The 52,337-nt window shown below is 59.7% G+C and carries 50 protein-coding genes and 1 rRNA gene (1 of these 51 only partly in view); 31 read left to right on the top strand and 20 right to left on the bottom strand.

The features are described from left to right. Positions 1-134 precede the first annotated feature (134 nt). Positions 135-249, top strand: a 5S ribosomal RNA gene (gene rrf / locus MD273_RS09945). A 368-nt stretch (positions 250-617) separates the two neighbouring features. Here rrf and MD273_RS09940 read toward each other — a convergent pair. The 6 genes from MD273_RS09940 to MD273_RS09915 all read right to left on the bottom strand — a co-directional run bounded on the left by MD273_RS09940 (position 618) and on the right by MD273_RS09915 (position 9,669). Then, positions 618-4,133 carry a hybrid sensor histidine kinase/response regulator gene (locus MD273_RS09940; RefSeq protein ID WP_239037573.1) on the bottom strand — a complete coding sequence of 1,172 codons (3,516 nt, stop codon included), beginning with the start codon at positions 4,131-4,133 and terminating at the stop codon, positions 618-620. A 51-nt stretch (positions 4,134-4,184) separates the two neighbouring features. Further along, the gene (locus tag MD273_RS09935; protein ID WP_239037572.1) at positions 4,185-4,691 is read right to left on the bottom strand and encodes a surface-adhesin E family protein; all 507 of its coding nucleotides are present in this window, start codon (positions 4,689-4,691) and stop codon (positions 4,185-4,187) included. A 97-nt stretch (positions 4,692-4,788) separates the two neighbouring features. Further along, positions 4,789-6,555, bottom strand: a complete 1,767-nt coding sequence (locus tag MD273_RS09930) for a sodium:solute symporter family protein (protein ID WP_239037571.1) — start codon at positions 6,553-6,555, stop codon at positions 4,789-4,791. 6 nt (positions 6,556-6,561) lie between these two features. After that, a complete protein-coding gene (locus tag MD273_RS09925; RefSeq protein WP_239037570.1) occupies positions 6,562-6,825 on the bottom strand; it encodes a DUF4212 domain-containing protein in 264 nt (87 codons plus the stop codon). Positions 6,826-7,035: 210 nt separating this feature from the next. Further along, complete coding sequence (locus MD273_RS09920; protein ID WP_239037569.1) at positions 7,036-7,743, bottom strand: 3'-5' exonuclease; 708 nt, start codon at positions 7,741-7,743, stop codon at positions 7,036-7,038. Positions 7,744-7,755: 12 nt separating this feature from the next. Next, complete coding sequence (locus MD273_RS09915) at positions 7,756-9,669, bottom strand: putative nucleotidyltransferase substrate binding domain-containing protein (RefSeq protein ID WP_239037568.1); 1,914 nt, start codon at positions 9,667-9,669, stop codon at positions 7,756-7,758. Between the two features lie 166 nt (positions 9,670-9,835). Here MD273_RS09915 and smrA point away from each other — a divergent pair, with 166 nt between their 5' ends. The 8 genes from smrA to MD273_RS09875 all read left to right on the top strand — a co-directional run bounded on the left by smrA (position 9,836) and on the right by MD273_RS09875 (position 16,512). After that, positions 9,836-10,417, top strand: coding sequence for a DNA endonuclease SmrA (smrA, locus tag MD273_RS09910; protein ID WP_239037567.1), 582 nt, complete (start codon positions 9,836-9,838; stop codon positions 10,415-10,417). Between the two features lie 65 nt (positions 10,418-10,482). Further along, a complete protein-coding gene (locus MD273_RS09905; RefSeq protein ID WP_239037566.1) occupies positions 10,483-10,674 on the top strand; it encodes a hypothetical protein in 192 nt (63 codons plus the stop codon). Positions 10,675-10,745: 71 nt separating this feature from the next. Continuing rightward, positions 10,746-11,225 (top strand): (2Fe-2S)-binding protein, encoded by a 480-nt coding sequence (locus tag MD273_RS09900; protein WP_239037565.1) that lies wholly within the window; start codon positions 10,746-10,748, stop codon positions 11,223-11,225. A 1-nt stretch (position 11,226) separates the two neighbouring features. Next, positions 11,227-13,431 carry a xanthine dehydrogenase family protein molybdopterin-binding subunit gene (locus MD273_RS09895; protein WP_239037564.1) on the top strand — a complete coding sequence of 735 codons (2,205 nt, stop codon included), beginning with the start codon at positions 11,227-11,229 and terminating at the stop codon, positions 13,429-13,431. A gap of 123 nt (positions 13,432-13,554) precedes the next feature. Beyond that, positions 13,555-14,181, top strand: coding sequence for a methylthioribulose 1-phosphate dehydratase (locus MD273_RS09890; protein WP_239037563.1), 627 nt, complete (start codon positions 13,555-13,557; stop codon positions 14,179-14,181). Then, complete coding sequence (locus tag MD273_RS09885) at positions 14,178-14,738, top strand: 1,2-dihydroxy-3-keto-5-methylthiopentene dioxygenase (RefSeq protein WP_239037562.1); 561 nt, start codon at positions 14,178-14,180, stop codon at positions 14,736-14,738. Before MD273_RS09890 ends, MD273_RS09885 begins: the two co-directional genes overlap by 4 nt. Further along, positions 14,735-15,424 (top strand): acireductone synthase, encoded by a 690-nt coding sequence (gene mtnC / locus MD273_RS09880; protein ID WP_239037561.1) that lies wholly within the window; start codon positions 14,735-14,737, stop codon positions 15,422-15,424. Before MD273_RS09885 ends, mtnC begins: the two co-directional genes overlap by 4 nt. Positions 15,425-15,453: 29 nt before the next feature. Continuing rightward, positions 15,454-16,512: a DUF3080 domain-containing protein gene (locus MD273_RS09875; protein WP_239037560.1), complete on the top strand. Its 1,059-nt coding sequence runs from the start codon at positions 15,454-15,456 to the stop codon at positions 16,510-16,512. 18 nt (positions 16,513-16,530) lie between these two features. Here the strand turns inward: MD273_RS09875 and MD273_RS09870 are convergent, their stop codons facing one another. The 3 genes from MD273_RS09870 to arsC are packed head-to-tail and all read right to left on the bottom strand — an operon-like array spanning position 16,531 to position 17,912. Continuing rightward, positions 16,531-16,890 (bottom strand): DUF2069 domain-containing protein, encoded by a 360-nt coding sequence (locus MD273_RS09870; protein WP_239037559.1) that lies wholly within the window; start codon positions 16,888-16,890, stop codon positions 16,531-16,533. Between the two features lie 14 nt (positions 16,891-16,904). Next, a complete protein-coding gene (gene wrbA, locus MD273_RS09865; protein WP_239037558.1) occupies positions 16,905-17,510 on the bottom strand; it encodes an NAD(P)H:quinone oxidoreductase in 606 nt (201 codons plus the stop codon). Between the two features lie 48 nt (positions 17,511-17,558). Next, positions 17,559-17,912, bottom strand: coding sequence for an arsenate reductase (glutaredoxin) (arsC, locus tag MD273_RS09860; RefSeq protein WP_239037557.1), 354 nt, complete (start codon positions 17,910-17,912; stop codon positions 17,559-17,561). 71 nt (positions 17,913-17,983) lie between these two features. On the opposite strand from arsC, the gene MD273_RS09855 reads away from it, so the two are divergent. The 17 genes from MD273_RS09855 to MD273_RS09775 all read left to right on the top strand — a co-directional run bounded on the left by MD273_RS09855 (position 17,984) and on the right by MD273_RS09775 (position 36,617). Continuing rightward, positions 17,984-18,448, top strand: coding sequence for a TlpA family protein disulfide reductase (locus MD273_RS09855; RefSeq protein ID WP_239037556.1), 465 nt, complete (start codon positions 17,984-17,986; stop codon positions 18,446-18,448). 43 nt (positions 18,449-18,491) lie between these two features. Beyond that, positions 18,492-21,974 (top strand): DNA polymerase III subunit alpha, encoded by a 3,483-nt coding sequence (gene dnaE / locus MD273_RS09850; RefSeq protein ID WP_239037640.1) that lies wholly within the window; start codon positions 18,492-18,494, stop codon positions 21,972-21,974. Positions 21,975-22,079: 105 nt separating this feature from the next. Further along, positions 22,080-23,033 carry an acetyl-CoA carboxylase carboxyl transferase subunit alpha gene (gene accA / locus MD273_RS09845; protein WP_239037555.1) on the top strand — a complete coding sequence of 318 codons (954 nt, stop codon included), beginning with the start codon at positions 22,080-22,082 and terminating at the stop codon, positions 23,031-23,033. Then, positions 23,017-24,369, top strand: a complete 1,353-nt coding sequence (tilS, locus tag MD273_RS09840; protein ID WP_239037554.1) for a tRNA lysidine(34) synthetase TilS — start codon at positions 23,017-23,019, stop codon at positions 24,367-24,369. Before accA ends, tilS begins: the two co-directional genes overlap by 17 nt. 88 nt (positions 24,370-24,457) lie before the next feature. Further along, positions 24,458-26,086, top strand: coding sequence for a CTP synthase (pyrG, locus tag MD273_RS09835; protein WP_239037553.1), 1,629 nt, complete (start codon positions 24,458-24,460; stop codon positions 26,084-26,086). Between the two features lie 2 nt (positions 26,087-26,088). Beyond that, positions 26,089-26,934, top strand: a complete 846-nt coding sequence (gene kdsA, locus MD273_RS09830; RefSeq protein WP_239037552.1) for a 3-deoxy-8-phosphooctulonate synthase — start codon at positions 26,089-26,091, stop codon at positions 26,932-26,934. Positions 26,935-27,114: 180 nt separating this feature from the next. Then, positions 27,115-28,410, top strand: coding sequence for a phosphopyruvate hydratase (eno, locus tag MD273_RS09825; protein ID WP_239037551.1), 1,296 nt, complete (start codon positions 27,115-27,117; stop codon positions 28,408-28,410). 200 nt (positions 28,411-28,610) lie between these two features. Next, on the top strand, positions 28,611-28,883 hold the full coding sequence (locus tag MD273_RS09820) for a septum formation initiator family protein (protein ID WP_239037550.1): 273 nt from the start codon (positions 28,611-28,613) through the stop codon (positions 28,881-28,883). Between the two features lie 40 nt (positions 28,884-28,923). Continuing rightward, positions 28,924-29,625 (top strand): 2-C-methyl-D-erythritol 4-phosphate cytidylyltransferase, encoded by a 702-nt coding sequence (gene ispD / locus MD273_RS09815; RefSeq protein ID WP_239037549.1) that lies wholly within the window; start codon positions 28,924-28,926, stop codon positions 29,623-29,625. A 44-nt stretch (positions 29,626-29,669) separates the two neighbouring features. Further along, positions 29,670-30,149: a 2-C-methyl-D-erythritol 2,4-cyclodiphosphate synthase gene (gene ispF / locus MD273_RS09810; protein ID WP_239037548.1), complete on the top strand. Its 480-nt coding sequence runs from the start codon at positions 29,670-29,672 to the stop codon at positions 30,147-30,149. Further along, entirely contained in the window at positions 30,146-31,198 is a 1,053-nt protein-coding gene (gene truD / locus MD273_RS09805) for a tRNA pseudouridine(13) synthase TruD (RefSeq protein WP_239037547.1), read from the top strand. Before ispF ends, truD begins: the two co-directional genes overlap by 4 nt. A gap of 21 nt (positions 31,199-31,219) precedes the next feature. Next, complete coding sequence (surE, locus tag MD273_RS09800; protein ID WP_239037546.1) at positions 31,220-31,990, top strand: 5'/3'-nucleotidase SurE; 771 nt, start codon at positions 31,220-31,222, stop codon at positions 31,988-31,990. Continuing rightward, complete coding sequence (locus tag MD273_RS09795; RefSeq protein ID WP_239037545.1) at positions 31,987-32,643, top strand: protein-L-isoaspartate(D-aspartate) O-methyltransferase; 657 nt, start codon at positions 31,987-31,989, stop codon at positions 32,641-32,643. Before surE ends, MD273_RS09795 begins: the two co-directional genes overlap by 4 nt. Then, positions 32,640-33,644, top strand: coding sequence for a polyprenyl-phosphate transporter (locus MD273_RS09790; RefSeq protein ID WP_502846038.1), 1,005 nt, complete (start codon positions 32,640-32,642; stop codon positions 33,642-33,644). Before MD273_RS09795 ends, MD273_RS09790 begins: the two co-directional genes overlap by 4 nt. 259 nt (positions 33,645-33,903) lie before the next feature. Beyond that, positions 33,904-34,647, top strand: coding sequence for a peptidoglycan DD-metalloendopeptidase family protein (locus tag MD273_RS09785; protein WP_239037544.1), 744 nt, complete (start codon positions 33,904-33,906; stop codon positions 34,645-34,647). 206 nt (positions 34,648-34,853) lie between these two features. Further along, on the top strand, positions 34,854-35,840 hold the full coding sequence (rpoS, locus tag MD273_RS09780; protein WP_239037543.1) for an RNA polymerase sigma factor RpoS: 987 nt from the start codon (positions 34,854-34,856) through the stop codon (positions 35,838-35,840). Positions 35,841-36,041: 201 nt separating this feature from the next. Next, complete coding sequence (locus tag MD273_RS09775) at positions 36,042-36,617, top strand: chalcone isomerase family protein (RefSeq protein ID WP_239037542.1); 576 nt, start codon at positions 36,042-36,044, stop codon at positions 36,615-36,617. 79 nt (positions 36,618-36,696) lie between these two features. Here the strand turns inward: MD273_RS09775 and nth are convergent, their stop codons facing one another. From nth to metG, 8 genes are read right to left on the bottom strand one after another with little or no spacing between them, the layout of a single operon-like run. Continuing rightward, positions 36,697-37,335, bottom strand: a complete 639-nt coding sequence (nth, locus tag MD273_RS09770) for an endonuclease III (protein ID WP_239037541.1) — start codon at positions 37,333-37,335, stop codon at positions 36,697-36,699. Positions 37,336-37,363: 28 nt separating this feature from the next. Continuing rightward, positions 37,364-38,080 (bottom strand): electron transport complex subunit E, encoded by a 717-nt coding sequence (locus MD273_RS09765; RefSeq protein WP_239037540.1) that lies wholly within the window; start codon positions 38,078-38,080, stop codon positions 37,364-37,366. 2 nt (positions 38,081-38,082) lie between these two features. Beyond that, the gene (gene rsxG / locus MD273_RS09760) at positions 38,083-38,718 is read right to left on the bottom strand and encodes an electron transport complex subunit RsxG (protein WP_239037539.1); all 636 of its coding nucleotides are present in this window, start codon (positions 38,716-38,718) and stop codon (positions 38,083-38,085) included. Between the two features lie 3 nt (positions 38,719-38,721). Next, positions 38,722-39,774, bottom strand: a complete 1,053-nt coding sequence (gene rsxD, locus MD273_RS09755; protein ID WP_239037538.1) for an electron transport complex subunit RsxD — start codon at positions 39,772-39,774, stop codon at positions 38,722-38,724. Between the two features lie 21 nt (positions 39,775-39,795). Then, a complete protein-coding gene (gene rsxC / locus MD273_RS09750) occupies positions 39,796-41,625 on the bottom strand; it encodes an electron transport complex subunit RsxC (RefSeq protein WP_239037537.1) in 1,830 nt (609 codons plus the stop codon). After that, positions 41,625-42,203, bottom strand: coding sequence for an electron transport complex subunit RsxB (rsxB, locus tag MD273_RS09745; protein WP_239037536.1), 579 nt, complete (start codon positions 42,201-42,203; stop codon positions 41,625-41,627). The genes rsxC and rsxB overlap by 1 nt, the downstream gene beginning before the upstream one ends. A gap of 16 nt (positions 42,204-42,219) precedes the next feature. Continuing rightward, entirely contained in the window at positions 42,220-42,801 is a 582-nt protein-coding gene (gene rsxA, locus MD273_RS09740) for an electron transport complex subunit RsxA (protein ID WP_092002993.1), read from the bottom strand. A 25-nt stretch (positions 42,802-42,826) separates the two neighbouring features. Further along, positions 42,827-44,857, bottom strand: a complete 2,031-nt coding sequence (metG, locus tag MD273_RS09735; protein ID WP_239037535.1) for a methionine--tRNA ligase — start codon at positions 44,855-44,857, stop codon at positions 42,827-42,829. Positions 44,858-45,048: 191 nt separating this feature from the next. Between metG and apbC the strand changes: the two genes are divergently transcribed. From apbC to MD273_RS09715, 4 genes are all read left to right on the top strand, one after another. Continuing rightward, positions 45,049-46,149 (top strand): iron-sulfur cluster carrier protein ApbC, encoded by a 1,101-nt coding sequence (apbC, locus tag MD273_RS09730; RefSeq protein WP_239037534.1) that lies wholly within the window; start codon positions 45,049-45,051, stop codon positions 46,147-46,149. A 353-nt stretch (positions 46,150-46,502) separates the two neighbouring features. Further along, entirely contained in the window at positions 46,503-47,069 is a 567-nt protein-coding gene (gene dcd / locus MD273_RS09725) for a dCTP deaminase (RefSeq protein WP_092002980.1), read from the top strand. Next, complete coding sequence (locus MD273_RS09720; protein WP_239037533.1) at positions 47,066-47,665, top strand: YjaG family protein; 600 nt, start codon at positions 47,066-47,068, stop codon at positions 47,663-47,665. Before dcd ends, MD273_RS09720 begins: the two co-directional genes overlap by 4 nt. 65 nt (positions 47,666-47,730) lie before the next feature. Further along, positions 47,731-49,008 carry a valine--pyruvate transaminase gene (locus MD273_RS09715; RefSeq protein WP_239037532.1) on the top strand — a complete coding sequence of 426 codons (1,278 nt, stop codon included), beginning with the start codon at positions 47,731-47,733 and terminating at the stop codon, positions 49,006-49,008. Here the strand turns inward: MD273_RS09715 and MD273_RS09710 are convergent. From MD273_RS09710 to purM, 3 genes are all read right to left on the bottom strand, one after another. After that, positions 49,005-49,757 (bottom strand): DUF3108 domain-containing protein, encoded by a 753-nt coding sequence (locus MD273_RS09710; protein WP_239037531.1) that lies wholly within the window; start codon positions 49,755-49,757, stop codon positions 49,005-49,007. The two genes, MD273_RS09715 and MD273_RS09710, sit on opposite strands and share 4 nt — an antisense overlap. Positions 49,758-49,830: 73 nt before the next feature. After that, positions 49,831-50,493 carry a phosphoribosylglycinamide formyltransferase gene (gene purN, locus MD273_RS09705; protein ID WP_239037530.1) on the bottom strand — a complete coding sequence of 221 codons (663 nt, stop codon included), beginning with the start codon at positions 50,491-50,493 and terminating at the stop codon, positions 49,831-49,833. Continuing rightward, a complete protein-coding gene (gene purM, locus MD273_RS09700; RefSeq protein ID WP_239037529.1) occupies positions 50,490-51,554 on the bottom strand; it encodes a phosphoribosylformylglycinamidine cyclo-ligase in 1,065 nt (354 codons plus the stop codon). The genes purN and purM overlap by 4 nt, the downstream gene beginning before the upstream one ends. Positions 51,555-51,687: 133 nt before the next feature. Between purM and MD273_RS09695 the strand changes: the two genes are divergently transcribed. After that, a protein-coding gene (locus MD273_RS09695) for a DUF2066 domain-containing protein (RefSeq protein ID WP_239037528.1) crosses the window boundary here: on the top strand, positions 51,688-52,337 show its 5' end (the start). The gene runs 661 nt beyond the window's last position; only the first 650 of its 1,311 coding nucleotides appear in the window; the start codon lies at positions 51,688-51,690; its stop codon lies beyond the right edge, outside the window.

Here is a 52,337-nt window from a genome sequence, read left to right as displayed (position 1 = left end):
TAATTGCTCGTGCGGCTTGACTATATAACACCCAAGACAATTGCGGATAACGCAGAGCGAAAGCTCCAGAAATCAAACATCACTGTCAGTCCAACTGACTGTTCTATCCCGTCCCCCAGTGATCAACCGTTTTGCCTGACGACCATAGCGGTCTGGAACCACCTGATCCCATCCCGAACTCAGAAGTGAAACAGACCAGCGCCGATGGTAGTGTGGCATGGCCCATGCGAGAGTAGGTCATCGTCAGGCTCCTAATACCAAAACCCCCAGCGGCTTCGCCGTTGGGGGTTTTTTATTAGCTGCAAGAAAGAGATGACCTACGAGAGTGTCCGCACCGGTGCCGAAGGCAGAGCGAGCATCGCTCGCTCAGGTAAGGACGAGCACCCCGTCTCGGGGTGCTCCGGGTCATCGTCTGCAGTGCGAAGCACTGCCCGAGGCCAACACCCAGCAATAATCGCGACTTGGCAGCAGAGCCTAACGATCGACTTCTTCGCACTCCCCACTATCTATCCAGGCACTTATTACTGCTTGTCTTTACACAAAACAAAACCCCGGTGCCCATCAGGCACCGGGGTTTTCTATGCACGCGAGAAACCCACCGAAAGGGGAGTCGCCCATCACCCCCGCTTCTGCTTCAACTGCTTGTTCACCATCGCTCTCAAGGCCGCAGGCTTCACCGGTTTATAAAGAATCTGATAGCCCCTCTCGATGGCATCCTCGCGAACTTCAGGGGCCATATAGCCGGTGATCAGTATCCCGGGGATATCTTCACTGATTTCCGCTCTGATGCTGTCCATCGCATCCAGGCCGTTGCGGTTATCGTCCAGCTGGTAGTCGGCGAGAATGATGTCCGGCTGCTGGCCATCGAGTTTTTCCAGCGCGTCCTCAAGACTCTCAGCCGCGGTGATTTCGCATTGCCAGTTCCCCAGCAGTGCAGTCATGCCCTGAAGAATCGTGGGATCATTGTCGATACACAGCACCTGCAGGCCACCCAGGCTCGATACCCGTCTTGAGCCGGAGGAAGGCTTGGTGCTCTGCTGGGTCTGTTCCGGAGCGGCCGAGGGCACGGTAATTCCAAAGACACTTCCACGGCCCTGCACTGAATGGACACTGACCGGATGGTTGAGCATGCCGCTGATCCGGTCGACGATGGCCAGTCCCAGCCCGAGGCCTTTCTTGTCCCGCCCATGCTGGAAGCGCCGAAACTCTTCAAAGATCTGGGCCAGCTGGTCTTCCGGAATGCCGGGGCCGGTGTCCCATACTTCGATCCGGATGTAGCCCTTCAGCCGCCGGCATCCCATCAGGATCTTGCCACTGGGGGTGTAGCGGATTGCGTTGGACAGGAAGTTCTGAACCACCCGGCGCAGGAGTTTGGCATCCGATCTTACCCAGGCCGAGCTCGGCACGACATGCAGTTCCAGGTCCTGCTCCTTTGCGATCGCCGTGAAATCGGTCGCCAGATGGCGCAGAAGATCGTTGACCGGGAATACCGCGATATCCGGCTCCAGGGCGCCGGCATCGAGTTTCGATATGTCGAGCAGCGTACTGATAATCTCTTCCGCTGCACCGAGGGAACTGTCGATATGGTCGACCAGCTCCCTTGTCTCGCCATCATTCGCCTTGCCGGCAAGGGCAGAGGTGAACAGCCTGGCAGCATTCAGGGGCTGCAAGAGGTCGTGACTGGCTGAAGCCAGGAAGCGGGTCTTGCTCTGGTTGGCCTGCTCGGCAACGGATTTCGCCTTGAGCATCTGTTCGTTGATGACCTGAAGCTCCTGGGTACGCTCCTTGACGCGCTGTTCCAGGTAGATGTTGGTCTCTTTCAGCGCCTGCTCGGTGCGACGCATCGCGGTGATGTCCTGGAAGGTCGTTACGTAGCCACCACCCGGGATGGGGCTTCCGTCGATCCGGAGGACCGTACCGTCCGGGCGTTGGCGCTCATAGGACATCGGCTTGCCTTCGCGCATGCTGTTACAGCGGTCGGCGATGATCTCATCGATTCGCCGGGCGGAATGATTGGCGTTGGTAAGGTTATAACGCATCAGGTCTTCCACCGGTCGGCCAACCCGGACAAAGCCTTTGGGGTAATTGAACAGCTCAAGGTACCGATGGTTCCAGACCACCAGTTGCTGCTGGTGGTTTACCACCGAGACGCCAAGGCTTATGTTTTCGATAGCCGATTGCAGCAGTTCCCGGCTGAAGGTCATGGCCTGTGACGCTTCATCGACGATACTGACGACATCCTCGATCTGCATGTCCCGGCCGGTGAGCGTGGATTCCAGTACCACTCGGGCCGTAGAGGCACCTATCACCGAGGCCAGTTGGCGCTCGATGTATTTCATCAGGTGGGTGGAGGCGGGTCGGTGCGGATGCAGGCGAATGGCGTTACGACGCTCGTAATTTCTGAAGATGGTTTCCGACCTCTCCTCTCCCATGAAGCGGTCGGTCAGGGCCTGGAGGTCCGAAATCAGGATCTCGCCCTGCCAACTCTGGTGATGGGCGGTCTCTGCCTTTGGCTGGGGGTCATGGAAAAACGACGCGATCTGTATTTTTTCCCGTACCCGTTGACGGGTCAGCATGGAGAAAACGATGTAGGTTACCGTGTTGATGCCCAGGCTCCAGATAATGCCATGGCTGATCTGGTCGAGGTTGGAGCCGAACAGGGCTGTGGGGCGGGTCCAGCTGAGGCCCCACAGGCCGTTGTTGATCAGGTTGTCGGCGACCCAGCCAGTGGTCGCCAGGGCGGGCAGAAGCAGGGTGTAACACCACATCAGGAAGCCCAGAGCCAGGCCCCAGACCGCGCCCATGTAATTCCCCCGGCGCCAGATGATGCCACCGACCAGTGCCGGGCCGAACTGCGCCGCTGCGGCAAACGACAGCAAACCAAACGCCGTCAGGCTGTAGTCTTCCCCGGCCATCCGGTAGAAGCCATAGGCGGTCAGCAGAACCACAAAGATCGCCACCCGGCGGATACTGAGCAGCAGGTAGCTGAGGTCCGTGCGGCGGTTCATGCCGGGACGGAAGAATTTCAGCAACGCCGGCATGATGATTTCGTTGCTGACCATGGTGGCGATCGCTACCGAGCAGACGATAACCATTGCCGCGGCTGCTGAACCGCCGCCGAGAAATACCAGGATTGCCAGCCACTCCTCACCGGCAAGGATAGGTAGCTGGAGGATAAGAACGTCCGGATTGCCCAGGATTGTGCTGGGCGACAAGAGGCCGGCAGCGGCGATGGGCAACACAAAGGCGCTGGCGACCACCAGATAAATAGGCATTGCCCAGCGCGCCACCTCAAAGTCCCGGTGATCGGTATTCTCCACCACCATGACATGGAACTGTCGTGGCAGGCAGATGATGGCCAGCATCGCCACAAGGGTCTGGGTAATAAATGCAGGGGCTTCCAGGCCGTCTGTTGTCAGTGCCCCGGTCAGGTCTGCGGCCCGGACCTGGCCAAGCAGATCACCGAAGCCGTTGAACAGGCCGAAACCTACGAACAGGCCGACAGCAACAAAAGCGATCAGTTTTATCAGGGATTCAAAGGCGACCGCCTGGATCATGCCCCGGTGATGTTCGGTGGATTCCAGGTGTCGGGTACCGAACAGCACGGTGAAGACCGCCAGGGCGAGGGTGATGTACCACGCCGAGTCGTTCCAGGCTGCGGAACTGAGTTCCCGGTAACCGGTGCCGCTCTCGGACAGCACGTTAAAGCCCATGGCGATCGCTTTCAGTTGCAGGGCGATGTAGGGCACGCTGCCGATCAGGGCAAAGGTGGCGATCATGGCCGCCAGTAGTTGGGATTTGCCGTACCGGGAGGCAATAAAGTCGGCGATCGAGGTACTGTTGTTGCGTTTACTGATGTAGATAATGCGCCGGAGCAATGGCGCTCCGAAAATGAACACCAGCAAGGGACCGAGATAGATCGGCAGGAAGCCGAGGCCTTCCTGGGTGGCGCGGCCAACGGCGCCGTAGAAGGTCCAGGAGGTAAAGTAGACGGCCAGGGAAAGGGCGTAGATGTGGGTTCGCGCCAGGCGCTTTCGGTAAAGTCCCGGGTGTTTGTCACCGGCCCAGGCGATGACAAACAGGATGGAAATGTAGGTAATCGAGATTAATACCAGCAGCCAGGCGCTAATCATGAAACGCTCTTCTCGTTAAAACAGCTTGGAATCCCTGGTTCAAACCTCCGGTCAGCCTGCGCAGACGGTCTGAAACAGCGGGTTACCGGATTCAAGGACCTTCATATTGTCCACCCGGGGCTTTCCATCAGAGCCCAGCGGAACCAGCTCATGGCTCTCGCAGTTGATGATGTGAACCCGATGGGAGACCGCGTCGGTCATCTTTTGTTCGAAGCGGTACAGGGTAAAGCGCACGATGTCCGGGTTGTCTGTATCCCGGGTGATGCTCTCCACATCCACGGTGGAGAAGGCTGTGACGTAGGGGAACACGAAGGTCCATGGGCGCCAGAGTATACCGTCACTCTCGGTACCGACAATTACCGCCTCATCGGGCAGCAGGGACTGCTTGTGATCGTACCAGGTGTACTCGCCATAGATGAGATAGCCGAGCATGCCGGCGCCGGCGAATACCGGGATGAGCCAGCGGGGGGCCTTATTGCGGGTAATGGCGCGGATACCCAGGGCAATACCGGCCGCGCCAAGGCCGCAAAAGACAGTGGCGATAAAGGTCCAGAACATAAATCTACTTCCTCAAAAAAGAACGGGCTCCCTCGATGAGGAAGCCCGTCCAGTATCAACCTGTCAATTCATCGAATGAATCAGGTTGAGTTGTTGCTTAGTGGTCTTGAGCCTGACCGGCACCACGCGGGTAACGGACGCTTTCAACCAGCTCCTGAATCTCAACGGGCGGTTCTTCAGTTGCGTTGGATACAACGAAGGCTACCGCAAAGTTGACGATTGCACCAACCGCACCGATGGACAGCGGGGAGATGCCCAGTACCCAGTTCTCGGGGGTATCCGGCAGGTTGTTGGTGCCCGGGATGAACAGCCAGCCCTTGTACACGAAGATGTATACCAGGGTGAAGGCCAGACCGCACAGCATACCGGCGATGGCGCCAGTGTTGTTTACACGCTTGGAGAAGATACCCATCATCAGCGCCGGGAACAGGGAGGCCGCGGCGATACCGAACGCCAGAGCTACTACCTGTGCCGCGAAGCCGGGCGGGTTGGCACCAAGCCAGGTGGCCACCACGATCGCAACAGCCATGGAGATCCGGGCTGCCAGCAGTTCGCCTTTTTCCGTGATATTCGGGTTAATGGAACCCTTGATCAGGTCGTGACTCACCGCAGAGGATATCGCCAGCAACAGACCTGCCGCTGTGGACAGTGCCGCTGCCAGACCACCGGCGGCAATCAGGCCGATTACCCAGCCAGGCAGGTTGGCGATTTCCGGGTTGGCCAGTACCAGGATGTCCCGGTTAACGGTCAGCTCGTTGCCAGCCCAGCCACGCGCTTCCGCTTCAGGCTGGAAGGATTCGCTGGCGTTGTAGTGCTGGATGCGACCGTCGTTGTTCTTGTCCTCGAACTGGATAAGACCGGTAACTTCCCACTCCTTGACCCAGTTCGGACGCTCTTCATACAGGATCGGAGCAGCGTCAGTGCCATCCGGGTAGATGGTGGTCATCAGGTTCAGTCGAGCCATGGAAGCAACGGCCGGAGCGGTCAGGTACAGCAGGGCGATGAAGACCAGGGCCCAGCCGGCTGACCAGCGCGCGTCGGCAACCTTCGGTACGGTGAAGAACCGGATGATAACGTGCGGCAGACCTGCAGTACCGATCATCAGGGACAGGGTGAACAGAACCATGTTCAGCTTGTTGTCGATGTCGGCGGTGTAGGAGTTGAAGCCGAGGTCGGTGATGACCTGGTTCAGCTTCTCCAGGATCGGCATGCCGGAGTCAGCGTGGGTCGAGAACAGGCCCAGCGGAGGCAGCGGGTTGCCGGTCAGCTGCAGGGAGATGAACACAGCCGGGATGGTGTAGGCGATGATCAGTACGCAGTACTGGGCCACCTGGGTGTAGGTGATGCCCTTCATGCCACCCATAACGGCGTACATGAATACCACAACCGCGGCAATGATCAGACCCAGGGTTGAATCAACCTCCAGGAAGCGGGAGAAGGCAACACCGGCACCGGCCATCTGGCCGATTACATAGGTCACGGAAGCGACGATCAGGCAGATGACCGCTACCAGGCGTGCGTTCTTGCTGTAGAAGCGGTCGCCGATGAACTCCGGCACGGTGAACTTGCCGAACTTACGCAGGTAAGGCGCCAGCAGCATGGCCAGCAGCACGTAACCGCCAGTCCAGCCCATGAGGAACGTGGAGTTGGCATAACCACCGGCGGCAATCAGGCCCGCCATGGAGATGAAAGATGCCGCTGACATCCAGTCTGCACCGATCGCCATACCGTTGGTGACCGGGTGAACGCCGCCGCCGGCAACGTAGAAGTCCTTGGTGCTACCGGCTTTCGCCCAGATAGCAATCAGGATGTAGAGGAGGAACGAGCCCCCTACGAATAGAATGTTGATTGCAAATTGGCTCATTCGTCCTTACTCCTCGTGTACGCCGAATTTTTCGTCGATCTTGTTCATGCGCCACGCGTAGTGGAAGATCAGAGCGATGAAGGTGAGGATGGAGCCCTGCTGGGCGAACCAGAAGCCCAGATCGGTCCCGCCAACGGAAATTCCCGCCAGCATCGGACGAAGCAGGATGGCGCAACCGTAAGATACCAGGGCCCAGACAATCAGACTCCCGAATATCAGGCGGAGGTTCGCCTTCCAGTAGTTTTCAGCGTCGTAGCTATGACCTGACATAGGATTCACTCCTGTGTTGTTGTTGTGGAGGTTGGATGGGTTTTTGGTGAGGTATTTCGGCTAGAGAATTTATTATTCATATAAGTACTTCTCCGACTGTTGTCCCTAATGACTTTACTGGTCAACCAATATATAGATATTGGCAAAAGGTCTAATTCTCAGTAATTTGCCTTGGGATCGGTCAATTTTGTGAAGCGCTTTTGCCCTCCCTCAAAAGCGATGCATGTTTTGCAATCTTCGGTGATATCGAAGTTTGTCATTCAGATCTTTCAGGGTTTTTACATCGTCTTTTCCGGCCTTGTTCAGAGCCACAAGGGTGAGCTCTGCAGTGACAAGTGCATCGGCTGCGGCATGGTGACGTTCGCTTACTTCCAGCCCGAAACAGTCCGCCCAATGGTCCAGGCCCTTGCCACCGGGTTTCGCATCGGGGAAGAACGCCGGTAACAGGTCGGCCACGTCAATCCAGAGATGGGGCTGGGTGTAGCCCAGCACGCTCTTGAGCGTCTTTTCGAGGAACTTCTGGTCAAATGCGGAGTGGTAGGCCAGCACCGGATCGCCGTTCATCCATTCCAGCAGATACAGCAGGGCATCTTCGGTTTCGTGGCCCTGGGTCAGGGCTTCGGGCCCGATGCCATGGATCAGGACCGTTTCGCTGATATCCAGTTCCGGCCGCCGGAGAATCAGGTCGAACTGGTCATCGAGGTGAATCACGCCACCGCTGATGGCCACTGCCCCAATGGCAATCACCTCGTCCTTGGCCGCATTCAGGCCGGTGGTTTCGAGATCAAGCACTATCAGCCGGCTGTTCGAAAGCAGTTGATCGCCCGCGGCTTTGGGAGAGGGCAGATTGTCCCGGTCGTGGTCGCCAATATGGCCGGCTCGGCGACGCTCGAGCCATTGCTTGATGTAGTCCAGCATCCTGTCCGGCTCTCAGAGTTGGTAGGTGACTTCCAGCTTCTGTTGAAGTCGCTGGGCCTGGCGGAAGGACTCCCGCAGGATCCGCCGGTCCAGCGGGTTCAGATCATCCGGGTCAATGTAATTGGTCAGCTCCTCGCCTCGATCCAGCATTTCCTGATGGGCGCGCATGCGAATCGCCTGTATCAGGCTGTAGGCTTCCTTCCAGGCGTTGGCATCCTTGGGGTCGAAGACGCCTTTTTTCGCCAGTTCTTCCATCCGTTCCAGGGTATTGGCGGTTTCCACACCGTTGGCCAGTGCGAATACCCGGACTGCCTCGACGAAGGGCGCCAGCCCCTGTCGTTTGAGGTCCAGTGCGTGTTTTTTCTCATCGTTGAGATAACGGAAGTTGCGGAACATCGTCAGCGGCGGTTTGCGCTGGAACGCGTTGCCGGCCAGCATCTTCTGGAACAGGGCATTCTTGCGGATCCGGGCGAGAACCTTTTCCAGCAACTCGTGCAAGGGCTCGGTCGGACCGAATACTGCCCGCATATCCAGGAAGATCGATGAATACACCAGGTTCTGGGGGGTGGAGGCGTCGATAAAGCGAATGAACCAGTCATCCCATTCGCGGTCACTCAGGCAAAGCTTCGGGTTGCTGGCCATGATGTTGCCCTTGCACAGGGTAAAGCCGCACTCGGCCAGTTCCTTGTTGACGGTCTGGGCAAAGGGAAGCAGTTTTTCCCGGACCTGGTCCTCGGTCATGCCCTCGGGGGTCCGGAACAGGATGCCGTTGTCCTGGTCGGTGAGCAGGGTCTGTTCCTGACGCCCTTCGGAACCGAAGGTGAGCCAGGTGAAGGGGATGCCCGGGTCGTTCTTCTGAATATTCAGCTCGAGAACCCGTCGCACCGTGACGTCATTGAGTGTGGTGATAATCTTCACGACCTGGCCGGAATCGGCACCATGGGCCAGCATGGCGTCCACAAGCCGCGATACGTCGCTGCGCAGGCTCACCAGGGTGCGAAGGTGTGTGGCGGTGCCGATGGTGCGTGCCAGGTTGACCAGATCCACCCGTTGCAGGGCGAAGAGATCGCGCTCCGAGACCACGCCGATCAGGCGCTGCTCGTCGTCGACCACGCACAGGTGGGCAAAGTGGTGCTCGGCCATGAGCATTGCGGCCTCGAAGGCATCGGCATGGGCCGGGAGGCGGCAGGGATCCGGCGTCATCACCTGGCGCACCGGTGTATCGAGCGGGCCTTTCTCCTCGGCGATCATGGTGCGCAGATCACGCAGGGTGAAGATGCCGGTCGGGTGTCGGTTGTCATCAGTGATGATGATGCTGCCGACATTGTTCTCGTGCATGCGGGCCACGGCTTTTCGCACGGGGAGATCCGGGGAACAGACGATCGGATTACGCAGGGCGTAGCGTTCCAGCGGAGTGTCCAGGCTGTTACTGGAACCAATGGAAGCCATGGCTCCGGACTGGATGCGCTGGTTCACCTGATCGAGCAGGCTGCTGACACCCCGCAGGCAGAAATCCCGGAACGGGTCGCTCTCGGAGAACAGGGTGATAAAGGCATCCTGTTCAATACTCAGGCAGAAGGTGTCGCCATCGGCCCGGTGAAGGGTCCGGGTGGGGCGTTCGCCAATCATCGCCGCCAGCGGGAAACACTCGCCCCGACTGATTTCAAAGGTGGTTTCGGTGCGATCTTCTTTTTCGTTGTGCCGTTCGCCACGGATCCGTCCCTGCTTTACTACGTAAAAACGTTTGACGATGCCTTCGTCCGGCGAGAGCACCACATCGCCATCGGCATAGAACCTCAGGGAGGCATGTTCCGCAAAATGTGCCAGGTGAGCATCGTCCATACTGGAAAAAGGCGCATGCTCACGGAGGAAGGTCATGATGGCACGGGTATTCTGGGGGCGGTTACTTTCCTGGTTCGAGGCCATATCCGGATCCATTCGCTCGTTATTATTGTCCGTTTGAGTGTAGTGCAGGGTGCGCTTTCGAGCCCTACGATCTTGGTAGCAAGCGGGACGGGGCGTTGCTTCCTTTATGGTATACCGGGGCGGTGGTAAAGTTCTGACATCAATCAATCCAGAAACAAACTCAGCCATGACCAGTAAAGACGAGCGCCTGGCCTTCTTGGAAGAAATGAAGGACGTCCGGCGCATCCGCAAACCGAACCGGGCCGAGGTCTCCACGCCCAGGGAACTGACTCCGGGTCATCTGGAGCGTCAGCGCGCGGCCGTGGAGAAACCGCTGAAGGATGCGAATCCGCTGACGTCCGATATGGTGGAGCCACTGACCGCGCACGATATTCTCAGTTGGCAGCGGCCGGGCATCCAGCATGGTGTCTTTCGCAAGCTTCGACTTGGTCAGTATCCCATCGAAGCCCGCCTGGACCTGCACCGGATGACCGTTGAGCAGGCCCGGCGGGAAGTATTCACGTTTATCGGTGACTGTGTACGTTACGGCTTACGCTCGGTGATCATCCTTCACGGCAAGGGCGAGCGTAATCCTGACGGCATCGCCCAGCTGAAAAGCTATCTCGCCAAGTGGCTACCCGAGCTTGACGATGTGCTGGCGTTTCATTCGGCCCAGAAACACCATGGTGGCACCGGGGCGGTGTATGTCATGGTACGGAAGAGTGACCGCGACAAGCAGCGCAATCGTGAAATCCACGGAAGCCGCTAGGGCTTCCATTCCTTTCCAGGTTCATGTTGAAAAAACCGGCAAAGCCGGTATCGGAGGTAAGTGTGGTGAAGCAGTTGATTGTGATGGTGTTCTCGGTGCTGGCGCTGGCTGGCTGCAAGGATCGCGTGATCTGGAATGATAACGGCAAGGTCGAGGAAGCCACCGAGGGGCGCGAAGTCTGGAATTCCAACGGTCAGATGGAATCCGGTGAGCGCAAGATCTGGGTAAACAAGGACGGTGAGGAAGTCGTCAAGTAAAGGACCAGGTGTCGACCTGCCCCGGATAACAGAGGTGGCCCGGCGAGAGGCCCCTGCACAGGAGAGAGGCAATGGCATTACGCCTGACCGTAAATGGTGAGACTCATTCGCTGGATATCGAGGCTGACACGCCGCTGCTATGGGTTTTGCGGGACGAACTGGGCCTACCGGGCACCAAATTCGGATGCGGAGCCGGGCTGTGCGGTGCCTGTACGGTGCATCTGGACGGGCAGCCGGTGCGGTCCTGTTCCACGCCCGTGGAAGCGGCTGCGAATCGCGAAGTGACCACCATCGAAGGTCTTGGCAATGGTGATCGATTGCATGCGTTACAGCAGGCCTGGATTGATCACGGAGTGCCCCAGTGCGGCTACTGCCAATCCGGGCAGATCATGAGCGCCGCTCATTTGCTGGCGACCAATCCCTCACCTGGCCGTGACGAGATTGTCGCTGCCATGACAGGCAACCTGTGCCGGTGTGGCACCTACAACCGGATCATCGCTGCCGTGGAATCCGTGGTTGCCGGCAAGAAAGCGGCGCAGAAGGAGGCGTGACATGGTGCTGAACCGAAGGGATTTCCTGAAAGTCAGTGCCGGTGCTTCCGGAAGCCTGATGCTCTCTCTGTCACTGCCCGGATGTTCCGGGCTCCCCACGGGTTACGAGGAGGAAACGGGGGAATGGCGCCCGGATGCCTGGCTGGAAATTACCCGGGATGACCGCATTTACTTCACTCTGGCGCGGGTGGAGATGGGTCAGGGTACCTACACTGGCCTTACCACGCTGATTGCGGAGGAACTGGAGGTGGCTCCGGAGGCCATCGAGCCGCGTTTTGCCCCGGTTGCCGACGAATACAAGAATCCGTTGTACAAGCTACAGCTCACCGGGGGCAGCACCAGCCTCGCCGCCAGCTGGGTACCCCTCAGGGCGGCCGGCGCTTCCGCCCGCGAGATGCTGATCCGGGCGGCCGCAGGCGTCTGGCGGGTCGATGCGGGAGAGTGCTCGGCCACTGACGGGCGCGTGATCCACCCCAATGGCATCGATTCCATGCGCTATGGCCAGCTGGTTGAGCTGGCGTCCAATGAAATTCTGCGCGGGGATGTCGCGCTCAAGCCGTCAGCTGAGTGGAAATACATCGGCAAACAGAACCGCAGGCTCGACGCCCGTGCCAAGTCCACCGGCACTGCCGTGTACGGCATTGATGTCAGCCTGCCGGACATGGTGTATGCGGTGGTTACCCGCTCGCCCCGATACGGCGGCAAGGTGCAGTCGTTCAATGCCGAGGAAGTACGGGCCATGCCAGGCGTTCTCGAGGTCATGGCAATCGATCGAGGAGTGGCTATCGTTGCCGACAGGTACTGGCGGGCCCGCAAGGCGCAGGACGCCTTGAAAGTGAGGTGGGACTTCTCGGAAGCATTGGGCTTGTCCACGCAGGAGGTATTCGAGACCTACCGCAAAGCTGCGGACGAGAATGCCGGCGAGTCGGAGCGCAGTGAGGGTGATGCCGACCGGGCTCTGGAAACCTCTGAAAGAGTGGTGGAGGCGGAATACAGCCAGCCTTATCTGGCCCACGCCACGCTTGAGCCCATGAATGCCACGGCCTGGTACCGGCATGATCATATGGAGATCTGGGCGCCGACCCAGGCCCCGGATCTCGGCCGCATAGCCGCTGCTCGGGTGACCGGTCTGGCCCCGGACGAGGTGACGATCAACACCACCTTCCTCGGGGGCGGCTTCGGCCGGCGTCTGACCCAGGACTATATAGAAGAGGCTGCCGCGATTGCGTTCCGCGTCGACCGGCCGGTGAAGTTAATCTGGTCCCGGGAAGAAGATACCCGCCACGATCTGTACCGGCCGGCCATGCTGCACCGGATGAAGGCCGCCCTGAACGAGGGTGAGCTCACTGGCTGGCAGCACCAGATCGTCGGGCCGCAGATTCTGAACTGGTACGTTCGCAATGCCGCGCCCGCGCAGTTCCCCTGGACGCCCAAATTCCTCTACGACGCCCTGGGCAAGGTTGGGGGCTGGACAGAGGGTATTGCCACCCCGAAGGATATCTCCGCCATCGAGGGAGCTATCGAATATCCGTACCAGGTGGCGAGCATCGATATCCGTCATACCCATATCGACCCGGGTGTCCCCATTACCTGGTGGCGTTCGGTGGGGTACTCCCATAACGGCTTTGCCGTCGAAACTTTCATGGACGAACTGGCCCACGAGGCGGGGCAGGATCCATACCGATTCCGTCGTGGCCTGCTGGCCAAGGAGCCGAGACATCGCGAGGTACTGGACCGGGCGGCCCGATTGGGCGGCTGGGATACGCCGGTGCCGGAGGGCCGGGCCCGTGGCATTGCCCTGATGCGCAGTTTTGGCACCTACGTGGCCCAGGTGGTGGAAGCGGGCCTCGAGAACGGCTCGATCCGGGTGTACCGGGTTGCTGCTGCCGTGGATTGTGGCCAGGTGGTCAACCCGGCAATCGTGGTTGACCAGATCGAGGGTGGTATCCTGTTCGGCCTGACAGCAGCCCTGTATGGGGAAATTACTCTGGAGCAGGGCGAAGTCCGGCAATCCAACTTCCACGACTACCCCCTCATGAGGCACTACGAGCGGCCGGAGGTCGAGGTGGAGATCGTGGACAGCACCGAGACACCAACCGGGGTCGGCGAGCCGGGCGTGCCGCCGGTGATTCCGGCTTTGGGCAATGCGTTGTTTGCGCTGACCGGCAAACGTCAACGGACGCTGCCGCTGAGGGCCGATGTTTGATGCCTTCAGCAGCCCCTTCGTGATTTGCGGGCTGTTCAACCATCCCTATAATAGCGGCAAATAAGGGTCAATGATCTCCGGTCGGCGGGGACACCCCTGGCACCTGGTCCCTGGAGAAATACCTTGTTCGATGTCACCCGATACGCCACAGCGGCAGAATCCATCGTTGAAGCCGGTCGCTTCCTGTACCAGCAGGGCTGGTCGCCGGCGACCAGCAGCAATTATTCCGCGCGGATTGACGATAAGCACGTTGCAATCACGGTTTCCGGCCGGCACAAGGGGCAGCTCGGAGCCGGAGATGTAATGGTGGTGGACCTGTCCGGTCAGCCAGTCCAGAGCAACTGCCGGTCCTCGGCGGAAACCCGCCTGCATACCATACTGTACGAACTGTTTCCGGAGGTCGGGGCGGTGCTGCACACCCATTCCGTGAAAGCGACGGTACTCAGCCGGCTGCTTGAACCGGGAAGGGCGCTGGAGCTGGAAGGGTATGAGCTTCAGAAGGCCTTCGCCGGCGTGCAGACCCACGAATCCGTTCTGACAGTTCCGGTGTTCGATAATACCCAGGATATCGACGCTCTCGCCCGGGAGACCAAGGCCTGGTTTGCGGAGCATCCGGAGCAGCCGGGCTACCTTATCCGGGGGCATGGCCTCTATACCTGGGGCAACACCATGGCTGATTGCCTGCGACACGTGGAAGCGTTTGAATTCCTTTTTGAATGTGAACTTGAAACCATGAGGGTCCGCCCATGACTACCCTGAGCATCTTTGACCAAAGCCAGCCAGAGCAGCCGCACACCGTGACGGAACAACCGTCGGAAATCCGGGAGCTGTTGGCCACCCAGGGCATTCGCTTCGAGCAGTGGCCGACCCGGGATCTGCCCGCCGATGCCAGCCAGGAAGAGATTCTGGAGGCCTACAGCGGGGAAATTGCGCAACTGAAGGCGGAATGCGGTTTTCAGACTGCCGACGTGGTCAGTCTGAACCCGGACAACCCGCAGAAAGAGGTATTCCGACAGAAGTTCCTGGATGAGCACACCCACAGTGAGGACGAGGTGCGCTTCTTCGTGCGGGGCCGGGGCCTGTTCTACCTGCATTTCGGCGACCAGGTTTACGCGGTGATGTGCGAGAAGAACGACCTGATCAGCGTTCCGGACGGCACCCGGCACTGGTTTGATATGGGGCCCGAACCGGAGTTTATCTGTATCCGGCTGTTCAGTAACCCTGAAGGCTGGGTGGCGGATTTCACCGGTGAGGATATCGCCAGCCGTCTGCCGAGGTATGAGGCGCTGGCGGAGGCGAGCGGATGATCCGGGTTATCCTGACAGACATTGAGGGCACCACCAGCTCCATTTCGTTTGTGCATGATGTTCTGTTTCCCTTTGCGGCCAAGCATCTGCCCGGGTTTGTGACCGAAAACCGGGATGTTCCGGCCGTAGCCGAACAGCTCGACGCGGTGGCCGAAAAGAGCGGTGTCGATCGCACTGATGTTGATGGCCTTGTTGACGTGCTCCAGCAGTGGATTCGTGAGGACCGCAAGGAAACGTCTCTGAAAGCCCTGCAGGGTATGGTCTGGGAACAGGGCTACCAGCAGGGTGAGTTGAAGGGTCATATTTACCCGGACGCCGCGGATTACCTGCAGCGGTGGCATGATCGGGGGTTGCGTTTGTTCGTATACTCCTCCGGTTCGGTGAAAGCGCAGAAGCTCATTTTCGGCTTTACCACCGAGGGCGATTTTACGCCGTTTTTCTCGGGGTATTTCGATACCCGGATCGGAGGCAAGAAAGAAGCCGATTCCTATCGTAATATCCTGAAGGAGCTGGGTGTCGAACCGGAAACGGTCCTGTTCCTGTCTGATGTCGAGGCAGAGCTCGAGGCTGCCAGCGCCGTCGGTCTGAAGACCGCCTGGCTGGTCCGGGAGGGTGAGTTGCCCGACACCAGCCGTTTTGTTGCCCGTGACTTTTCGGAGGTAGATACGCTGCTTCGCAAGCGCTGATCCTGCCGAACCGACTACAGGAGGATCCCATGACCGGACGTTGCCTGGCACTCAGGCTGGTGCCTTTGCTGTTGATTCCGGTCCTGTCCGCCTGTAATCCTTTCTCTGAGGCCCGCCCCATGATGGATGAGTATGTGGAGCGGGTCGCGCGGGTTCTGGAGACGGAACCCGAATTGTCTTCTCCCGAGCCCGCCGAACAGATCCCCCGCCGCCGTGACCGGGTGTTGACCATGCCGGAACTGGACATCGGGATGCTCGACTTCCTGTCTTTGTACGGATGCGAACTGCAGTATGTGGTGGGCGAGAAGAACTCCGTCATGGGCCGGGTCATGCAGCCGCTCAATCGCCTTCGATATGAGGTGCGTTTCATCGAAGCGGCTCGCGATTGCCTGCCTGAGGTGGAGGAGGAGAGGCTTGAAGAGGCTCTGCTCAAGGCTATTGAGAGCAAGCGGGAATCGTTACCTGTTGCGGTGTGGAATGCGACCTGGGGCGTAGAAGAAGTCGAGACCCTTTTTACTCTTGCCAAGGGGTATTACCCGGTCGCCCCGGAAGGTGATCCGGTTTCCGACCTGGCCCTGGATGCGCATCAGCTCAGTGCCGCCATGGCCAGGCTGCTCGGTGGGAATCTGGACGTGTCCCTGGATTTTGCCGGCAATGTTCACCAGCGCTGGCAGGCCGAATACCGGGCGGGGCAGCTGATCAACAGTGCCCGGGTCCTGTCGGCCAGGCTGGACGATGCCACAGGCCTGTTGCAGGAACGTCTGGAGGGCAGGCCGTTATGCCTCAATGGCAAGCCGAACAATCAGTCCGATATCGTGCAAAACATGTTTTTCAACATCTATATCGGGGAGATTCAGCCCTACATGGGGGAGATCCGCCGGGCCAGGAGTGCCCTGATCGAGCCACTGGCCAAATTGGCGGAAATGCAGGAGGAAGTGATGCCGGGTAGCTTTCGTACCTGGTACCGGCACCATCTGTCCCTGTCCGCCCCGGAAAGTCTATGGCTTGAACTGGACCAGGCAATGGCAAACCACACCCGGGCCTGGCAGGACCTGCTTGGGCAATGCGGTTTGCGGCCCGGAGCCTGAGACAGAAGGCCGGCGCTTCTAACCGGCCTGCGGGCGATTCACCTTCAGGTGGATCATGGCCACGACAAACAGCAGCAGGGTCAGCACGGTAAGCAGCACCGGTCCCGGCGCGCCCTCGCTCAGCCAGGCTGATACCACCGCCTGGGTAAAGTAGAAGATCACCACGAAAGCCATCCAGATATAGCCGCGGTTGTTGCCCCTGAACACCGGCACCGCGAACGCCAGCAGAGGCACCAGTTTGACGGTCAGCATCAGGGTGATCGAGACACCTTCCACCGGAGCAGGGAAAAAGGTGGTCGCTAACAATGTGGCCAGGACCGCCAGATACAACAGGATGGTCAGGCGTGCGGTCTGTTTGGCTTTTGCGTTGTGGAGCATGGTTGCTTTCCGGTTCAGTCGGACAGTTTAAGGGCCAGGGTGGCCAGGCGCTGGCCAAAGGCCTGGCACAGCTTTTTCTCGTGGTCACTCAAAGGCAGTTGTTCTTCGGTTCCGGCCCAGTGGGAAGGGCCATAGGGCGTTCCGCCGGAACGGGTCTCGCTCAGCGCCTTCTCGGTGTAGGGCAGTCCACACACCACCATGCCATGGTGCAGCAGCGGCATCATCATGGTCATCAGGGTTGTTTCCTGGCCACCGTGGAGGCTGCCGGTCGAAGTGAACGCGCCTGCTGGCTTGCCTGCCAGTGCACCGCTCAGCCAAAGGTCGCCGGTGGTGTCGAGAAAGTGCTTCAGTGGCGCCGCCATGTTGCCAAAGCGGGTCGGGCTGCCGATCGCCAGACCGGCGCATCCGGCAAGGTCGGCCTTGGTGGCGTAGGGGGCACCCTCGTCCGGCACCGGGGGTAGGCTGGCTTCGGTGTCCGGTGAGACCGGTGGCACGGCCCGCAGGCGTGCCTCGATCCCGGTTACCCGAGCCACACCCCGGCCGATCTGGCGGGCCAGCTCCCCGGTCTGGCCGGTGCGGCTGTAGAAAAGGATCAGAATGTAAGGTTCATGCTCTGGCATGGAACAGGGTTTCCTTGCTTGGCGGCTGCGAAATGACTTTGATCTCCATTACAGAATGGAGAGAACGTTCTCCGGCGGTCTGCCAAGTGCCGCTTTGGTTCTACGAATCACAATGGGGCGTTCGATCAGTTTCGGATGCTCGGACATTGCCTGGAGCAACTGCTCCCGGGTGAGATCTGGGTTGTCCAGGCCCAGCTCCTTGTACTCGGATTCCTTGGTGCGCATCAGTTCCCGGGGTTGGCAGCCCAGCATGTCGAGGATATTCCCGAGCTCTTCCGCTGTCGGAGGGGTTTCCAGGTAGCGTATAATCTCCGGCTCGATTCCCCGTTTGTTAAGCAGTTCAAGTGTTTGACGTGACTTGGAGCAGCGCGGGTTGTGGAAAATCCGGGTCGGTTCTGTCATCTTCTGGCCTGATTGTCTCGGATGGATACGGCGGGTTGTCAAAGGCCCGTAGTCTAACAGGAGGAGTTGCCGTGCAGTACCCTGTATCGGGTGGCCGTGCTCGCTGGCCAGTGCTGGCCGCCGTTCTGGTGGCGGTTTTGCTTTCCGGCTGCCAGAAAACCGAATTCGGACGCGCGGAAGGGCCTCCCCTGAATTGGGACAACCTGCGGGGCCAATGGGTGCTGGTCAATTACTGGGCTGAATGGTGCAAGCCCTGCCTGGAGGAAATCCCGGAGTTGAACGAACTGGATAAGGCGCCCGATATTGCGGTGCTTGGCGTCAACTTTGACGGTGTAACCGGAGCGGAACTGGTAGCACTTGGTGAACGGATGGGTATCGAGTTCACCATGCTGGCGGAAGATCCCGCTTCCCGGTTCGGTTGGCAGGTACCGGTGGCACTGCCGGCAACGTTTGTCGTGAATCCGGACGGGGAACTACTGGAAACCCGATTCGGCCCCCAGACAGAAGCGGATATCCGGGCGTTGATCGGCGGCTGAGCCCGCGCCCATGACTGAACACAAGCAGGAACAGCCTCATATTATGGCGCAAACCTTCGTACACCTTCGCGTACATTCCGAATACTCCATGGTGGATGGACTGGTCCGGGTGAAACCCCTGGTCAGTCGTGTCGCCGAGCTGGGCATGCCCGCGGTGGGGCTGACCGAGCAATCCAATATGTGCTCGCTGGTTCGTTTCTACAAGGCGGCCACCGGCGCCGGTGTGAAGCCGATCATTGGCGCGGACCTGTGGCTGGAAAACCCTGACGAGCCGGACAATCCTTTCCGCCTGACACTGCTGGCGAGGGACAATGACGGCTACCTGAATCTGACCGAAATCATCTCCCTCGGTTACACCGACGGCCAGCGCTTCGGCAAGCCGATCATTCAGCGCGCCTGGCTGGAAGAGCGGTCAAAAGGCCTGATCGCACTCTCCGGTGCCAAGCTGGGTGATGTCGGCAAGGCTCTGCTGGCGGGCAAGCCGGAGCTGGCCCGGGAGCGTGCGCAATACTGGAAGAACCTCTACCCGGACAGCTATTACCTGGAGCTTCAGCGTACCGGCCGCCCGGGTGATGAAGACTGCCTGCACCTGAGTGTGGGCCTGGCGTCGGAGCTGGACTTGCCGGTGGTGGCCACCAACGACGTGCACTTCCTGGAAGCGGATGACTTCGAGGCCCACGAGGCCCGGGTCTGCATCGGTGAAAGCCGTACCCTCGATGATCCGCGCAGGGAGAGGCGGTTCAGTGACCAGCAATACCTGCGCAGCGCCGAGGAGATGATCGAGCTGTTCTCGGACATTCCCGAGGCCGTTGAGAATACGGTGGAAATTGCCCGCCGCTGCTCGGTGAAGGTGCGCATGGGCGAGTACTTCCTGCCCAATTATCCGATCCCCGACGGCATGACCATGGACGAATATTTCCGTCATGTGTCGGAAGAAGGCCTGGAAGCGCGCCTGGCGAAAACTCTGAGCAGGGACGACCCGGAATACGACGAGAAACGGGAAGCCTACTACAAGCGCCTGAACTTCGAGCTGGATATCATCATCCAGATGGGGTTCCCGGGTTACTTCCTGATCGTGATGGACTTCATCAAGTGGGCCAAGAACAACGGTGTGCCTGTTGGCCCCGGCCGGGGTTCCGGTGCCGGTTCCCTGGTGGCCTATGCTCTGCTGATCACCGATCTGGACCCGCTGGAATACGATCTGCTGTTCGAGCGGTTCCTGAACCCGGAACGGGTATCCATGCCCGACTTCGACGTCGACTTCTGCATGGAAGGCCGGGACCGGGTGATCGACTACACGGCCGAAAAGTACGGCCGGGAGGCCGTCTCCCAGATCATCACCTTCGGTACCATGGCTGCCAAGGCGGTGGTGCGGGATGTGGCGCGGGTACAGGGCAAGTCCTACGGTCTGGCGGACAAGCTGTCAAAGCTGATTCCGTTCGAAGTTGGCATGACCCTGGAGAAGGCGATCGAGCAAGAACCGCAGCTGAAGGAATTCCTGGAGCAGGATGAGGAAGCCCAGGAAATCTGGGAGATGGCCCTCAAGCTCGAGGGCGTATGCCGGAATGCCGGCAAGCACGCGGGGGGCGTGGTGATCGCGCCCACCAAGATTACCGACTTCTCGCCGCTGTACTGCGATGACGAGGGCGGAAGCCTGGTGACCCAGTTTGACAAGGGGGATGTGGAAGATGCCGGCCTGGTGAAGTTCGACTTCCTCGGTCTGCGGACCCTGACCATCATCAAATGGGCCCTGAACATGATCAACCCGCGCCGGGAAAAACTTGGCGAGGGGACCCTGGACATCAGCACCATCCCGCTGGATGACAAGCCGTCCTTTGAAATGCTGAAGCGGGCCGAAACCACGGCCGTGTTCCAGCTGGAATCCCGCGGCATGAAGGACCTCATCCGCCGCCTGCAGCCGGACTCCCTGGAAGACATGATCGCCCTGGTGGCCCTGTTCCGTCCCGGTCCCTTGCAGTCCGGCATGGTGGACGATTTCATCGACCGTAAGCACGGTCGGCAGCCGATGTCCTACCCGCATCCGGATTATCAGTACCAGGGGCTGAAGCCGGTGCTGGAGCCCACCTACGGGGTCATCCTGTACCAGGAGCAGGTCATGCAGATTGCCCAGGTGATGGCGGGCTACACCCTGGGTGGCGCGGACATGCTCCGCCGCGCGATGGGTAAGAAGAAACCGGAAGAGATGGCCAAGCAGAAGGCCATTTTCCTGGACGGTTGTGAGAAGAACGGCATCGACAAGACCCTGGCCGAGAACATCTTCGACCTGGTGGAGAAGTTCGCCGGTTACGGCTTCAACAAGTCGCACTCCGCTGCCTATGCCCTGGTGTCCTACCAGACCCTGTGGCTCAAGGCGCACTATCCGGCCGAGTTCATGGCCGCCGTACTCACCGCCGATATGCAGAACACCGACAAGGTGGTCACGCTGGTGGAAGAGTGCCGGAACATGAAGCTGGACCTGCTGGTGCCGGACGTCAGCCGTTCCGCCTATACCTTCACCGTTAACGATGACGGTCAGATCGTCTATGGTCTCGGCGCCATCAAGGGCCTGGGTGAGGGTCCGATCGACAGTATTGTGGCGGCGGCCAAAGACGGTCCGTTCGAGGATATTTTCGATTTCTGCCGGCGGGTGGACCTCAAGAAGGTCAACAAGCGAGCCTTGGAGGCGCTGATCCGCGCCGGTGCCATGGACAAGCTGGGGCCGGGCAGGGCCCAGCTGATGGCCAGCATCGACAAGGCTGTCCAGCAGGCGGACCAGCAGTCCCGTAACGACGCCGCGGGCATGATGGATATGTTTGGTGAAATGCTCGAGTCCGGCGGAGAGGACGGTGATGCCTACGCAGACGTGGCCAATGTCCGTGAGTGGCCGAAGAAGGAGCGCCTCAAGGGCGAGAAGGACACTCTCGGCCTGTACCTGACTGGTCACCCCTTCGACGAATACGAGAAGGAAGTGCGCCGGTTTGTCCGCTCATCGATTGCCGACCTGAAACCGAACAAGTCACCCCAGCGTGTGGCAGGCCTGGTGGTTGCCCAGCGCACCATGAAAACCCGGACCGGTTCGACCATGTGTTTCATTACCCTGGACGACCGCAGCGCCCGGATCGAGGCCACCCTGTTTTCGGAAACCTTCTTCGAGAACCGGGAATTGTTGCAGTCGGACCAGGTCATTGTCGTGGAGGGGCAGGTCAGTCACGATGACTACTCCGGCCAGATGAAAATGCGGGTCAACTCGGTGATGGACGTAGCCACCGCCCGGCAACAGTTCAGCCGCGGGCTCAAACTGGAGCTGGCCGCGGAGCAGTTGCAGAACGGGTTGCTGGACAAGCTGGACGAAACCCTGCGGCCCTTCCGCTGTGAGGGCAGCCCGGTATGGATCGAGTACCGCAGTCCGGAAGCCCGGACCCGCATCGAGCTGGGGGAATCCTGGCGGGTGCAGCCGGACGATAACCTGTTGCTGGAGCTCAGGTACCTGGTGGGCGACCAATCGGTTGAACTGGTCTATGATTAAGACCAATGTCCGCTTTAGCCGGTCTGCATGCACTGCTATCTTTGTCCCAAATTCTGGTTTTGGCGGTCCGCGGGGCCGTCAGGCAAATCAAAATGATGGAACATCATGAACCCTAACTACCTGGATTTTGAACAGCCGATCGCCGACCTGGAAGCCAAGATTGAAGAGCTTCGCATGGTCGGCAATGACACTGACATCAACATCACCGATGAGATCAACCGTCTCAAGAAGAAGAGCGTCAATCTCACGGAGAGTATCTTCTCGAACCTGCAGCCCTGGGATATTGCCCGCCTGGCGCGGCACCCGCGCCGGCCCTATACGTTTGATTACATCGAGATGATTTTCGATGACTTCGACGAACTGCACGGGGATCGCCGATACGCGGATGACCAGGCCATCGTCGGCGGCACCGCCCGCCTGGGTGACAAGCCGGTTATGGTTATCGGTCACCAGAAAGGGCGCGAGGTCAGGGACAAGGTCAAGCGCAACTTTGGCATGCCCCGTCCCGAGGGTTACCGCAAGGCCCTGCGCCTGATGGAGATGGCAGAGCGATTCAAGATGCCCATCCTGACGTTCATCGATACGCCGGGTGCCTACCCGGGTATCGGTGCCGAAGAGCGGGGACAGAGCGAGGCGATTGCGTTTAACCTCGCGGTCATGTCCCGCCTGAAAACCCCGATCATCTCCACCGTCATTGGTGAAGGTGGATCCGGTGGCGCTCTGGCAATTGGCGTTTGTGACCAGCTCAACATGCTGCAGTATTCCACCTACGCGGTGATTTCACCGGAGGGTTGTGCCTCTATTCTCTGGAAGAGCGCGGAATACGCAGCTCAGGCTGCCGAAGCCATGGGCGTAACGGCGGACCGGCTCAAAGATCTGGGGTTGGCGGACAACGTCATTGCCGAACCGCTGGGCGGCGCCCATCGCAATCCGGAAGAGATGGCGGAATCGCTGCGTGAAACCCTGTCCAAAGGAGTCGCGGAACTTTCCCGGTTGCCCGCGGACGAGCTGGTGTCCCGCCGCTATGAGCGGCTGACCCGCTATGACACAGGACGGTAAACCCGTCCCCGGTTTTGCCTGGCCGGAGGCACTCTGCGCTCCGGTCAGGTCACTCCCCGAGCACAACAGACTCTGGATCGCCTTCAGCGGTGGTCTGGATTCCTGCCTTCTGCTGCATACAGCAGCGCATTGCTTCCCTCAAGACCCGTGCCTTCGAGCCGTTCACATCAACCATCAGTTGCAGGCCAATGCCGCGGAATCCGAGCGGTTCTGCCGCCGGACTTGTGAGGCTCTGGGCGTTGAGTTGCTGGTGCGCCGCGTCGATGTCGAGGCAGGAGTGGGCGCCAGTGGCGGTGGCCTTGAGGAGGCTGCCCGTCATGCCCGGTATGCGGTATTCGAGGAAATCCTGGAATCCGGCGACCTGCTGCTGATGGCGCATCATGCTGATGATCAGGCCGAGACGGTGCTGTTCAGGCTGCTCCGTGGCACCGGCGTGCGGGGACTGGCGGGCATGCCCCGTGAGCGGACACTGGGGGCCGGCCGACTGGTGCGGCCCTTGCTCGAATTCGACAGGGCTCGCTTGTCTCAATGGGCCAATGAAGCGGGTCTGGAATGGGTGGAAGACCCGAGCAACGCTGAAGAACGTTTTGATCGGAACTTTCTCAGACAGAGAATCCTGCCAGCGCTCAAGGAGCGTTGGCCCGGCCTGAATGCCAGGCTCCGGCATAGCGCTGCTGCCTGTACAGAACAGGTGGCGCTGGCAGACCGGCTGGCAGAGATTCAATGGCGTGACTGCGCCCCGGATGGCAGGCGCCTGTCCATCGAGCGACTCGAGCAGCTGCCGCTCCCGGAACGGAAAAACCTGTTGCGTTGGTGGATCCGGACCTCGGGTTACGACCTGCCCTCCATCAGGGATTGGGCGCAGGTTATCGAAGAGCTGATCCACGCCCGGGAAGACGGTGAGCCCGAGCTGGTCGGGGCGGGCTTTGCCATCCGCCGGTTCCGGGGGCGCCTCTATCTGGTTCCGGATCAGCCCGAACCGGAGTCCGCAATTGCCAGGCTCGTGCCCGGCGAACCGGTGCGTTGGTCAGGCTGGCGAATCCGGTTGGAGTCTGCCTCTGGCCACAAACAGGCGCCGCCGGCAATACGGGTATCTACGAGGCAGGGGGGCGAGCGCTTCCACCCGTTGCCGGAAGGGCCGGGAAAACTGGTCAAGAAATGGCTGCAGGAGCAGGGGATTCCACCCTGGGAAAGGGCCCGTATTCCGCTTGTTTTCAGGCGCGACGACGAAGGTGAAACGCTGATCGGAATTGGCGATTTGTGGTGTTCTGGACAATACTCGGGAAGCGCCCCTGCCGCTGGCTGGCGGCTGATTGTGGAGCGGGATTGTGATTGAGTAAGGGGGGGCTTTCTGGTAGTCTGGCGTCCCATCTTGAGATGAACAATCTCCCTCCTTCACCGAACCAGATAATCACGGAATCTGCATGACGCGTTATATTTTCGTCACCGGCGGTGTCGTGTCCTCCTTGGGGAAAGGTATTGCGTCTGCCTCCCTGGCAGCCATCCTCGAGGCACGCGGCCTGAAGGTCACCATTCTCAAGCTGGACCCCTACATCAACGTAGACCCCGGCACCATGAGCCCGTTCCAGCACGGTGAGGTTTTTGTCACCGAAGACGGCGCGGAAACCGATCTGGACCTTGGCCACTACGAGCGTTTCATTCGTACCCGGATGAGTCGCCGCAACAACTTCACTACCGGTCGCGTCTACGAGGAAGTCATCCGCAAGGAGCGGCGTGGCGACTACCTGGGCGGCACGGTCCAGGTCATCCCCCACATCACCGACGAGATCAAGCGCCGGGTAGTGGAAGGTGCCGCCGGCGTGGATGTCGCGCTGATCGAGATCGGTGGCACGGTGGGCGACATCGAGTCCCTGCCGTTCCTGGAAGCCTGCCGTCAGCTCAAGGTTGAGGTTGGCCCGCAGCGCGCCCTGTTCATGCACCTGACTCTGGTTCCGTATATCGCCACTGCCGGCGAGATCAAGACCAAACCGACCCAGCACTCCGTCAAGGAGATGCGTTCCATCGGTCTGCAACCGGATATCCTGCTGTGCCGATCCGAGCACGAAGTGGATGCCAGCTCCCGTCGCAAGATCGCACTGTTCACGAACGTGGAAGAGCGTGCCGTGATTCCGCTTCAGGATGCCAAATCCATCTACGCCATTCCGCGCATGCTGCACGAGCACGGCCTGGATCAGTTGGTGATCGAGCGGTTCAATCTCGATGCCCGGCCGGCTGACCTGAGCGAGTGGGACGGCGTCGTGGATGCGCTGATGCACCCGGAGCAGGAAGTGACCATCGCCATGGTCGGCAAGTATATGGAGCTGCTGGATGCCTACAAGTCGCTGATTGAATCCCTGTTGCACGCCGGCATCAAGACCCGGACCAAGGTCAACATCAACTACATTGATTCCGAAGACATCGAGCGGGACGGTACACGTGCGCTGGAGTCCGCCGATGCCATCCTGGTTCCCGGCGGGTTTGGCGAGCGTGGTGTTGAGGGTAAGATCCGCACCGTGCAATACGCCCGGGAGAACAAGGTTCCCTATCTCGGTATCTGCCTTGGCATGCAAGTGGCGGTCATCGAGTATGCGCGCAATGTCGCCGGCCTGAAGGATGCCCATAGCACCGAATTCCGCACCCATACCCCGGAGCCGGTGGTCGGTCTGATCACCGAGTGGCTGGATGCCACCGGTGAGCGCGAGGAGCGCACCGAGGAATCGGATCTGGGCGGTACCATGCGCCTGGGAGCCCAGGACTGTGTGCTGACCGAAGGTTCCACCATCGCCAACTGCTATGGCAAGAAGACCATTCGTGAGCGCCATCGTCATCGCTATGAGGTGAATAACCATTTCCTTCCGGCCCTCGAGGGCGCCGGCCTCCAGATTTCCGGCCGCTCCAGTGACGGCAAGCTGGTGGAAGTGGTCGAAGCTCCGGAACACCCGTGGTTCGTGGCCTGCCAGTTCCATCCGGAATTCACCTCCACGCCCCGGGATGGTCATCCGCTTTTCAAAGGTTTCGTTTCAGCGGCTCTGGCGCATAAGAAGGAGTCCTGAGCATGGCGCAGAGCACGGTAAACGTTTCGGGCATCGAGGTAGCCAACGACAAGCCTTTCGTGCTGTTCGGCGGAATGAACGTCCTGGAATCTCCGGAACTTGCCATGGAGGTGGCGCAGGCCTATGTCGAGGCGACCGGCAAACTGGGTATTCCGTACGTATTCAAGGCGTCCTTCGACAAGGCCAACCGTTCCTCTGTGCACTCATTTCGTGGCCCCGGCCTCGAGAAGGGATTGCAGATCCTGGCGGACATCAAGAGCAAATTCGGGGTGCCGATCATCTCTGACGTCCATGAGCCGGCACAGGCAGCTCCGGCCGCCAAGGTCTGTGACATCATTCAGCTGCCGGCTTTCCTGAGCCGCCAGACCGATCTGGTGGTTGCCATGGCCGAAACCGGCGCGGTGATCAACGTCAAGAAGGCCCAGTTCCTTGCACCCCAGGAGATGAAGCACATCATCACCAAGTGCGAGGAAGCCGGCAATGACAAGGTTATCCTGTGCGAGCGGGGCAGCAGCTTCGGCTATAACAACCTGGTGGTGGACATGCTTGGCTTCGGCATCATGAAGGCCATGAATGTGCCGGTGATGTTCGATGTGACCCATTCCCTGCAGATGCCGGGCGGCCGTGCCGATTCGGCCGGCGGCCGACGGGCCCAGGTCACTGATCTGGCACTGGCCGGCATGTCCCAGGGGCTGGCCGGTCTGTTCCTGGAGGCGCATCCGGATCCCGACCAGGCCAAGTGTGACGGCCCGTGCGCCCTGCGGCTCAGCCAGCTGGAGCCCTTCCTGCAGCGGGTCAAAGCCGTGGATGACCTGGTGAAAAGTTTTAAACCTATCGACACCGCCTGATTGGCGGTGTTGGTGTTTCATACGGACTATGGGAGCGAGCGGGAACGGCCCTGCGAAAATGTAGAGGGCCAGGGACGGCCCGAAACAAGCGCACATGGATGTGCTTGTAGCGGTTTTCGCAGGGCCGTTCCCGCTCGCTCTGACTCCCAAAATTGAACACGAACTTGGAGACAGAGAAGAATGACCAAGATTGCCAACATCAAGGGCCGCGAGGTTCTGGATTCCCGTGGTAACCCCACTGTCGAAGCAGACGTAATCCTCGAAGACGGAACCATCGGAAGTGCGTGTGCACCGTCCGGCGCTTCAACCGGTTCCCGGGAAGCACTGGAACTGCGTGATGGCGACAAGACCCGGTACCTGGGCAAAGGCGTTCTGAAAGCGGTCGAAGCCGTGAACGGCAAGATCCGTGATGCGCTCGTTGGCAAAGATGCGGCTGACCAGCGTGGTCTGGACAACATCATGTTGGAACTGGACGGTACCGAGAACAAGGCGAATCTTGGCGCCAATGCCATTCTGGCGGTCTCTCTGGCAGCGGCCAAGGCTGCGGCAATCTCTCTGGGCAAGCCGCTGTATGCGCACATCGCGGATATCAACGGTACCTCCGGCCAGTTCTCCATGCCGGTGCCCATGATGAACATCCTCAACGGTGGCGAGCACGCGGATAACAACGTTGATATCCAGGAGTTCATGGTTCAGCCGGTTTCTGCCAAGACGTTTTCCGAAGCCCTTCGTGTTGGCGCGGAGATCTTCCACAGCCTGAAAAAAGTTCTGCAGGCGCAGGGTCTGAACACCGCAGTTGGTGATGAGGGTGGTTTTGCGCCGAACCTGCCGTCCAACGAGGCGGCACTGGCTGTGATCAAGGAAGCGGTAGACAAGGCGGGCTACAAGCTTGGTACCGATGTAACGCTCGCCCTGGATTGCGCCTCTTCTGAATTCTATAAAGATGGCCAGTACCAGCTCTCCGGCGAAGGCAAGAGCTTCGACTCCGAAGGCTTTGCTGATTACCTGGCGGGTCTGTGCGAGCGTTATCCCATCGTTTCCATCGAGGACGGTATGGACGAAAGCGACTGGGACGGCTGGAAAGTGCTGACCGACAAGCTGGGCAGCAAGGTGCAACTGGTCGGTGACGACCTGTTCGTGACCAACACGAAAATTCTCCAGCAGGGCATTGAGAAAGGTGTTGGTAATTCCATCCTGATCAAGTTCAACCAGATTGGCAGCCTGACCGAGACTCTGGATGCCATCAAGATGGCTCAGGATGCGGGCTACACCGCGGTCATTTCCCACCGCTCCGGTGAGACCGAGGACACCACCATCGCAGATCTGGCGGTTGCCACCTGCGCGGGTCAGATCAAGACCGGTTCGCTGTGCCGTTCTGACCGGGTTGCCAAGTACAACCAGCTGCTGCGCATTGAAGAGGCGCTGGATGGCAAGGCGCCTTACCGTGGTCTGAGCGAGATCAAGGGCCAGGGCTGAGGTTCCGGCGGTAAAAAAGGCTTGCCGGCAGCGGTCGGCAAGTAACAAAATGTTAAGGCCATCGCGTTCTGAATGAAAATTCAGACACGATGGCCTTTTTGTACAACCAGTTAGAAGAATTTGTTGTTAATCTACTCTAAGGTCTATACTCATTAGTCAGTGCTGATTTTTTGAACGGTTATTTCTCCGACGGAATTGGAATGAAAACGCTTTGGGCCATCATGGTTGTGTTGATTCTCCTGCTGCAGGTTCGCCTGTGGGTCGGGGAGGGCAGCTTTGCGCAGGTGTGGTCCCTGGAGCAGTCCATTGCCGAGCAGCGTGCGGAGAATGCCGAGCTGGCAGCCCGTAATGATCGCCTCTACGCAGAGGTAAGGAATCTGCGCACCCGGGAGGGGGCCCTGGAAGAGCGGGCCAGGATGAACCTTGGGTTGATTCGCGAGGACGAGACTTTTTTCCTGGTTGTTGAGAACTGAGGACTACCCCGCCTCTCTCCAGACCACGTGCAGACCTCTTATGACCTACCCCAGACTTTGGTTGATTGTTCCCGCTGCCGGCATCGGTAAGCGTATGAAGTCCGAAGTGCCAAAGCAGTATCTGACGCTGGCTAACCGCTTCATTCTTGATATCACTCTTTCTCGTCTCCTCGATAATGCCGATTTCGCCGGCTGTATGGTCCCCCTGAGCCCCCAGGACCACTGGTGGCCGGATACCGAAGCCGTCAAAGATGACCGTATCCAGACGTGCACCGGGGGAAAGGAACGCGCTGATTCGGTGTTGTCGGCGCTCCATGCCTTGCAGGAACAGGCCGATGAGAACGATTGGGTGCTGGTGCATGATGCCGCCAGACCCTGTGTCCATCCTGACGACCTGACAAACCTCATTGGTACCCTTTCGGGGCACCCCGTTGGCGGGCTGCTGGCGGCTCCGGTGGCGGATACACTCAAGCAGGCTGATGATGGCCAGCCGCCGGAGGTGGAGGCGACGGTGGATCGGAGCCGGCTCTGGCGGGCGTTGACGCCGCAGATGTTTCGGTTCGGGGCGCTTACCCGTGCGCTGGAATCGTGTCTGGCTGCCGGTCAGGGAGTGACGGATGAGTCCTCTGCCATGGAATTTTCCGGTAACATGCCGGTTCTGGTGGAAGGGCGGCCGGATAATCTCAAGATTACGGTTCCGTCAGATCTTGCGCTGGCCGGTTTTATCCTGAGTCGGCTGTAACCGGTTCCACCAAACACTTTCTTTTCAACGTTCCGGAGAGATGCATGCGGATTGGTCAGGGCTTTGATGTCCATGCCTTTTGCGAAGGTGATTCCGTTATTCTGGGTGGGGTGCAAATCCCGCACGATCATGGGCTGAAGGCACATTCCGATGGCGATGTACTGCTCCATGCCCTGGCTGATGCGTTGCTCGGTGCAGTTGCGCTGGGCGATATCGGCCATCTGTTTCCGGATACCAGCGACGAGTGGGCCGGGGCCGACAGTCGCGACCTGCTGCGTCGGGTAATGGCCCGGGTCCGTGAGGAGGGCTACGGGGTGGTCAACGTGGACAGCACGATCATTGCCCAGGCTCCGAAGATGGCCCCGCATGTAGAGGCCATGCGACTGAACATTGCCGAGGACCTTGGCATCGCCGCCAATCGGGTGAGTGTCAAGGCCACCACCACCGAGAAGCTCGGTTTTACCGGACGGGGTGAAGGGATCGCCTGCCAGGCAATTTGTCTGCTTGAGCCGGTGAGCACGTGAGCACTGACGACCTCTCGCGGGGGCAGTGGCGCCTGGACTGGCCGACCAGCCACGGTCGGGTTGCCCGGGCGCAGCTGAAAGTACTTCCCGGGGATTTCCGGGTCGAGGAGATTCTGGCCGTTTCCGACCTGATTCCCGGCGAGGGTGAGCACCTGTGTCTCTGCCTCGAGAAGACCGGGGATAACACCGAGTTTGTTGCCAGGCAGTTGGCGCGAATGGCGGGTTGCCGTGGCTTTGATGTCGGTTTTTGTGGCCTCAAGGATCGCCATGCGGTGACCAGCCAGTGGTTCAGTCTCTACCGGCCGGGTATGGAGTCCGACGACGACCTGTTTATCCGGGAGGTGGCCATGCGCTGGCGAGTGCTTGCGTCTTCCCGGGCACCCCGGAAATTGCGACGCGGCGAGCACTCGGCTAACCGATTCACGATCCTGCTGCGAAACGTTGAGGGTTCGGTGCCGGAAATTGATGGGGCATTGAAACGCCTCGGGCAGCAGGGGGCGCCCAATTACTTCGGGCCTCAGCGCTTCGGGCACGAGGGGGGCAATCTCGATAAGGCCCTCAAGGTTGATCCCTCGCAGCTGAATCGTCGTGGCCGCGGCGCAAAACGTGGCTCACGTGGTGGCAGGGACGGGTCGAAAAACGTATTGTACTTTTCGGCGGCGCGCTCGTGGTTGTTCAATGAAGTGCTGGCTGCTCGGGTATCGGATGGTAGCTGGGCCACCTGTCTGCCGGGGGAGCCGGAAGAGGCCCCGGCTGGACCGACGGGACCGATGTGGGGTGACGGCGGGACGACTGCGACTTTGGGCCAGGAAAAGCTGGAACGTGGGGTAGTTGGGCAGTGGCCACAGCTTGAGCGTCTGTTTGGTGCTACCCGAATGAAGCCCGAGCGCCGGCCACTGGTGGTGCAGCCCCGGGAGCTTGGCTGGGAGTGGCTGGCGGAGAATGCCCTGAAAATCTGTTTTGTTCTGCCCCCGGGTCAGTACGCAACCACGGTCCTGGGTGATATTTTCGAGCTGGAGGACATGAGCCTCGGCCGTCATAACGAATAAAAAATGCTAGCGGAGAACACTGTGCGAATTCTGTTATCGAATGATGATGGTGTGCATTCGCCTGGGCTTGTTGCCCTCTATGAGGGGCTTCAGGGCCTGGGAGACCTGGAAGTCGTGGCTCCGGACCGGGACCACAGCGGTGCGAGTAACGCACTGACTCTGAATCGCCCCCTCACCGTTGAGGAACACCCCAACGGTTTTCATTCAGTGGACGGAACCCCCACCGACTGCGTGCACCTGGCCGTGAACGGTCTGTTCGAGGAGCCTTTCGACCGGGTCGTGTCCGGCATCAATACCCACGCCAACCTGGGCGACGATATTATCTATTCCGGCACGGTAGCAGCCGCCACCGAAGGGCGTCACCTCGGTTTGCCGGCGATTGCGGTATCCCTGGTGAACGATGGCCATTTCCATTACGAAACCGCCGCGAGGGTTGTACGCATGCTCCTGGAGCAGGACCGTCCGCTCCAGCTCGGACCGCGTTCGATCCTGAATGTTAACGTCCCTGATCGACCCTGGGAGCAGCTGGCGGGCATTCGTGTTACCCGCCTCGGCCACCGGGAGCGGGCCGAAGGGGCCGTGCCCATGACCTGTCCGAGGGGCAAGCAGCGGTACTGGATCGGTGCTGCCGGGGAGGGCGGTGATGCTGGCCCCGGAACGGATTTTCATGCGGTTCGTGAGGGGTATGTCTCGATCACCCCGGTTCATATTGATATGACCCGCCATGAAGCCCTTGTCCCCTTGAGGGAGTGGGTTGATGAACTGGGCTTCGACGGAGGACTGTCCTCATGAGTGCACAGCTCCAGGGAATTGGAATGACCTCCCGAAGAACCCGTATGCGCCTGGTACAACGATTGCGGGAATCCGGAATCGAATCGGACACGGTGCTGGAAATCATCGGGGAGGTGCCCCGTCATATCTTCCTCGATGAGGCGCTGGCCCATCGTGCCTACGAGGACACCTCACTTCCCATCGGTTACGGGCAGACCCTCTCCCAGCCCTATATCGTCGCCCGCATGACGGAACTCCTGCATCACCACAGGCCGGCTCGTGTCCTGGAGTTGGGTACTGGCTCAGGCTATCAGACGGCTGTGCTGTCGCGGCTGTTCGGGGAAGTTTATAGCGTGGAGCGCATCAAGCCTTTACAGGATCGGGCCCGGGACCGACTGCGGCAGCTTGGCGTGCGCAATGTACTGCTCAAGCATGCGGACGGTGGCATGGGCTGGCCGGAGAAGGGGCCCTTTGACGGCATAATTGTGACGGCCGCACCCGGAGACGTTCCAAAAGAGTTGCTGGCCCAGCTGGCGGACAACGGCGTGTTGATTGCCCCGGTCGGAGAGGAGAAGCAGGTGTTGGTGGAAGTGGTACGTCGTGGCGAGAATTTTGAACGGCGGGAGCTTGAGCCGGTGAATTTCGTGCCCCTGCTCGGAGGAGTGATCCGGTGAGGGAGTCCAGTGAGGCGGCGAGCGAGGCCTCGCCCGACGTGCGGAGAGACCAGCATCCAGCGGCCGTTTTCCTGCGTGGCATGGCCATGGGGGCAGCCGATATCGTGCCAGGGGTGTCCGGTGGCACCATCGCCTTCATAACCGGCATCTATTTTCGTCTGCTGGAAGCCATCAATGCCGCTCCGGTTGCCGTTTTCCGTGACTTGTCCAGGGGACGGTTCCGGGCGTTCTGGGATGCCTGTGACGGTACGTTTCTGGTGTGCCTGCTGGCGGGCATCCTGTCCAGTATTGTGACCCTGGCTTCGGCCATCAGTTTTGCCCTGGCCAATTACCCCATCCTGATCTGGAGCTTTTTCTTCGGCCTGATTGTGGCATCCGTCTGGCATGTGGGCCGGCAGGTGCGTCGCTACCGTGTTGCCCTGTTGGTGCCGCTGCTTGGGGGGATTGCTGTTGCCTGGTGGATTACCACGCTGTCCGGTGCACAACTGTCTCCGTCGGCGCTGGCGTTTTTCGGTTCCGGCGCGCTGGCAATCTGCGCCATGATCCTGCCGGGGATTTCCGGGAGCTTTATCCTGGTGATTATCGGTATGTATGCACCGGTTCTCGCTGCGATCAAGGCGGCGGACCTCGGGATCCTGATGTTGTTCATGGCCGGCTGCCTGGCCGGGCTACTGTCCATAGCGCGGCTGATTACCTGGGCGTTCCGGCATTTCCACGACATGGTCCTGGCGCTTTTGACCGGGTTCATGATCGGTGCGCTGAACAAGGTATGGCCCTGGAAGGAAGTCCTCAGCTGGCGAACCAACAGCTCCGGCGAGCAGGTGCCGCTGAACGAAGCCAGCGTTGGTCCGGCGACCTTTGAACAGCTGACCGGTCAGGACCCACAGGTGCTCATGGCGCTGTTGATGGCAGTGGTCGGTTTGCTTCTGGTACTGGCAATCGAGTGGGTCGGGAGTCGAAAAGTGTTACCTGGCGCACAGAATCAGTGTTCCTCTCGGTAACAAAGGCAACGGGCACGTAACTTGGATTGCCTCTGGAAATATGCAATAAATTAGCTAGTTACTATAAAAACTTTAGAATCTGGATTGATCCTTCGTATTTTTTAGACGGATTTTTCATAACTGGGGCAGCTTTATTCCTGTGAGACTTTTGCGTGGGCTAGTCAATGCCGCACGGTCGGCCTTCCCGCGGTTCCCCTCAGGTGCCACGCCCGGGTCTCGTTGCCTGAAAATACTCCTGGTCGTCGTCGGTCTCATCTCAATGACGGCCTGCAATACCTCGGCAATCTATCAGGATGATCTCTACAACCCGCCCGTTTACTGGGGGCGACACGTTGTCAAACCCGGAGAGACGTTGTACCGGATTGCCTGGCGTTACGGCCGTGACTACCGGGAACTGGGCAGCGCCAACGGCATCGGCCCTCCCTGGACCATCAAGCCCGGCCAGGTCCTGCGTCTGGACCTTCGCGGAACTGTCACATCCTCGGGGCAGAATAACCGGAAGCAGAACGTTGCTGCAGCGCCCTCCAGGGCCGCGCCTCCGGCACCCACACCAAAATCGGCGCCGCGGCCAAAAGTCACCAGGCCGGCAGCTTCGGGAGATTCCCTGGACAAGCGGTCGCAAACCGTAGCCAGTGTCAGCTGGCGCTGGCCACACGCTGGCACCGTAATTGCAGGATATTCAACATCCGGAAAAGTCAACAAAGGTATTGATATTGCCGGAAAAGCCGGTGATGCTGTGAAAGCGGCGGCCACGGGAAATGTGGTCTATGCCGGTAACGGGTTGCTTGGTTACGGTAACCTCATTATCGTGAATCATAACGAGCACTATTTGAGTGCTTACGCCCATAACCGGAAAATTCTGGTGCAGGAAGGGGAGGACGTTAACGCCGGAGAGGTGATCGCAGAGCTCGGGAGCAGCGGTGCGGAACGACCCATGTTGCATTTTGAAATCCGAAAAAATGGCAACCCTGTCGATCCACTCCATTACCTGCCTCCCCGGTAGCCCGAAAGCGAGCAGACCGGAAGACTGCCGCAAGCCTGACCTCCGGCACTTACAGATACCGCGTAAGACAAAACAACAAGAATGACCTGGCCGGATTTGGCCAAACAACAAATGTCCTGAAAAAACGAAGATGAATGAAGCCGAGTCCCGGATAAGAAGAAGTATCGGGCCTTCACACAGGATTATTGAGAGGCGGGGCAAGAAACATGTCAGCAGAGCAAGAAGACATCATTGTTGATCGTGTCGAGGATCTGGATGATTCCGAAGATCAGGTTCTAGCAGAAGAGAAAGCAGAAAAGGACTCGGCGGACAGCGCCGAAGAAGAAATCTCCACCCAGGGACGGTACTTCACCAGCCAGAAGCAGCTGGACGCAACCCAGCTCTATCTCAACGAAATCGGTTTTTCACCGCTCCTGACACCCGAAGAGGAAGTTTACTTCGCCCGTCTTGCCCGTAAAGGTGAGGAGTCCGGCCGTAAACGCATGATTGAAAGTAACCTGCGACTGGTGGTCAAGATCGCCCGCAGGTACGTCAACCGCGGCCTGACGTTGCTCGACCTCATTGAAGAGGGCAACCTGGGGTTGATCCGTGCCGTAGAGAAATTCGATCCCGAGCGCGGTTTCCGGTTCTCCACGTACGCGACCTGGTGGATTCGCCAGACCATCGAGCGGGCCATCATGAATCAGACGCGCACCATTCGTCTGCCGATTCATGTGGTCAAGGAGCTCAACCTGTACCTGCGTGCGGCCCGCGAACTGACCCAGAAACTGGATCATGAACCCTCCGCAGAAGAAATCGCGCGGATGGTCGATAAGCCGGCAGAGGATGTGAAACGCCTGCTGGGCCTGAATGAGCGGGTTGCCTCCATGGATACCCCGATTGGTGCGGGGGGCGAGAAATCCCTGCTCGACACCGTCGCAGACGAGGGAGCTTCGGACCCGGCGGACCTGCTTCAGGACAACAATATGTGTTCCTGCCTGGAGAAGTGGATCGACCAGCTCAGCGACAAGCAGCAGGAAGTCCTTTCCCGCCGCTTTGGTCTGCGGGGCTATCCGGTGAGTACCCTTGAGGAGGTCGGACAGGAAATCGGCCTGACCCGGGAGCGGGTTCGCCAGATCCAGGTGGAAGCGCTTCGCCGCCTGAGGGAAATCCTTGAGAAAGAGGGGCTTTCCGGGAACCTCCTGTTCCAGTAATTCCCGCTGACCTCAGTACAAAGAAAAGCCGGCCAATCCTTTGGGCCGGCTTTTCTGTTTTCATGCCTCGCAAATGAGAACCAGGTGGCGCTCTGCTGCCCGGTGTCGTTGTTAGAATGCGTTGACCGGGCAGGATAGGGTGTCGAGCCCCGGTGACGAGTGAAAACGCATTCAATAATAACGATGGAAAAGGAAAGGACTATGAAGAAGGCTTTCTCATCAGGATTTGTATCCCTGATCCTCACAGCAATGTTATCGGCTCCTGCCGCGGCCCTGACGGTTGAAGGTGTCGATGTTCCCGAGACCTACCAGGCCATGGGCACCGAACTGAAGCTGAATGGTGCCGGTACCCGGTCGAAGTGGTTCATGGATCTTTATGTGGGTGGTCTGTACGTTCCGGAAAGTATCAGTGACGGCGAGGCGGTGATCAATGCTGACGAGCCCCAGGCCATCACGCTGCACATTATCTCGGGAATGATCACCAGTGAACGTATGACCGAGGCGACTCTCGAGGGCTTCAAGGCCTCTACCGATGGCAACATGGCACCGGTTCAGGACGACATCGATCAGTTCATGGCCGTATTCCAGGAAGAGATCAAGGAAGGTGACGTGTTTGATCTGGTCTACCTGCCCGGTGAGGGCGTGCGTGTCCTGAAAAATGGCGAAGTGCGGGATACCGTGGGTGATCTGGCGTTCAAGAAGGCGTTGTTCGGAATCTGGTTGTCCGATAAGCCGGCCCAGGAAAACCTCAAAGAGCGGATGCTGGGTCAGCGCTGATCCCAACCGCTTTTACTTCAATGGGAAGCCGGCGTACCCTCGATGGGCGCGTCGGCTTTTTTGGTTCCGGACCGGTGGGTCAGAGGTAATCCCGCTTCTGTTTGAATTCGCAAAGATCCTCGATGATGCAGGCGCCACACTTGGGCTTGCGGGCGGTGCAGGTGTAGCGGCCGTGGAGGATGAGCCAGTGGTGGGCGTCCAGGAGGAATTCCTTCGGAACCAGGCGCAACAGGCGCTTTTCCACTTCGAGGACGTTTTTCCCCGGTGCAATTCCGGTGCGGTTCGAGACCCGAAAAATGTGGGTATCCACCGCCATGGCCATGTGACCGAACGCGGTGTTGAGCACCACATTGGCGGTTTTGCGCCCGACACCGGGCAGGGCCTCAAGGTCCTCGCGCTTTTCCGGAACCTCTCCGCCATGCTTCTCGATCAGGATCTTGCAGGTTTTGATCACGTTTTCGGCCTTGCTGTTGAACAGGCCGATGGTCTTTATATATTCCTTGAGCCCGTCAACGCCCAGCGCCAGGATCGCTTCCGGCGTGTTGGCCACCGGAAACAGCTTGTCGGTGGCCTTGTTGACGCCCACGTCCGTAGCCTGTGCCGAGAGAATCACGGCAATCAGCAGCTCGAACGGTGACGAGTAGTTCAGCTCCGTGGTCGGGTTGGGGTTGGCATCCCGAAGCCGGGTAAAGATTTCGATACGTTTTTGTTTATTCATCCGTCAGGAATACTGCTCTCAGATGGGGTCAGGAAACATTGCCAGTGACGCGGACACGCTTGCTGCCACTGGTTGCCGGCTCCGGTGCTGTCACCTTGCGCCTGGCCTCCAGCTGGGAATCAATGCCGTTCTTCAGGGCGATCAGCAGTCCCAGTCCGACGAAAGCACCGGGGGGCAACACCATGAACAGCATGTCCGGATAGTTTTCGAAGGGGCGGACCACCCAGTCGGCGGCCATGGGGCCCAACAGCAGGTTCATATCCGCAAACAGGGTACCCTGGCCGATCAGCTCGCGCATACCGCCGAGGACAATCAGTACCGCCAGGAAGCCCAGCCCCATCATGGCGCCGTCCAGCACGGCCGGGCCGGGGCTGTTCTTTGAGGCGAAGGCGTCTGCCCGGCCCAGGATCGTGCAGTTGGTGACAATAAGGGGAATAAAGATACCCAGTATCTGGTAAAGCTCGTAGGTGAATGCCTGCATCAGCAGTTCCGCACAGGTAACGAACGAGGCAATGATCATCACAAAGGCGGGTAATCGGACCGACTCGCCCACGAAGTTGCGGATCAACGATACCGCGAGGTTCGACCCCATGAGTACCATCAGGGTGGCGAGGCCAAGGCCGATGGCATTGACCACCGTACTGGTCACAGCCAGCAGGGGACACAGGCCAAGAACCTGAACCAGCGCCGGGTTGTTGTTCCACAGGCCGTCGCGGATGATTTCTGCAGAGGTCTTGCTCGCCATAATCAGGACGTCTCCTCAAGCCGGTTCAGGATTTCCCGCCGATTCTGGCGGAAGTATATCAGAGACTTCTGGACGGCCTTCACCACGGCACGGGGAGTAATTGTCGCGCCGGTGAACTGGTCAAATACGCCGCCGTTCTTCTTTACGTTCCAGTTGCGCGGTTCCGGGTTGTCCAGGGACCGCCCCTCGAAGCTGTATATCCAGTCGGATTTCTTGGTCTCGACACGGTCGCCGAGCCCTGGTGTCTCCTTGTGGTTCACTACTCGCACGCCAAGCACAGTACCCTGGAGGTCGATGCCGACCAGTAGCCGGATATCGCCTGAATATCCGTCCGGGGCGACGACGGGCATGATGAAGCCCGTGGGCTCGCCGTCTCTTCGCGCCACCCAGACCGTGACCGGCCCCGGGGTTGCGAGCCGTTCACTGGCTGGTAACCGGACAGTATCGTTCAGCAGGTCGTTGTCATGCCGGGATTCCGGGATGATTTCAAACAGTGCCCGGGCCTCCGCCCGTGCTGCTTCCTCCTGGATGCGCTCTTCGGTCAGAGCCTGGGTCACCGCGATGGAACCGCCGGTGATGATGGCGAACAGGCCAAGGCCGATCGCGCTGCGTCGGATGGATTGTGCCAGTGCAGCCATGTCTTACCCCTGATTCTTGCCGGGCAAACCGCGGCGGGGCTTATGGTGGCCATAAGTGCGCGGCGGCGTGTAGTGATCGATAAAGGGCACGGCGAAATTCATCAGCAGGACACTGAAGGCCACCGCATCCGGATAGTTGCCCCACGAGCGGATGATGTAGATCAGCACTCCGATGCCCGCCCCGTAGATCAGTTTGCCCTGGTGGCTGGTCGCCGCCGAGACCGGGTCCGTGGCGATGAAGAAGGCTCCGAGCATGGTGCCGCCGGCCAGTAGATGCAGGGACAGGGGGGCGTACAGGTCTGCATTGGAGCCGAAGGCCAGGCTCATGAGTACCAGCCCGCCGAGAAAGCCCGCCGGAATATGCCAGGTAATGATGCGCAGGAAAACCAGCAGCAGGCCACCGGCCAGGAAGGCAGCGTTGACCCACTCCCAGCCACGGGCGATGCCGTCGCCGAACGTGGGATGCCCGAGAACCTCCGCGGCCGTGTGGGAGGCAATCTTATGCTTGTACTCACCCAGAGGCGTGGCCATGGTCCAGCCGTCGACGGTGGTCTGGGAGGCCGAGAAAATTCGGGCCAGGGTTTCGCCGAATCCGGGCGCACCCTGGAACAGCATGGCTGCTTCGGCCCAATTGGTGGTCATCGCGACCGGGAAGGAAATCAATACCAGGGCATAGCCGACCATCGCAGGGTTGAACGGGTTGGAGCCGAGGCCACCATACAGTTGCTTGGCAATGACAATGGCAGTGATGACGGCAATGGCGGACACCCACCAGGGGGCAAACTGGGGCAGCGAGAGGCCCAGCAAGAGCCCGGTGACGGCTGCGGTGTTGTCCTTCAGGAAAAACGCCACCGGTTTGCCCCGGAGCTTGAGGATTGCTGCTTCGGAAGCGAGGGCGACGGCTATGCACCAGACCACATTAATCAGGTTGCCCCAACCAAAGAAGGCAGTCTGGGCAAGCAGCCCGGGCAGCGATGCCAGGATGACCCAGAGCATGACCCGGGACGTCGGTCGGGCGTTGTGAGCGTGGGGTGATGACTGCTGAACAAATGCCATGGAGATCGGGCCTGGGCTCGGTTAATCGGAGGTCTGGGATTCGGTAGTGCGGGCCAGGGCCTTGCGGGCGTCCGCCAGGGCCTGTTCGGCACGCTGTACACGGTCGTGGTTCTTGGCCACGGCTCGTTCAAGCTTGTCGACATTATCCGCCTGCTGAGCCTTGGCGTCGTCCAGCATGCCCTGCATGGTATCCAGTTTGGATTTGGCCTGGTTCAATTGCTGTTCCAGCGCCTCGATATCGGGCTTGTCGTCGCTGGAACTGGCCGGGGCCGTCTCTTCCGGACCGGTCTTGGCGGCTTTGGCCTTCTTGCGCTCCAGAGCCTGCTGCACAAGCGCTGCCTTGGCGGCACGATCATCAACCGCGTCGCCGGCAGCCGCCGCCTTTTCCGCCTCAGCCTGTTTTTTCGCCTGGGCTTCGGCCGCTGCTTTCGCTCGCTCTTTACGGCGTTGTTCCTTCTCTTGCTGTTCCCGCTCCAGGCGAGCCTGGCGGGCCTCAAAGCGTTCCCGGGCACGATCAGCCTTGATCTGCTCCGCCCTCTGGACCCGGATCTCGCCCTTGGCGTACCGGTAGTACTGCACCAGGGGAATCGAACTGGGACACACATAGGAGCATGCCCCGCACTCAATGCAATCGAACAGGTTAAGGTGCTCCGCCTTCTCGAACTCGCCGGACCTGGAATACCAGAACAACTGCTGGGGCAGCAGATCCATAGGACACACTTCCGCACACTGGCCACAGCGGATACAGGGCTGTTCGGGAGGCGGCGCCGGCAATTCGGCTTCTGTAGCGGCGATCACGCAGTTGGTGGTCTTGGTCACCGGAACTGCGGTTGTGGTCAGGGTGTAGCCCATCATGGGTCCCCCGAGCACGAGACGGCTCACCTTCTGCGACTCCAGCCCTGCCTGTTCCAGCAGGTAATCGATTGGCGTGCCAATCAGCGCCTCGAAATTTCCCGGCTCCCGCACCGCGTCGCCGGTGATGGTGACAATGCGGGAGACCAGAGGGCTGTCCTCAAAGACGGCCCGTGAAACGGCGACGGCAGTTCCGATGTTCTGGCACATCACGCCGATATCGGCAGGGATTCCGGCGTTGGGGACTTCCAGCCCCGTCAGGATCCGAACCAGCTGTTTCTCGCCGCCGGACGGGTACTTGGTCGGAATGACGGCGATCTCGATCTGGGTGCCTTCGCTGGCCTTTTTCATGGCCTCGATCGCCTGCGGCTTGTTGTCCTCGATGCCGATCACGCAGCGTTCCGGCCGCAGGATCCAGGCCATCACCTTGAGGCCCGAAACCACTTCCGATGCCTTCTCCCGCATGGTCATGTCATCTGCGGTGATGTACGGCTCGCATTCGGCACCATTGAGAATCAGGGTATCCACCTTGCGGTCTTTCGGCGGGCGCAGTTTGATGTCGGTGGGGAAGCCGGCGCCCCCCATGCCGGAAATACCGGCCTCATGGATGATCCCCAGCACTGTCTCACGGTCCAGGCTGTGAAAATCCGGGACAGGGTGTCTGTCGCGCCACTGATCCTCGCCATCGGGCGTCAGGGTGATGCACCAGTCACTCATTCCGGAGGGGTGTGGCACCGGCATTTCGGCGATGCTTTCGATAATCCCGGAAGTGGGGGCATGGATCGGTACTCCCATGCCACGCGTGACATCAGCAATCTTCTGCCCCTTCAGAACCCGTTCTCCGACCTCTACAAGCGGTTCCGCCGGCTCGCCGATGTGTTGTTGCAGCGGCAGCACCAGCCGTTCCGGCAAACCGGCTGCCCGGATCGGTCGGGCCGTGGATTGCTGTTTGTTCTCGGCGGGGTGGATGCCGCCGGCGAAATCCCACAACTGAGTCATCAGGCGCTGGCTCCCTGGCGGTCGGTGGCAATGATGCCGGAACTCGGTGGTGTCCAGGTCCAGGTACGGATGTCCGGTTCAACGGTCACCATGTCGATGCAGTCAACCGGGCAGGGCTCGACACACAGGTCGCAGCCCGTGCATTCGCTTTCGATCACCGTGTGCATGTGCTTTGCCGCCCCCAGGATGGCGTCCACCGGACAGGCCTGGATACATTTGGTGCAGCCGATGCATTCGTCCTCCCGAATGACCGCCACACGCTTTGCCTGCTCGACGCCATGCTCTGCATCCAGCGGCTCGGGTTCCACGTCCAGCAGATCCGCAAGCGCCTTGATGGTGCCTTCGCCGCCGGGTGGGCATTTGTTGATGGCCTCGCCCTGGGCGATGGCTTCTGCGTAGGGGCGGCAACCGGGGAAGCCGCACTGGCCGCACTGGGTCTGCGGCAACAGGGCATCAATCTGGTCAACCAGAGGGTTACCCTCAACCTTGAACCGCTCGGAGGCAAAGCCCAGCAGCCCGCCAAAAACAACGGCCAGGGCCAACAGCACTGCAACGGCGATCAGAATGCCCGTCCACATAACAACAAATGCTCCGTCAGACAGTAACCAGGCCGGTGAAGCCCAAAAATGCCAGCGACATCAGTCCTGCCGTCACCATACCAATGGCGGCGCCCCGGAAGGCGACCGGGACATCGGCCACCGCGATACGCTCGCGCATGGCGGCAAACAGCACCAGAACCATGGAGAAACCGGCAGCCGCACCAAATCCATACAGAACAGATTCAACGAAGTTGTTGTTTTTATTAAGGTTAAGCAGTGCCACGCCGAGAACGGCGCAGTTGGTGGTAATCAGGGGCAGGAAGATGCCAAGAACCCGGTAGAGCAGCGGGCTGGTCTTTCGGACCACCATCTCGGTGAACTGCACCACCACCGCAATCACCAGGATGAAGGTGATGGTCTTCAGGAAGGCCAGATCGAGCGGCGCCAGCAGGTAGGTGTAGGCGAGGTAACTGCATACCGATGACAGGGTCAGCACAAAGGTGGTGGCCAGGGACATGCCCATGGCCGTCTCCAGTTTTCCGGACACGCCCATGAACGGGCACAGGCCCAGAAACTGAACCAGCACAAAGTTGTTCACCAGGATGGTACTGACCAGTATCAGTAAATACTCTGTCATCGGAGCTGCTCTTCCTCGCGCTGCCTTACATTACCCGCATGCCCGGGGTCGCGCCGGAGTCCGGAGACAGGATGAAAATGTCCTTGCCGCCCGGGCCGGCTGCCAGAACCATGCCCTCGGACATACCAAACTTCATCTTCCTCGGCTTCAGGTTGGCCACCATCACCGTCATACGGCCTTCCAGATCTTCCGGCTTATATGCGGACTTGATACCAGCAAACACGTTGCGTTCGCCATGTCCCACGTCAAGTGTCAGGCGAAGTAGTTTGTCGGCACCTTCCACATGCTCGGCTTTGACAATTTTAACAACCCGGAGGTCGACTTTCGCGAAATCACCGAATTCTATCTCATCGGCGATCGGCTCCAGATTGGCTGCGGGCTCGGGCTTACCGGTCGCTGCAGGCAGTTCCTCCCTGGAAGCTTCCAGCATTTTCTCGATCTGCGCCATGTCCACCCGGTTCATCAGCGGCTTGAACTTGTTGATGCCGTGGTTTTCCAGCAGTTCAGCCCGGTTGTTCCAGTCCAGCATCGCATTCAGGAACGCCTCGGAGGCCTCGGCGGTCTTCGGCAGAACCGGCGCCAGGTAGGTCATCAGGATCCGGAACATGTTGATGGCATTGGTACAGATCGCCTGCAGGTTATCGTCCTGGCCTTCCTGTTTGGCGATCACCCACGGCTGTTCGTCGTTGACATACTGGTTGGCGATATCCGCCAGTTCCATGATCCGGCGCATGGCTCGGCCGAATTCACGGGCCTCGAAGAACTCCTCGATCTCTTTACCTGCTTCGATGAATTCCTTCAGCTTTCCATGCTCGGTCACCTTGCCCAGCTGACCGTCAAAGCGCTTGGTGATGAAGCCGGCACTGCGGCTGGCGATGTTGACGACCTTGCCCACCAGATCCGAATTCACCCGCGCCGCGAAGTCCTCCAGGTTCAGGTCCATGTCATCGACGCTGCCGGTAAGCTTGGCCGCGAAGTAATAGCGCAGGTACTCCGGATTCAGATGATCCAGGTAGGTGCGCGCCATGATGAATGTACCCCGGGACTTGGACATCTTCTTGCCGTTGACGGTGACGAAGCCATGGGCCCAGACCGCGCTCGGTGTCCGGAAGCCGGCATCATGCAGCATGGACGGCCAGAACAGGGCGTGGAAGTTGATGATGTCCTTGCCGATGAAGTGGTAGACCTCGGCCTCGGAATCCGCCTTCCAGAAGTGCTCGAAATCGATGCCTTCCCGGTTGCACAGGTTCTTGAAGCTGGCCAGGTAGCCGATCGGCGCGTCCAGCCACACATAAAAATACTTGCCCGGCGCATCCGGAATCTCGAAGCCGAAGTAGGGCGCATCACGACTGATGTCCCACTCCTGCAGTCCGGCATCGAGCCACTCGGCGAGCTTGTTGGCCACCTGCGGCTGCAGGGTACCGCTACGGGTCCACTTGGCCAGGAAGTCATGAAAATCCGGAAGCTTGAAGAAATAGTGCTCGGATTGCTTCTCCACCGGGGTCGCGCCGGAGACCGCAGAACGCGGATTGATCAACTCGGCCGGCGTGTAGGTGGCGCCACAGGCCTCACAGTTATCGCCGTACTGGTCCTCCGTCTTGCACTTGGGGCAGGTGCCCTTGATGAAACGGTCTGCCAGGAACATCTCCTTCTCCGGATCGAAGAACTGGGTGATGTTCCGGGTCGCGATGTGCCCGTTTTCCTGCAGCTGACGGTAGATGTACTCGGAGAAATACCGGTTCTCCTCCGAGTGGGTGGAATAGTAGTTGTCGAAGCGGATATGGAAGCCGGCAAAGTCTTCCTGGTGTTCCTGACTGATCCGGTCGATCAGCTGTTCCGGCGTAATCCCCTCCCGCTCGGCCCGCAGCATGATCGCGGTACCGTGGGCATCGTCGGCGCAAACGTAGTAGCAGTTGTGGCCACGCATGTTCTGGTAGCGCACCCAGATATCAGTCTGAATGTACTCCAGCAGGTGACCCAGGTGGATCGGCCCGTTGGCATAGGGCAGGGCGCTGGTAACCAGAATGTCGCGCTGATGCTTGCTCGCTTGCGTCATGGTGATGTCCGAACCTTCTGTTGGTAAGGGTTGGAAAGACAAAAAACGGGGTTCTGTCGCAGATCCTGAATTGATTGCTCCAGGTAAAGCCCCCATATGGTCAGAAACGGGCACAGATGATACCTTCCAAGCAGCAATTTTTCACCTGAAACACCCGTTTCCGTGTTCATGAGCTTATTCCGGAGAATCCGATGACCCAGATTTCCCAGCAGGCCCTGGAAGCCGCTGTCCGCGAATACCGGGACCCTTACCTTGAAAAGGACCTGTACGAGCTTGGCGCCGTCAAAAACCTGAGCGCTGACGAAAGTGGCCAAGTTACCCTGATGGTCGAATTACCATACCCTTCCAAGGGCATTGCCGGAGCGCTCAAACAGATCGTCACCAACGCCCTGGAGAACGTCGACGGCGTTGACAGCGCCGACGTCCACGTTGGCCAGAAGATCCACTCCTACAAAGTCCAGAAGGACATTCCCTCGGTTCCGGGCGTCAAGAACATCATCGCCGTAGCCTCCGGCAAGGGCGGCGTCGGCAAATCCACCACCGCCGTCAACCTCGCCCTGGCCCTCCAGGCCGAAGGCGCAAGAGTCGGCATCCTTGACGCCGACATCTACGGCCCCAGCATCGGCATGATGCTCGGCGTCCCCGAAGGCAAGCGCCCGGACACCCGAGAGAACAAATACTTCGTCCCCATGGAGGCCCACGGCCTGCAAGCCAACTCCATGGCCTTCGTCGTCACCGAGAAAACCCCCATGGTCTGGCGCGGCCCCATGGTCAGCGGGGCCGTCATGCAGCTGCTGCAACAGACCCTCTGGGACGAACTCGACTACCTGATCATCGACATGCCCCCGGGCACCGGCGACATCCAGCTCACCCTGGCCCAGAAAGTCCCGGTCACCGGCGCCGTCATCGTCACCACGCCTCAGGACATCGCGCTGCTGGACGGCAAGAAAGGCATCGAAATGTTCCGCAAGGTCGACATCCCGGTGCTGGGCGTGATCGAAAACATGAGCGTCCACATCTGCAGCAACTGCGGCCACGAAGAACCCCTGTTCGGCCACGGTGGCGGCGAACGCATCGCCGAGGAATACGACACGACCCTCCTGGGCCAGTTGCCTCTGCACATGACCATCCGGGAGCAGACCGACGGTGGCACACCCTCGGTTATCGCCGAGCCGGATTCCGAAGTGGCGCGCCGTTACCGGGACATAGCGCGCCGGGTTGGGGCAGAGCTGTCCACCCGGGAGCGTAACCTGTCCGGTTCAATCTCCAGTGTTTCCGTAACCGAACACTGACCGGATTCGCAGGCGGGCCAGAACGCGGTCCGTTCACGGACGCAGGAAAAGCCGTCCAAAAATGTTGGAGGCCATGGATGGCCGGAAACAAGCGCACATGGGTGAGGCCGAGCGTTTATGAAGCGGAGCTTCATGCGACAGCCGAACGACAGCAATCTGTGATTGCTGGCTGGACCCCGGAGGGGTGCTCGTAGCGGTTTTTGGAAGGCAGCCCCTATGGGCGCAGCCCCCAAATCCTGAGGCCCGAGCCGAAAGCCGCAGCCCAAAAGGCAAGACCTCCACAAGCTTCGACAGACCCCCGGGGAACAGGTAAACTACGCCTCAATTTTTCCAGTGGAAACGAGACTTCATCGATGAGCATCAAATCCGACAAGTGGATCCGCCGGATGTCCGAACAACACGGCATGATCGAACCGTTCGAACACGGACAGGTTCGCGAAACCGAAAAAGGCCGTGTCATCTCCTACGGGACCTCCAGCTACGGTTACGACGTCCGCTGCAGCAACGAATTCAAAATCTTCACCAACGTTCACAGCGCCACCGTCGACCCCAAGAACTTTGACGACAACAGCTTCGTCAACTACACCGGTGACGTCTGCATCATTCCACCGAACTCCTTCGCCCTGGCGCGCACCGTCGAGTACTTCCGCATCCCGCGCAACGTACTCACCATCTGCCTGGGTAAAAGCACCTACGCCCGCTGCGGCATCATCGTCAACGTCACTCCGCTCGAGCCCGAGTGGGAAGGGCAGGTGACCCTGGAATTTTCGAACACCACCAACCTGCCGGCCAAGATCTATGCCAACGAAGGCGTTGCCCAGATGCTCTTCTTCGAATCCGACGAAGTCTGCGAGACCAGCTACAAGGACCGCGGTGGCAAATATCTCGGCCAGACCGGCGTGACCCTGCCCAGGACATGAACGCCAACCAGTTTCTCAAAGCCGTCGCACAACTGCAGGGGTGGCGTGAATGCGCCTTCCTGCTCGCCCTTGCGGAACGCTCGTTTCCGAACTATGCCCTGTTTGCTGACGCCGTTGGCCTGAAAACGGGCGCCAAGATGCGCCAGCTTCTGGACCTTGCCTGGGATATGCTCCAGAAAGACGTCAGCGAGGCCGCGATTCCCCAGTTACTGAGCAAACTCGAGACGCTGTCACCCAGCGTGGACGACTACGACGCCTACGGCGTCTATCCGGCGTTCGACTTCTGCCAGTTACTGGAGCAGGCCCTGCTCAATCGCCTGAATCCCAATAAACATCGGGCAACCGAGGCCTCCCAGCTGGCCACTGCAACGGTGATGAACTTCATCGAGATGTCCGAAGGCGAAGACCTGCCCGAGGATGAGCTCGTGCGTATGCTGGATCATCACCCCCTGATGAAAGAGGACAAGATGTTCCAGCGGGACCTGGTCTTGGCATTGAAACGCCAGCGGGTGCCGAAGGAGTCCTTTATCGCCGAGTTGAAGGCGGATGCCGCCAACGACGGCGTCAGCAATCTCGGAATTGCCCTGGACAGCTAAATAAGCTGGTTGTCCGCGCTACACTTAATGATAAACCCGCTAGTCAGCCCTGATTGGATAGAGCCATGAAACTCTCTGCTTTTGGTCGCAAATTCACCGCCGATGCCGGTATCACGTCCCTGATGGATGATCTGGGAAATGCCATGGCGTCCGGGGATGACATGATCATGATGGGAGGAGGGAATCCCGGGCACATTCCCGAGATCCAGCAGCGGGTACAGGAAATTCTGGCGGAGATGAGCCGGAGCGAGGACGATGTCCGGCGCCTGGTCGGGGTCTACGACCCACCCCAGGGCGAAAAGCAGTTCATTGCCTCGCTGGCAGACCTGCTCAACCGGGAGTATGGCTGGGGGCTCAAACCCGAGAACATTGCCCTGACCAATGGCAGCCAGGCCGCATTCTTCATGCTGTTCAACATGTTCGGCGGCGACTACGGCGACGGTCACCGCAAGCATATCCTGCTGCCGCTGGCCCCGGAGTACATCGGTTATGCCGACGCCGGGATCGAGCCAGAGCTGTTCCGGGCTGTGCAGCCGGACATTTCGTTCACCGATGCCCATGAGTTCAAGTACCGGGTGGACTTCGATGCTGTGGAGGTCACCGGGGAAACCGGGGCGATCTGTGTGTCGCGCCCGACCAATCCGACCGGCAACGTCATCACCGACGGGGAGCTGGCGCGGCTGGAAGTGATGGCCAGGCAACACGATATTCCCCTGATTGTCGACGGTGCCTATGGAACCCCGTTCCCGAACCTGCTCTTTGTGGATGCGCACCCCACCTGGAACGAACAGATCATTCTCTGCCTGAGTCTATCCAAGCTGGGACTGCCGGCCGCCCGGACGGGGATCGTTATTGCGGCCGAGCCGATCATCAAGGCGCTGTCCGGCATCAACGCGATCCTGAACCTGGCCACCGGCAGCTTCGGTGCGATGCTGGCGGAGCCGCTGGTGCGGTCGGGTGAGATCCTGTCCCTGAGCCGCGATGTGGTGTGCCCCTTCTACAAGGCCAAGATGGAAAGGGCGGTTACCGAGTTCCGGAACGCCATGGGCGAGGACAGCTGCCGCTGGTACATCCACAAACCCGAAGGTGCCATGTTCCTCTGGTTGTGGTTTCCGGATCTGCCCATTTCCAGCCTGGAGCTTTACCAGCGGCTGAAGGGCAGGGGTGTGCTGGTGGTATCCGGTCACTACTTCTTCCCCGGGCTGCCGGAAGACGGCTGGCGTCATCGCCACGAATGCCTGCGGGTAACCTATTCCCAGGATGATGAGCGTGTGGCTGAAGGCCTGCGGATTATTGCGGATGAAGTGAAAACGGTCTGGGCGGAGGCCGAAGGCGAGGGTTAATTGCCCAGTTTAGCCTCCTGCAGCCGCAACTCGTAACGACTGCCGTCCGGTTCCACCTGAAGCAGGCGCGACAGCAGAAAATCCTGTTGTGGGTCGAACCACATCAGAGTCTGGCGCCGGGCATTCTCGCCCCGGACCTTCTCCGCTTTCAGCAGAGTGATGGTGTCACCGTTGGTCGAGACCTGCTCTTCGTCGATGACGGCGAACTTCTCTTCGTCATAGTTGTTGCCATCGATGACCTGATAGCTCATTTCCCGCTTGCCCGCCTTGATGTCCTGGCGAAGCTGAAGCTGGTAGCCGAGCGGGTCCAGTGCACCTTCCTTCAGTGGCAGTTGGAAACCGCTATCACGGTAGCTGCCGGTTGCGATTCCCTTGCTCCAGTCAAAGTCGATGGACTGTTCCCGGTCCCGGATGAAGACCCCGGAGAGCCGGTAGCGGTAGCGCAGGGGGATCACCCGGCCGCTTTCCCATTTCAGGACCAGCGATTCGTCGATGTCCGCGATGAATGAATCGACATCCGTGCGGTACAGCCAGATGCCGTTGCCCTGGGAGGTAAGGCTGCGCACGGCGGTGCCATTGATCTCGAGACCCTTGTCCATGGTGGCGGTGTAGCTCACCCGGGAGGGTATCAGCTCGGGGGCCGGTTCCTGTGCCGCGGCGATAATGGGCAATAGCAGGAACCCCAGCAACGTCAGTTGCCGGAATGCCGGGATTCTGCAGTATCTTCTGGATAGTCCTGACACGCGCATGAGCCAAACCTTAAAACTGTCCAAGTCTGCGACAGTGTAGCTCCTACCTGGCGGCATGAGGATGACAATCTGTTCAGTTGTCGGGCAGCCGCATCGGAGCTTTCAGAATCTCGCCGTCGAAGAGGATGTAGTCACTGCCGAGCTGGATCCGGCCCTCGCAAAACCAGCGCACGACGATCGGATACAGAATGTGCTCCTTTTCCTGGACCTTCTCCGCCAGAGACTCCGGTGTGTCGTCCGGAGCAACGTTTACCTCTGCCTGGGCGATCACCGGGCCGCCATCCAGCTCTTCTGTCACGAAATGAATGGATACCCCGTGCAGGGTGTCACCGGCTTCAATGGCGCGCTGATGGGTGTTGAGACCGGTATATTTGGGCAGCAGCGAGGGGTGTATGTTGAGCATGGTGCCACGGAAAGCCCGGACGAAATCCGTGGTCAGAATCCGCATAAACCCGGCCAGAACGATGAGGTCCGGGTTGTGGCGACGGATCTCGGCCATCAGGGCCGCATCGAATTCCTCGCGACTCTCGTAACCGGTGTGGTCGACCACGAAGGTCTTGATGTTGGCCTGGGCAGCGCGTTCCAGGGCAAAGGCCCCGGGGCGATTGGAGCCAACGGCGATGATCTGGCCCGGAAAGTCCCGCTCCTGGCTCGCATCAATCAGCGCCTGAAGGTTGGTGCCGCTACCGGAGACCAGAACCAGGATCTTGGGAAGTGGGGCTTTGTCTGCCTTCATGCCGACAACAGCCCCGGTGCGTAGCGGACCACTGCATCGGATTCGGTATTGTCCGCGCTTTCGAGCACGCCCACCTGCCAGACGGTCTCGCCCATGGCGGTAAGCGTATCCAGGGCCAGGTCCTTCTGATTGGCGGGTACGCAGACGATCATGCCAATCCCGCAGTTGAAGGTTCGGTACATCTCCTCACTGGCCACGCCGCCGGCCTCTTTCAGCCATTGGAATACCGGAGGCAGCTCCCAGCTCTCGGTATCTATGGCGGCGACGGTGCCTGCCGGCAGGACCCGGGGGATATTTTCCGGAAGCCCGCCACCGGTGATGTGGGACAGGGCGCGAACGTCAACTTCACGGATCAGTTGAAGCAGGTTCTTGACGTAAATCCGGGTAGGTGCCATCAGGGCGTTGGCGAGGGTCGTCCCGTCAATGGGCTGCTGCAGGTCAGCATTGCTGACTTCAATGATCTTGCGGATCAGTGAATAACCATTGGAGTGGGGGCCCGACGATCCCAGTGCCAGCAGGACGTCGCCCGGTTGAGCGCGACTGCCATCTATGATTTCGCTACGCTCGGCAACGCCTACACAGAACCCTGCCAAATCGTAATCTTCGCCCTCGTACATGCCGGGCATTTCTGCGGTTTCGCCTCCCACCAGGGCGCAGCCCGCCTGCTCGCAACCTTCACCGATACCGGCAACGACCTGGGCCGCAACATCCACGTTCAGTTTTCCGGTGGCGTAGTAGTCCAGGAAGAACAGGGGTTCGGCACCACCGACCACCAGGTCGTTGACGCACATGGCCACGAGGTCGATGCCGATGCTGTCGTGCTTGTCCAGTTGCATGGCCAGCCGAAGCTTGGTGCCAACGCCGTCGGTGCCGGAGACCAGTACCGGCTCGTTGTAACCGGCAGGAATCGATACCATGGCGCCGAAGCCGCCAAGGCCACCAAGAACTTCCGGCCGGCGCGTGCGGGCCGCTGTGTCCTTGATACGGTTGACGAGATCGTTGCCCGCGTCGATGTCAACGCCGGCGTCGCGGTAAGTCAGGGAGGGCTTCTGTTCGCTCATGGTGTTGTAAGACCGTTGGCAAAAGTGGGACAGGCCGCGGATTTTAACAGCTACTCACTGTATAGGCCATGGTGTATCCTATGCGCCATCCATGCGAACACCAGGGTGATTCATGTCAGTAAAAGGACAATACTTGGCGCGGGTATCCAGGGCTGCCGTGCGGGCGGCCGTTTTGTTGTTGGGCTTTGCCTTTCTGGGTGCGCCGGCTCAGGCAGTAACAGTTTCCGGGCTCTATTCCGTTGAGGTTCCGGTTGACGGCTCCTCCACCGCTCAATTGCAGCAAGGTTATGCCGAGGGCTTGCGCCGCGTATTGGTGCGGGTCTCCGGAAGCCGGGATGTGCTGGCCCGAGACGGTATCCAGTCGGTGCTTGCCGAAGCAGAGTCCCTGTTGCTTTCCTACCAGTTCCTCCGGGGCGAGGACGGTGGTAACCGTCTGCAGATGTCGTTCGGCGCGGTGGGTGTAAACCGCGCACTGGCGTCGATCGATGCGCCCGTGTGGGGAGCCAACCGGCCACTGACCCTGGCCTGGGTTGCCGTCGAGGACCGCGGCTCGCGGCGTCTGGTCACCCAGGGTGGCGGAGCAGACCAGTGGCAATCTCTTTTCCAGCAGGCGGCCAGTGAGCGGGGGCTTCCGCTGGCGCTGCCCCCCGGGCGCTTTCAGGGAGATCGGGAGCTGCTGTCGGAGATCTGGGGCCAGTTTGTCGGACGTGTCCGGTCTTCGGCTTCCGATATCAGTCATGACGTAATGGCCCTGGTGCGTGTCAGCCAGAGTGGCGGTCAATG

The sequence above is a fragment of the Marinobacter sp. C7 genome (assembly GCF_022343555.1).
Lineage (GTDB): Bacteria > Pseudomonadota > Gammaproteobacteria > Pseudomonadales > Oleiphilaceae > Marinobacter.
The sequence above is the reverse complement of the archived record's forward strand: the minus strand, read 5'-3'. Positions and strand labels throughout refer to the sequence as shown.

Bases quoted from the DNA above. Each gene is read 5' to 3' on its own strand.
- MD273_RS09940 (WP_239037573.1), bottom strand. From the start codon at position 4,133: ATGATTAGCGCCTGGCTGCTGGTATTAATCTCGATTACCTACATTTCC.
- MD273_RS09935 (WP_239037572.1), bottom strand. From the start codon at position 4,691: ATGTTCTGGACCTTTATCGCCACTGTCTTTTGCGGCCTTGGCGCGGCC.
- MD273_RS09930 (WP_239037571.1), bottom strand. From the start codon at position 6,555: ATGAGCCAATTTGCAATCAACATTCTATTCGTAGGGGGCTCGTTCCTC.
- MD273_RS09925 (WP_239037570.1), bottom strand. From the start codon at position 6,825: ATGTCAGGTCATAGCTACGACGCTGAAAACTACTGGAAGGCGAACCTC.
- MD273_RS09920 (WP_239037569.1), bottom strand. From the start codon at position 7,743: ATGCTGGACTACATCAAGCAATGGCTCGAGCGTCGCCGAGCCGGCCAT.
- MD273_RS09915 (WP_239037568.1), bottom strand. From the start codon at position 9,669: ATGGCCTCGAACCAGGAAAGTAACCGCCCCCAGAATACCCGTGCCATC.
- smrA (WP_239037567.1), top strand. From the start codon at position 9,836: ATGACCAGTAAAGACGAGCGCCTGGCCTTCTTGGAAGAAATGAAGGAC.
- MD273_RS09900 (WP_239037565.1), top strand. From the start codon at position 10,746: ATGGCATTACGCCTGACCGTAAATGGTGAGACTCATTCGCTGGATATC.
- MD273_RS09895 (WP_239037564.1), top strand. From the start codon at position 11,227: ATGGTGCTGAACCGAAGGGATTTCCTGAAAGTCAGTGCCGGTGCTTCC.
- MD273_RS09885 (WP_239037562.1), top strand. From the start codon at position 14,178: ATGACTACCCTGAGCATCTTTGACCAAAGCCAGCCAGAGCAGCCGCAC.
- mtnC (WP_239037561.1), top strand. From the start codon at position 14,735: ATGATCCGGGTTATCCTGACAGACATTGAGGGCACCACCAGCTCCATT.
- MD273_RS09875 (WP_239037560.1), top strand. From the start codon at position 15,454: ATGACCGGACGTTGCCTGGCACTCAGGCTGGTGCCTTTGCTGTTGATT.
- MD273_RS09870 (WP_239037559.1), bottom strand. From the start codon at position 16,890: ATGCTCCACAACGCAAAAGCCAAACAGACCGCACGCCTGACCATCCTG.
- wrbA (WP_239037558.1), bottom strand. From the start codon at position 17,510: ATGCCAGAGCATGAACCTTACATTCTGATCCTTTTCTACAGCCGCACC.
- arsC (WP_239037557.1), bottom strand. From the start codon at position 17,912: ATGACAGAACCGACCCGGATTTTCCACAACCCGCGCTGCTCCAAGTCA.
- dnaE (WP_239037640.1), top strand. From the start codon at position 18,492: ATGGCGCAAACCTTCGTACACCTTCGCGTACATTCCGAATACTCCATG.
- accA (WP_239037555.1), top strand. From the start codon at position 22,080: ATGAACCCTAACTACCTGGATTTTGAACAGCCGATCGCCGACCTGGAA.
- tilS (WP_239037554.1), top strand. From the start codon at position 23,017: ATGACACAGGACGGTAAACCCGTCCCCGGTTTTGCCTGGCCGGAGGCA.
- pyrG (WP_239037553.1), top strand. From the start codon at position 24,458: ATGACGCGTTATATTTTCGTCACCGGCGGTGTCGTGTCCTCCTTGGGG.
- kdsA (WP_239037552.1), top strand. From the start codon at position 26,089: ATGGCGCAGAGCACGGTAAACGTTTCGGGCATCGAGGTAGCCAACGAC.
- eno (WP_239037551.1), top strand. From the start codon at position 27,115: ATGACCAAGATTGCCAACATCAAGGGCCGCGAGGTTCTGGATTCCCGT.
- MD273_RS09820 (WP_239037550.1), top strand. From the start codon at position 28,611: ATGAAAACGCTTTGGGCCATCATGGTTGTGTTGATTCTCCTGCTGCAG.
- ispD (WP_239037549.1), top strand. From the start codon at position 28,924: ATGACCTACCCCAGACTTTGGTTGATTGTTCCCGCTGCCGGCATCGGT.
- ispF (WP_239037548.1), top strand. From the start codon at position 29,670: ATGCGGATTGGTCAGGGCTTTGATGTCCATGCCTTTTGCGAAGGTGAT.
- MD273_RS09795 (WP_239037545.1), top strand. From the start codon at position 31,987: ATGAGTGCACAGCTCCAGGGAATTGGAATGACCTCCCGAAGAACCCGT.
- MD273_RS09785 (WP_239037544.1), top strand. From the start codon at position 33,904: ATGACGGCCTGCAATACCTCGGCAATCTATCAGGATGATCTCTACAAC.
- rpoS (WP_239037543.1), top strand. From the start codon at position 34,854: ATGTCAGCAGAGCAAGAAGACATCATTGTTGATCGTGTCGAGGATCTG.
- MD273_RS09775 (WP_239037542.1), top strand. From the start codon at position 36,042: ATGAAGAAGGCTTTCTCATCAGGATTTGTATCCCTGATCCTCACAGCA.
- nth (WP_239037541.1), bottom strand. From the start codon at position 37,335: ATGAATAAACAAAAACGTATCGAAATCTTTACCCGGCTTCGGGATGCC.
- MD273_RS09765 (WP_239037540.1), bottom strand. From the start codon at position 38,080: ATGGCGAGCAAGACCTCTGCAGAAATCATCCGCGACGGCCTGTGGAAC.
- rsxG (WP_239037539.1), bottom strand. From the start codon at position 38,718: ATGGCTGCACTGGCACAATCCATCCGACGCAGCGCGATCGGCCTTGGC.
- rsxD (WP_239037538.1), bottom strand. From the start codon at position 39,774: ATGGCATTTGTTCAGCAGTCATCACCCCACGCTCACAACGCCCGACCG.
- rsxC (WP_239037537.1), bottom strand. From the start codon at position 41,625: ATGACTCAGTTGTGGGATTTCGCCGGCGGCATCCACCCCGCCGAGAAC.
- rsxB (WP_239037536.1), bottom strand. From the start codon at position 42,203: ATGTGGACGGGCATTCTGATCGCCGTTGCAGTGCTGTTGGCCCTGGCC.
- rsxA (WP_092002993.1), bottom strand. From the start codon at position 42,801: ATGACAGAGTATTTACTGATACTGGTCAGTACCATCCTGGTGAACAAC.
- metG (WP_239037535.1), bottom strand. From the start codon at position 44,857: ATGACGCAAGCGAGCAAGCATCAGCGCGACATTCTGGTTACCAGCGCC.
- apbC (WP_239037534.1), top strand. From the start codon at position 45,049: ATGACCCAGATTTCCCAGCAGGCCCTGGAAGCCGCTGTCCGCGAATAC.
- dcd (WP_092002980.1), top strand. From the start codon at position 46,503: ATGAGCATCAAATCCGACAAGTGGATCCGCCGGATGTCCGAACAACAC.
- MD273_RS09720 (WP_239037533.1), top strand. From the start codon at position 47,066: ATGAACGCCAACCAGTTTCTCAAAGCCGTCGCACAACTGCAGGGGTGG.
- MD273_RS09715 (WP_239037532.1), top strand. From the start codon at position 47,731: ATGAAACTCTCTGCTTTTGGTCGCAAATTCACCGCCGATGCCGGTATC.
- MD273_RS09710 (WP_239037531.1), bottom strand. From the start codon at position 49,757: ATGCGCGTGTCAGGACTATCCAGAAGATACTGCAGAATCCCGGCATTC.
- purN (WP_239037530.1), bottom strand. From the start codon at position 50,493: ATGAAGGCAGACAAAGCCCCACTTCCCAAGATCCTGGTTCTGGTCTCC.
- purM (WP_239037529.1), bottom strand. From the start codon at position 51,554: ATGAGCGAACAGAAGCCCTCCCTGACTTACCGCGACGCCGGCGTTGAC.